Source organism: Marinomonas sp. A3A (assembly GCF_018336955.1).
Classification (GTDB): Bacteria; Pseudomonadota; Gammaproteobacteria; order Pseudomonadales; family Marinomonadaceae; genus Marinomonas; species Marinomonas lutimaris.
This window is the reverse complement of the sequence record NZ_CP025532.1, coordinates 1,799,728-1,857,398: the sequence shown is the minus strand read 5'-3', so window position 1 is coordinate 1,857,398 and position 57,671 is coordinate 1,799,728. Positions and strand designations below refer to the sequence as shown.

The 57,671-nt window shown below is 42.0% G+C and carries 53 protein-coding genes and 2 tRNA genes (2 of these 55 only partly in view); 18 read left to right on the top strand and 37 right to left on the bottom strand.

Going from position 1 to position 57,671, the window contains the following annotated elements; all coding sequences use genetic code 11:
• From CYL31_RS08590 to CYL31_RS08575, 4 genes are all read right to left on the bottom strand, one after another.
• Positions 1-145: the beginning of a putative RNA methyltransferase gene (locus tag CYL31_RS08590; RefSeq protein ID WP_212918500.1), read on the bottom strand. It extends 713 nt beyond the left edge of the window; only the first 145 of its 858 coding nucleotides appear in the window; its start codon is at positions 143-145; its stop codon lies off the left edge, out of view.
• A gap of 128 nt (positions 146-273) precedes the next feature.
• Positions 274-2,253 carry a putative bifunctional diguanylate cyclase/phosphodiesterase gene (locus tag CYL31_RS08585; RefSeq protein WP_212918499.1) on the bottom strand — a complete coding sequence of 660 codons (1,980 nt, stop codon included), beginning with the start codon at positions 2,251-2,253 and terminating at the stop codon, positions 274-276.
• Positions 2,254-2,314: 61 nt separating this feature from the next.
• Positions 2,315-3,199: a DUF1853 family protein gene (locus CYL31_RS08580; protein WP_212918498.1), complete on the bottom strand. Its 885-nt coding sequence runs from the start codon at positions 3,197-3,199 to the stop codon at positions 2,315-2,317.
• Positions 3,196-3,537 carry a YqcC family protein gene (locus CYL31_RS08575; protein WP_212918497.1) on the bottom strand — a complete coding sequence of 114 codons (342 nt, stop codon included), beginning with the start codon at positions 3,535-3,537 and terminating at the stop codon, positions 3,196-3,198. Before CYL31_RS08575 ends, CYL31_RS08580 begins: the two co-directional genes overlap by 4 nt.
• Positions 3,538-3,651: 114 nt before the next feature.
• Here CYL31_RS08575 and CYL31_RS08570 point away from each other — a divergent pair, with 114 nt between their 5' ends.
• Positions 3,652-4,737, top strand: a complete 1,086-nt coding sequence (locus CYL31_RS08570; protein ID WP_212918496.1) for a DUF3549 family protein — start codon at positions 3,652-3,654, stop codon at positions 4,735-4,737.
• A gap of 159 nt (positions 4,738-4,896) precedes the next feature.
• Here the strand turns inward: CYL31_RS08570 and CYL31_RS08565 are convergent, their stop codons facing one another.
• Positions 4,897-5,505: a TetR/AcrR family transcriptional regulator gene (locus tag CYL31_RS08565; RefSeq protein ID WP_212918495.1), complete on the bottom strand. Its 609-nt coding sequence runs from the start codon at positions 5,503-5,505 to the stop codon at positions 4,897-4,899.
• Positions 5,506-5,600: 95 nt separating this feature from the next.
• Between CYL31_RS08565 and CYL31_RS08560 the strand changes: the two genes are divergently transcribed.
• Entirely contained in the window at positions 5,601-6,482 is an 882-nt protein-coding gene (locus tag CYL31_RS08560) for an SDR family oxidoreductase (protein WP_212918494.1), read from the top strand.
• Between the two features lie 258 nt (positions 6,483-6,740).
• Here the strand turns inward: CYL31_RS08560 and CYL31_RS08555 are convergent, their stop codons facing one another.
• From CYL31_RS08555 to CYL31_RS08530, 6 genes are all read right to left on the bottom strand, one after another.
• Complete coding sequence (locus tag CYL31_RS08555) at positions 6,741-7,052, bottom strand: type II toxin-antitoxin system RelE/ParE family toxin (RefSeq protein ID WP_212918493.1); 312 nt, start codon at positions 7,050-7,052, stop codon at positions 6,741-6,743.
• Positions 7,040-7,297 (bottom strand): type II toxin-antitoxin system Phd/YefM family antitoxin, encoded by a 258-nt coding sequence (locus CYL31_RS08550; protein ID WP_012069454.1) that lies wholly within the window; start codon positions 7,295-7,297, stop codon positions 7,040-7,042. Before CYL31_RS08550 ends, CYL31_RS08555 begins: the two co-directional genes overlap by 13 nt.
• Positions 7,298-7,640: 343 nt before the next feature.
• Positions 7,641-9,506 (bottom strand): ATP-binding protein, encoded by a 1,866-nt coding sequence (locus CYL31_RS08545; RefSeq protein ID WP_212918492.1) that lies wholly within the window; start codon positions 9,504-9,506, stop codon positions 7,641-7,643.
• A gap of 122 nt (positions 9,507-9,628) precedes the next feature.
• Positions 9,629-10,645, bottom strand: coding sequence for an SMEK domain-containing protein (locus CYL31_RS08540; RefSeq protein WP_212918491.1), 1,017 nt, complete (start codon positions 10,643-10,645; stop codon positions 9,629-9,631).
• 141 nt (positions 10,646-10,786) lie between these two features.
• Positions 10,787-11,428 carry a glutathione S-transferase family protein gene (locus CYL31_RS08535; protein WP_212918490.1) on the bottom strand — a complete coding sequence of 214 codons (642 nt, stop codon included), beginning with the start codon at positions 11,426-11,428 and terminating at the stop codon, positions 10,787-10,789.
• 107 nt (positions 11,429-11,535) lie between these two features.
• Positions 11,536-11,973: a hypothetical protein gene (locus CYL31_RS08530; RefSeq protein ID WP_212918489.1), complete on the bottom strand. Its 438-nt coding sequence runs from the start codon at positions 11,971-11,973 to the stop codon at positions 11,536-11,538.
• Positions 11,974-12,325: 352 nt separating this feature from the next.
• Here CYL31_RS08530 and CYL31_RS08525 point away from each other — a divergent pair, with 352 nt between their 5' ends.
• Complete coding sequence (locus tag CYL31_RS08525; protein WP_212918488.1) at positions 12,326-13,288, top strand: integron integrase; 963 nt, start codon at positions 12,326-12,328, stop codon at positions 13,286-13,288.
• A 221-nt stretch (positions 13,289-13,509) separates the two neighbouring features.
• On the opposite strand, the gene CYL31_RS08520 is transcribed toward CYL31_RS08525, so the two are convergent.
• The 5 genes from CYL31_RS08520 to CYL31_RS08500 form a co-directional block, all read right to left on the bottom strand.
• Positions 13,510-13,770 carry a hypothetical protein gene (locus CYL31_RS08520; RefSeq protein ID WP_012069448.1) on the bottom strand — a complete coding sequence of 87 codons (261 nt, stop codon included), beginning with the start codon at positions 13,768-13,770 and terminating at the stop codon, positions 13,510-13,512.
• Between the two features lie 247 nt (positions 13,771-14,017).
• Positions 14,018-14,878, bottom strand: coding sequence for a formyltetrahydrofolate deformylase (gene purU / locus CYL31_RS08515; protein WP_212918487.1), 861 nt, complete (start codon positions 14,876-14,878; stop codon positions 14,018-14,020).
• A 122-nt stretch (positions 14,879-15,000) separates the two neighbouring features.
• Entirely contained in the window at positions 15,001-17,166 is a 2,166-nt protein-coding gene (gene rlmKL, locus CYL31_RS08510) for a bifunctional 23S rRNA (guanine(2069)-N(7))-methyltransferase RlmK/23S rRNA (guanine(2445)-N(2))-methyltransferase RlmL (RefSeq protein WP_212918486.1), read from the bottom strand.
• Between the two features lie 123 nt (positions 17,167-17,289).
• Positions 17,290-18,330 carry a quinone-dependent dihydroorotate dehydrogenase gene (locus CYL31_RS08505; protein WP_212918485.1) on the bottom strand — a complete coding sequence of 347 codons (1,041 nt, stop codon included), beginning with the start codon at positions 18,328-18,330 and terminating at the stop codon, positions 17,290-17,292.
• Between the two features lie 97 nt (positions 18,331-18,427).
• A complete protein-coding gene (locus CYL31_RS08500; RefSeq protein WP_212918484.1) occupies positions 18,428-18,649 on the bottom strand; it encodes a DUF2835 family protein in 222 nt (73 codons plus the stop codon).
• Between the two features lie 276 nt (positions 18,650-18,925).
• On the opposite strand from CYL31_RS08500, the gene CYL31_RS08495 reads away from it, so the two are divergent.
• From CYL31_RS08495 to CYL31_RS08465, 7 genes are read left to right on the top strand one after another with little or no spacing between them, the layout of a single operon-like run.
• On the top strand, positions 18,926-19,894 hold the full coding sequence (locus CYL31_RS08495; protein ID WP_212918483.1) for an AAA family ATPase: 969 nt from the start codon (positions 18,926-18,928) through the stop codon (positions 19,892-19,894).
• A 32-nt stretch (positions 19,895-19,926) separates the two neighbouring features.
• Positions 19,927-20,838 carry a DUF58 domain-containing protein gene (locus CYL31_RS08490; RefSeq protein ID WP_212918482.1) on the top strand — a complete coding sequence of 304 codons (912 nt, stop codon included), beginning with the start codon at positions 19,927-19,929 and terminating at the stop codon, positions 20,836-20,838.
• Positions 20,838-21,335, top strand: a complete 498-nt coding sequence (locus CYL31_RS08485) for a DUF4381 domain-containing protein (RefSeq protein WP_212918481.1) — start codon at positions 20,838-20,840, stop codon at positions 21,333-21,335. The genes CYL31_RS08490 and CYL31_RS08485 overlap by 1 nt, the downstream gene beginning before the upstream one ends.
• Entirely contained in the window at positions 21,328-22,356 is a 1,029-nt protein-coding gene (locus CYL31_RS08480; protein ID WP_212918480.1) for a VWA domain-containing protein, read from the top strand. The genes CYL31_RS08485 and CYL31_RS08480 overlap by 8 nt, the downstream gene beginning before the upstream one ends.
• A complete protein-coding gene (locus CYL31_RS08475) occupies positions 22,353-24,116 on the top strand; it encodes a VWA domain-containing protein (RefSeq protein ID WP_212918479.1) in 1,764 nt (587 codons plus the stop codon). Before CYL31_RS08480 ends, CYL31_RS08475 begins: the two co-directional genes overlap by 4 nt.
• The gene (locus CYL31_RS08470; protein WP_212918478.1) at positions 24,110-25,945 is read left to right on the top strand and encodes a BatD family protein; all 1,836 of its coding nucleotides are present in this window, start codon (positions 24,110-24,112) and stop codon (positions 25,943-25,945) included. Before CYL31_RS08475 ends, CYL31_RS08470 begins: the two co-directional genes overlap by 7 nt.
• A gap of 27 nt (positions 25,946-25,972) precedes the next feature.
• The gene (locus CYL31_RS08465; RefSeq protein WP_212918477.1) at positions 25,973-26,899 is read left to right on the top strand and encodes a Dyp-type peroxidase; all 927 of its coding nucleotides are present in this window, start codon (positions 25,973-25,975) and stop codon (positions 26,897-26,899) included.
• Between the two features lie 86 nt (positions 26,900-26,985).
• Here CYL31_RS08465 and CYL31_RS08460 read toward each other — a convergent pair whose 3' ends face one another.
• The 8 genes from CYL31_RS08460 to CYL31_RS08425 all read right to left on the bottom strand — a co-directional run bounded on the left by CYL31_RS08460 (position 26,986) and on the right by CYL31_RS08425 (position 35,501).
• Positions 26,986-28,809 (bottom strand): SurA N-terminal domain-containing protein, encoded by a 1,824-nt coding sequence (locus CYL31_RS08460; protein WP_212918476.1) that lies wholly within the window; start codon positions 28,807-28,809, stop codon positions 26,986-26,988.
• Between the two features lie 76 nt (positions 28,810-28,885).
• Positions 28,886-28,962 (bottom strand) — tRNA-Asp (locus CYL31_RS08455).
• Between the two features lie 7 nt (positions 28,963-28,969).
• Positions 28,970-29,242, bottom strand: a complete 273-nt coding sequence (gene hbs, locus CYL31_RS08450; RefSeq protein WP_012069435.1) for a non-specific DNA-binding protein Hbs — start codon at positions 29,240-29,242, stop codon at positions 28,970-28,972.
• 126 nt (positions 29,243-29,368) lie between these two features.
• The gene (gene lon / locus CYL31_RS08445) at positions 29,369-31,762 is read right to left on the bottom strand and encodes an endopeptidase La (RefSeq protein ID WP_212918475.1); all 2,394 of its coding nucleotides are present in this window, start codon (positions 31,760-31,762) and stop codon (positions 29,369-29,371) included.
• A 213-nt stretch (positions 31,763-31,975) separates the two neighbouring features.
• Positions 31,976-33,256: an ATP-dependent protease ATP-binding subunit ClpX gene (gene clpX / locus CYL31_RS08440; protein WP_212918474.1), complete on the bottom strand. Its 1,281-nt coding sequence runs from the start codon at positions 33,254-33,256 to the stop codon at positions 31,976-31,978.
• Positions 33,257-33,272: 16 nt separating this feature from the next.
• Positions 33,273-33,905, bottom strand: coding sequence for an ATP-dependent Clp endopeptidase proteolytic subunit ClpP (gene clpP, locus CYL31_RS08435; RefSeq protein ID WP_212918473.1), 633 nt, complete (start codon positions 33,903-33,905; stop codon positions 33,273-33,275).
• Between the two features lie 74 nt (positions 33,906-33,979).
• Complete coding sequence (tig, locus tag CYL31_RS08430; RefSeq protein ID WP_212918472.1) at positions 33,980-35,305, bottom strand: trigger factor; 1,326 nt, start codon at positions 35,303-35,305, stop codon at positions 33,980-33,982.
• Positions 35,306-35,424: 119 nt separating this feature from the next.
• A tRNA-Arg gene (locus CYL31_RS08425) sits at positions 35,425-35,501 on the bottom strand.
• Positions 35,502-35,831: 330 nt separating this feature from the next.
• Here CYL31_RS08425 and CYL31_RS08420 point away from each other — a divergent pair.
• Together CYL31_RS08420 and CYL31_RS08415 are read left to right on the top strand one after the other, a co-directional pair.
• A complete protein-coding gene (locus CYL31_RS08420) occupies positions 35,832-36,692 on the top strand; it encodes a YihY family inner membrane protein (RefSeq protein ID WP_249411740.1) in 861 nt (286 codons plus the stop codon).
• A gap of 37 nt (positions 36,693-36,729) precedes the next feature.
• On the top strand, positions 36,730-37,281 hold the full coding sequence (locus CYL31_RS08415) for a hypoxanthine-guanine phosphoribosyltransferase (protein WP_212918470.1): 552 nt from the start codon (positions 36,730-36,732) through the stop codon (positions 37,279-37,281).
• Positions 37,282-37,351: 70 nt separating this feature from the next.
• On the opposite strand, the gene sthA is transcribed toward CYL31_RS08415, so the two are convergent.
• From sthA to CYL31_RS08370, 9 genes are all read right to left on the bottom strand, one after another.
• Positions 37,352-38,746, bottom strand: coding sequence for a Si-specific NAD(P)(+) transhydrogenase (gene sthA, locus CYL31_RS08410; protein ID WP_212918469.1), 1,395 nt, complete (start codon positions 38,744-38,746; stop codon positions 37,352-37,354).
• Between the two features lie 21 nt (positions 38,747-38,767).
• Positions 38,768-39,001 (bottom strand): (Na+)-NQR maturation NqrM, encoded by a 234-nt coding sequence (gene nqrM / locus CYL31_RS08405; protein WP_212918468.1) that lies wholly within the window; start codon positions 38,999-39,001, stop codon positions 38,768-38,770.
• A gap of 38 nt (positions 39,002-39,039) precedes the next feature.
• Positions 39,040-40,053, bottom strand: coding sequence for an FAD:protein FMN transferase (locus CYL31_RS08400; protein ID WP_212918467.1), 1,014 nt, complete (start codon positions 40,051-40,053; stop codon positions 39,040-39,042).
• Between the two features lie 63 nt (positions 40,054-40,116).
• Positions 40,117-41,343 carry an NADH:ubiquinone reductase (Na(+)-transporting) subunit F gene (gene nqrF, locus CYL31_RS08395; RefSeq protein ID WP_212918466.1) on the bottom strand — a complete coding sequence of 409 codons (1,227 nt, stop codon included), beginning with the start codon at positions 41,341-41,343 and terminating at the stop codon, positions 40,117-40,119.
• A 42-nt stretch (positions 41,344-41,385) separates the two neighbouring features.
• Complete coding sequence (gene nqrE, locus CYL31_RS08390; protein ID WP_012069424.1) at positions 41,386-41,994, bottom strand: NADH:ubiquinone reductase (Na(+)-transporting) subunit E; 609 nt, start codon at positions 41,992-41,994, stop codon at positions 41,386-41,388.
• The gene (locus CYL31_RS08385; RefSeq protein ID WP_212918465.1) at positions 41,995-42,657 is read right to left on the bottom strand and encodes an NADH:ubiquinone reductase (Na(+)-transporting) subunit D; all 663 of its coding nucleotides are present in this window, start codon (positions 42,655-42,657) and stop codon (positions 41,995-41,997) included.
• Positions 42,657-43,457: a Na(+)-translocating NADH-quinone reductase subunit C gene (locus tag CYL31_RS08380; protein WP_212918464.1), complete on the bottom strand. Its 801-nt coding sequence runs from the start codon at positions 43,455-43,457 to the stop codon at positions 42,657-42,659. Before CYL31_RS08380 ends, CYL31_RS08385 begins: the two co-directional genes overlap by 1 nt.
• On the bottom strand, positions 43,450-44,646 hold the full coding sequence (locus CYL31_RS08375) for an NADH:ubiquinone reductase (Na(+)-transporting) subunit B (protein ID WP_212918463.1): 1,197 nt from the start codon (positions 44,644-44,646) through the stop codon (positions 43,450-43,452). Before CYL31_RS08375 ends, CYL31_RS08380 begins: the two co-directional genes overlap by 8 nt.
• Positions 44,647-44,649: 3 nt before the next feature.
• Positions 44,650-45,987: a Na(+)-translocating NADH-quinone reductase subunit A gene (locus tag CYL31_RS08370; protein ID WP_212918462.1), complete on the bottom strand. Its 1,338-nt coding sequence runs from the start codon at positions 45,985-45,987 to the stop codon at positions 44,650-44,652.
• A gap of 442 nt (positions 45,988-46,429) precedes the next feature.
• Here CYL31_RS08370 and folX point away from each other — a divergent pair, with 442 nt between their 5' ends.
• From folX to CYL31_RS08355, 3 genes are read left to right on the top strand one after another with little or no spacing between them, the layout of a single operon-like run.
• Positions 46,430-46,798: a dihydroneopterin triphosphate 2'-epimerase gene (folX, locus tag CYL31_RS08365; RefSeq protein WP_212918461.1), complete on the top strand. Its 369-nt coding sequence runs from the start codon at positions 46,430-46,432 to the stop codon at positions 46,796-46,798.
• A 7-nt stretch (positions 46,799-46,805) separates the two neighbouring features.
• Positions 46,806-50,219 (top strand): transcription-repair coupling factor, encoded by a 3,414-nt coding sequence (gene mfd, locus CYL31_RS08360; RefSeq protein ID WP_212918460.1) that lies wholly within the window; start codon positions 46,806-46,808, stop codon positions 50,217-50,219.
• Entirely contained in the window at positions 50,216-50,974 is a 759-nt protein-coding gene (locus CYL31_RS08355; protein WP_212918459.1) for a CsiV family protein, read from the top strand. Before mfd ends, CYL31_RS08355 begins: the two co-directional genes overlap by 4 nt.
• A gap of 95 nt (positions 50,975-51,069) precedes the next feature.
• On the opposite strand, the gene sohB is transcribed toward CYL31_RS08355, so the two are convergent.
• Positions 51,070-52,113: a protease SohB gene (gene sohB / locus CYL31_RS08350; protein ID WP_430010747.1), complete on the bottom strand. Its 1,044-nt coding sequence runs from the start codon at positions 52,111-52,113 to the stop codon at positions 51,070-51,072.
• A 177-nt stretch (positions 52,114-52,290) separates the two neighbouring features.
• On the opposite strand from sohB, the gene nhaB reads away from it, so the two are divergent.
• Positions 52,291-53,793 carry a sodium/proton antiporter NhaB gene (nhaB, locus tag CYL31_RS08345; protein WP_212918458.1) on the top strand — a complete coding sequence of 501 codons (1,503 nt, stop codon included), beginning with the start codon at positions 52,291-52,293 and terminating at the stop codon, positions 53,791-53,793.
• Positions 53,794-53,886: 93 nt separating this feature from the next.
• Here the strand turns inward: nhaB and dnaQ are convergent, their stop codons facing one another.
• From dnaQ to CYL31_RS08330, 3 genes are read right to left on the bottom strand one after another with little or no spacing between them, the layout of a single operon-like run.
• Entirely contained in the window at positions 53,887-54,600 is a 714-nt protein-coding gene (gene dnaQ / locus CYL31_RS08340) for a DNA polymerase III subunit epsilon (RefSeq protein WP_212918457.1), read from the bottom strand.
• Positions 54,597-55,040 carry a ribonuclease HI gene (rnhA, locus tag CYL31_RS08335; protein WP_249411739.1) on the bottom strand — a complete coding sequence of 148 codons (444 nt, stop codon included), beginning with the start codon at positions 55,038-55,040 and terminating at the stop codon, positions 54,597-54,599. The genes dnaQ and rnhA overlap by 4 nt, the downstream gene beginning before the upstream one ends.
• A complete protein-coding gene (locus CYL31_RS08330; RefSeq protein WP_212918456.1) occupies positions 55,037-55,777 on the bottom strand; it encodes a class I SAM-dependent methyltransferase in 741 nt (246 codons plus the stop codon). Before CYL31_RS08330 ends, rnhA begins: the two co-directional genes overlap by 4 nt.
• Positions 55,778-55,873: 96 nt before the next feature.
• On the opposite strand from CYL31_RS08330, the gene gloB reads away from it, so the two are divergent.
• Both gloB and CYL31_RS08320 read left to right on the top strand, forming a co-directional pair.
• Complete coding sequence (gene gloB, locus CYL31_RS08325) at positions 55,874-56,647, top strand: hydroxyacylglutathione hydrolase (protein WP_212918455.1); 774 nt, start codon at positions 55,874-55,876, stop codon at positions 56,645-56,647.
• 54 nt (positions 56,648-56,701) lie between these two features.
• Positions 56,702-57,671 carry the 5' portion of a lytic transglycosylase gene (locus CYL31_RS08320; protein ID WP_212918454.1) on the top strand. Its footprint extends 680 nt past the window's final position, so 970 of the gene's 1,650 nt are visible here — the first part of the coding sequence; it begins with the start codon at positions 56,702-56,704; its stop codon lies off the right edge, out of view.

Genomic DNA, 57,671 nt, shown 5'->3' with positions numbered 1-57,671 from the left:
AGCGTTTATTTTGTACAGGAAGAAGATTTACGTAACCTGTTTTGGCTACGTCATAAGTGTGTCCATGTTCGCACTTTAAAACACGTTCATCACGGCTTAACGGTGCGGCATCTATCGGACAAGAAAGGTTTTCGAGCGTCGACACAGTGTACCCATTGTTTATTAATTGGCGCTGAGCAAGGAGAATAACCTATTAGCCGCAAGCAGAACATCAAAAAAAAGCTAAAGCTATAAAGCTTTCTTATTTCAACGTTTCATTTTAACTTATAGCGTCTAAATCTTTTCGCTATGATCTTTCAGATAAATAAGAAAATCGTCACTGCATAAAGGTTTAGAGAACAAATAACCTTGTACTTCTTGGCAATCGTAACCATTTAAGACATCGACTTGTGAGCGATTTTCCACACCCTCTGCAATAACTTTTAAATTCAAACTATTTGCCATCGCAATGGTTGCTTTCACAATGGCATCGTTATCGCAATCCAGACCTAGGTCATGAATAAAAGAACGATCTATTTTTAGGGTTTGTATTGGGAATTTTTTCAAGTAAGCGAGCGACGAATAGCCAGTACCAAAATCGTCTATAGATAAAGTCAGACCCAACTTACGAAAGCCATGTAGTTTTTCAATCGACTGCTGGGCATCTGCCATCAACATACTCTCTGTCAGTTCAAGCTCAAAATACTCTGGATCAACACCCGTTTCTTCTAACACTTGCTGTACCATATCAACCAAATCAGCTTGCATAAATTGACGGCTAGATAAATTAACCGACAGTTTGATCGGTGCCAAACCCGCTTCACGCCACTCTTGTAGCTGGCGACAAGCTCTTCGAATGACCCACTCACCCAAAGGAAGAATCAAACCGCTTTCTTCTGCCAAGGGAATAAATTGATCAGGACTGATCATCCCAAGCTCAGGATGAACCCAGCGAATCAAGGCTTCTGCGCCCACTACGACTTCATCAGGAAGTCGAACCTTCGGCTGATAATGAAGAATGAATTGCTCTTCTTCTATCGCCTTGCGCAAACCACCGCCCAATGTGAGATGCGCATTGATGTTATCGGCCATGTGATCTTCATACACACAATACATATTGTGGCCTGTAGACTTGGCTCGATACATGGCGGCATCCGCATTTTTGAGCAAATTATCTATATCGTCGGCATGCTGCGGATAGCTTGCAATACCAATACTGGCGGTAATCATCATTTCCATTTTGGCAACAGGATAGGTATTACTCGCATTTTGCATGATGCTTTGAGCAATGCTTTCTAACTCTTCAATGGTATTGGTATTTTCCAATACCACCACAAATTCATCACCACCCAATCGATACAAACAAGCAGCGGCGGGAATACTGTCTTTTATGCGCTCTGCAACTCGCTGAATAAGCTCGTCACCCACCCTGTGACCAAAGTTATCATTGATCACTTTAAAACCGTCTAAATCCAAGTACAAAAGACCAAATTGACGATGACGCTTACGCGCATTCACCAAGGCACTTTCTAACTGCTGATACAACAAGTTCCTATTCGGTAAATGAGTCAAACCATCGTAATTGTTAAGACGATAAAGCGCGACTTCGTGATCTCTTTCTTCTTGAATATCGTGAGTTAACAAATAAACAACATCGGTAGTCGGCTGATGCGACACTTCAATTTTGTGCCAACGAACCCCATTTTTAGTAGAAAGCCTTATCTCTTGAGACAAACTCTCCCGCTGGGCTAAACGACGAATAAAACTATTGGCAGCACCAGATACCGCAAATAAATCTCGCACATGCTTGATATCACCAAACTGCTCAGCGAAACGCTTACTGGATTCGACGTAGACACCGCTCTGTTCAAAAACAGCAAAGGATAAGGTGCTAAATTGTGAAAGAAGGCCGCAGTTGGAATTGTTGTTAGACACACGAGGAGGCAAAACAGGATGCGCCTCGACCGATAAGCCCTTGCGCGCACCACCTAAAGAAATAACAGAGCCACTTACATTGTAATGCGAGCCATCTTTCGAAACAAATGGCCATTTGAACGGCAGAGCTTCGCCAACATCAAGCGCCTCTATATACAAAGACAAGCGATCTTTTAACTCAGACCCAATCACACGCTGACCCGATTTAATGTCACTCAATGAGTCCATCAATAGAATTTCTGCAGCCTCATTGCACCATGGCACACTGGATTGCTCTATATCTATAATCCAAGCAGCTAATGGCATTTTACGATGCAGTAATTTTGATAAATCAGTCATTTCTTTTGAAGGCTACTAAAATACATTTTATTCATTCTGATATTAAATTCTGTCGAACCTCTCACCATGAGTCGGGCACAATAAACACACATCGGCTTATTCTGTTTGTACTGTCACTGAATATTTCTGCTGTATTAAAAGCCTGCCATAAAAATACATGTTGAGGTCGGTCATCAAGTAGGAATTCGCCTACAAGATTGTAGGCAGATTGCAGAGAATTGAAAGGAAAATTATCATTAATATTGGGCGAAGCCAACCAATGAGGCTTTTGTAAGATTGTAAAGTGTGAAAAATACGACATTAGTAAATCAATATTTGATACACGGATCCAACCGCCGCGATTGGCTTGGTTAAACCAGGTACTCACCTCGTCCTGACTATTTAAAGCAGAATACAATCGCCCAAATACCAATAGATTTGAAATAGGATGTCGCCCTTTAGCAACGTCCTCAATCACAGACAAACCTTCTTCTGTTTGCAAAATTTGTAACTGATGATCTCTTGCTCGAGTGACTTTTTTTAATAAACTGTCATTTTTATTTGGCCCGATCCAATCATGAGGAAAAAGATCTGGCCTTTCTAAATAGAACTTAATGGCTATTTCGAATTGGTGAAGTTCACTATTAGGCGTTTCAACCAGCATATCCACTTCACCCAGCGTCTTTCCTTCACTTTCAATTTGGAAATGCTCTAAATGGATTTTCAAATGGGATAAATGTGCTATCGCAAACGAAAACAACGTCTCAAAGTAACTACCAAGAAAGTGCGATTTACATGCTGCCATTGCCGCAACCAAAGGTTCTGGATCACTGTCCAGCACTAACAAGCGTTCATTCACATCCGCAACCCAATAAGGCTGCAGATCAAAATCACGCTCGATATAATGCCCTTCCACCAGCCAGGCAAGATCTTTGACCAATGGATGACGAACCTGATCAGATATCACAAACTACCACTTAAATGCTGATCGATCCGATTTAAACAGGTGACAATATGACCAACTTTAGCCTGTGGCTTATCACTAAACGCTTCTTCAGCCATTGGCGAAATATGACAACGTACAGGTAGATCACTTCCCGTTGCTAACATTGTTTTAAACCGCTCAATCATCACAAAGCGCAACCATTGCTCGAACCTCATTGTATCAATACAAAAAGGCTCAGAACTCTGTAACGCTTTATCGCTTGGCGCTTCACATTCCCAAACATCGCAATCTTGCATCGCCATTTGCAAGTCCATCAATAAATCAGCCAACACATGATGGGCAGAAAAGGCTTTTTTCAACCTGATTTCTCCTTTGAAAAACGGTAAGATAGCGCAACTTTAACTCAATATAAAAGCACACGTATAACGGCGCGCACTAGCGCCCTTATCGGCAACAAGAGCCAAAACTTTATCATGAACAAATTAGAATCTCTGTCTGACTTATTTGATCTGGTTGGTTGTGACGTAAGCTACTATGACATAGGTCGCAACATCACCAAAATCACGCCACAACAAGCTGTACAATTCGACCGCAAACAACAAGCCTACCCTTTCCCATTCCGCCAGCATGCTTGGCTGGCCTGTTTATTAAACATGGGAAGCCAACAAGGTAAAAATTTTAAAAAAACAGACATCATTGATCAAGGCGTTATTTGGTTTATTAAACTACCGCTAGACGAAGCTGGCTGTTTAAACCTTGGCACACGCGATCATTTTATCAAAAGCATCGTCGATAAAATATTGCATAAAGGCGAAGAAGCAGGATTATCAGAAGCCCTTGAAGACAGCCCTTATGCCTTCAAACCAGATCAAGAGCGCATGGCAAGTTTGCATGCCATTCTAGGCAAAGACCTACACAAAGCACCATCGCACTACTTCGATGACGTTGTTCAGTACCTGTCATCAGACCTAACAGAAGAAGACGACAGCTGGCAAACACTAGGACTTCAAGGGATTGCAGAACTCGCTGCCAGAGTAGACGAAGACAAATACCAAAAGCTAATACAAAAAGCCATTCAACAAGCCACCAAACCTGTTGTTAGCGCTTTATGCCACGCTCTTGAGCACGAAACCCTGTCTAGTAAATTACAAGACACGCTTATCGCGCAACTGCAAACCGAGCAAGATGCTCTCATGCAAGCAAGCTACCTACGCGCCCTGTCCAGAGCAGACTTAAACGACACACTATTATTACCACTGTTTGGATTGCTTGGCAGCCTAGCAGAATGCAAAGACGACGATCTTCACCCTATCGCCGCACTCGCGGCAAAATGCCCACATTGGTTAGGCCAAAACCCACAGCTACTGCGCATCATCATGGAAAAACTGGCACATCGAGAAGATGGCTATATAGCCTTCAAACAAATCGCAGCCGAACTAAGCCAACACCCAGAAACCAAACAACCGCTTTGGACACTGCTACGCAGCGGACACATCAGCCCACAACTGGCACAAGCCGTGAGCTATCTATTCACGCAAACGCCAAGGTCAGTGCAGTGATTGAGAAAAGATTGAAGTGAGATGATTGGAGTCTGGAGCGTTTTAGATGAGAAAACGCTACAAGACTCCCTTTTTTTTATGAAAATGAGGTTTTCTGAACCATTTACACAGAACTCAGCAAAATTTGATTCTCCAAAAGCACTTTGAGCTAACAGATGCCTACTTCAAGATAGAAAAAGCAGCCACAAGTATCTTCTTGACCATCTGTGGATCTTCGCCTCGTGCAAGCTGTGACGAAGCATTACCTAGCTGAGCATCAATATAAGTAGCAGCAAACTCTGGTGACATATCGGCAGTAAATTCACCTTTGGCCTTTGAGCGCTCTACCCACTTTCTGAAAGTAACTAATCCCTGCCCCTCAAGAAAATCGACTTGCGCTCGTGTTTCTTCACCCAAATGAATTCGTGATTCACGCATTTTTATAAAAAGACAGCCATTTGGGGACTCATGATTACAACTAACTGAAGTAGCAAACACCACAAGATTATCAAGAGCGTCCCGAAATGGAGTTGCACTATTGAGCATCTGCTGAACTGGACCTAACACTTGCTCTTGATACCTGATAAGTACAGCCTTCATCAAGCCATCTTCATTTGAAAACTCACGATAAAGACCAGGCTTTGATACACCAGACCTCCTGCAAATTTCATTAAGAGACAAATTGGCTATGTTCTCTTTCCAATAAGAATTCATTGCCACATCTAAAATATGATCGCGATCTAGGGTCTTTGGTCGCCCCCTTGAAGGCTTAATTGAATCTAAACTCATTTTAATACCGCCTAGTATTTTAATTTGACATACTAATCTTTTGCGCTTATTGTACCGCCTGGTACTTAATTAGCAAATCGAATAGGAAAGAAAAAATGAGCAATACAAAAAAAAGCATCGTTATTACAGGAAGCAGCAGTGGCTTTGGTCAAAAATCAGTAAAAGATTTTGCAGATAAAGGCTATCAAGTGTTCGCCACTATGCGCGGTCCAGAAGGTAAAAATTCTGCAGTTAAAGCAGAGCTGGAAGCGTATAGCGATTCAATTCAAGTTGTTGATATGGATGTTACCAACGACGAATCAGTCAAAAACGCCATTGCGAGCGTACTAAATAAAGCCGGAAAAATTGATGTTTTGCTAAACAATGCGGGCGTAATGTATCTTGGTATTACCGAAGCATTTAGTATTGACCAAGCTCGCGAGCAAATGGAAACCAACTACTATGGCGCTATGCGCACTATTCTGGCCGTTTTACCTGCGATGCGTGAAGCTAAATCTGGCCTTATCATCAACACCTCATCCATGGTTGGCCAAATTTCTGCTCCGTATTTCTCTACCTACGCTGCAACCAAACATGCTTTAGAAGGCTATCTTCAAGGTTTACGCTACGAAGTAGCACCATTCGGTATCGATGTCGCCATCGTACAACCTGGCCCATTCCCAACAGGTTTAAGCGCATCAGGACAACAACCATCTCGTACAGACATACTGGACAGCTACGGTGAATTGGCAAACATCCCTGCCGCCATGTTCGAAGAATTCGGTAAATTTATGCAGAGTGATCAAGCACCTAATCCACAAATGGTAGTAGATGCTTATTTAGCCCTAGCAGACATGCCTGCAGGTAAGCGCCCAACACGCACACCTGTTGGCTTGGTCTGGGGAGTGGATGAAATTAACGCTGCCAAACAGCCTATTCAGGACCGTGTTTTGACAGAAATGCAACTAGACAAAGTTCTAGGCGGCGCTGACGTATAATATTCGTTATCAGAGGCAAACAATACTTTGCCTCTTTTTAGACCGACATCAAGTGAATGTCGTGTTTGAGAAATAAATTAGAGTCTGAGTGTCTGAATTTAAAGATGCTGCAGACTCTTTTTTTAGGATGTATAAAAATGGCTTATTGCCACTCCATCTTCATCAAGTCTTATCGTGATCTACTTCATTAAGCTTTTTTGCGTAAGGGTTTTTGACTGAATTTGAAAAATCATAATGATCACGCATAGCGATAATCCTCTAGTTTTCATCCGTAGTAGACAGTAAATACTTGCGTAAATCTCTTTCTTGCCTCAACAGATGAAGGATATAGACTGAATCGTTATCAACTTTGTAGAAAACACGACAAGGATTCACTACAACTTCTCGATAATTTAGAGTCGAAATTTCTTCAGGGATTCTACCGGAGTCAGGAAATTGTTCGAGTCTCTGCACCTTACTGAAAACATTTTCTACTAATTGCCTCGCAGCGTACGGATTACTCACTGCAATATACTCAGCAATATCGTTCAGATTATTCAGTGCTGGCTCAGTCCAAATTATTTGAGCCATTTACTCATTTTCTCTTTGGCTTGCGACATATCCATTGTTCGACCTTCACGGATGGCCTGCTCGCCCTTCGCAATACCTTCCAAGATCTTCATCCGTTCCACCATCAACTCGTAATCGGCAACATCAAGCAAATAAGCTGATGGCTGACCATGCTCGGTTATCAGAATAGGCTCTTTTGACTCACGCAAGTCAGCAAGCAGCTTCGTTGCCTGCCTCTTTAACGTAGTAACGACTTCGGTTCTCATAGCGACACCTCAGATTAAAATATATCACTACAATATCACTCAAATTTGGAAAGAACTAATGCTGCCATCACCAGCTGATTATTCCCACTAGTCTCAATAATTGGCAAACATTCACCCACCGATCACGTAGGTCTGATGAGACGAGGAACGAGGCGTGATCTGACGAAACAAGCTCGGTAAGCATTTGCGATGTGATATTTAAAAGTAAACGCCTTGATAAGACAGACTTCTAAAAAATAGTAATTATGGTCGTAAGGCTAACGCCCGCAGCACGCGCGGCTTTGTAGTGTAGGCGAAGCCGCAACGAAAAAGCCGTCGCTGTGCCTGCGATTGTTATGCATATCTACTCAGATCCCAACATATCTCGAACTTCATTTACATAAAGCTGCCATTCCTCAACCACCTGCCGAGTAACGCTGGATTCAAACTCTGGATATTTTTGCGCGTGAAACCAAGTCTCAGAGTTACCGGAGATTCTATCTTTGTATCCAGGACCCATTCCCCACTCTTCAAACAATACATTCCAGAGCTGATTATCTGATGAAAGCTTTTCTTCATACACAGCGCGCCCCTTAGCAAACGCTTTTTGGTAAATATCACCAAGCCGTTTTTCAGTTGTTTGTTTTAACTGTTTAAGCAGCGCATAGGCAGGTTGAAGCTCATTTTGGGAAAGCATGTTATCGATTAGTACAATAAATTCATCCTTTAGCTTGCCGATTTGATCAACAACTTGCTCCCGAGCACCGGTAGCTAAAAGCTGATAGTAATCGAGGTTGTGCAACTCTCCTCGGCGATTGACACTAGCTCGAACACTCGCAGCATATGTACCCTTGTTCTTGATGTCATTAATCAATGGTAAAAAATATTCTTTTAGCGAAGGAGAACAGCTTTGAGCCTTTTTTATCCATGGTTCCAGCGTATTCTTGACCTGATTCTTCGCCGCTTTAGCTGATTGAGAGACCAATTCAGTTTCGATGTCACTAATAGCCTTCTCGATATCGTCAATATTCTCGGCATATTGGTCACGTAGCACAGAGACTTTTTCGACCAACAGTTTGTTAAGTTGCTTGGGGTCATCGGACTTTACATCGAAAAATCGCACATCTAGGTTGTCCAATTGTAGCGTGTGCTTTAGATCATTAACCACCTGCTCAGCACGGATCTCGCGTCCCTCAGTTTTGTCACCAACAGGTTCATCTATGTCGATAACTTTCTCTGCTTCACTCTCCCTATCCAGAATTAACAGAACGATTTCTTTAGCAACTCGTTGGTTTAGGCCTGCATCCTTGGCAAGCTTCAGTAACCCTGAAATTGTTTTATCTGGCGCTTCGTTAAATCGGCAGCACAGAACACTGACGGTACGATTGTCAGTAAGACAGCTATCAAGGTCAGCACGGTTAACCGTCTGATCGACACCTTTTGTATCAATTACTGACAGCGCGTAATTGATATTATCGAAAAGTCTTACTGGCACCGATATGCATATATGCTTGGATAAACCAACGCTCGGATGAGTGCAGCTATTGATGGCTTTGAAAGTTGTATGCAACCACTTGTTTTGGTCTATCTCATCATCATTAATGAATCGCGTTTGATGATGCGAGGGAAAATCAATACGTTCCAACAACCCCTCCACTAACGAATCTACAGACTGGTAATCGGCAGCAAAATTTTTAGCGTTGTCTGTAGTGATTCGCTTGCCTTCGAGGTTTTTCGTTCGTGATGTCCGGAGGTCGAGCATGTTGCGGAGCGCTCTTTCAACTTCGGCACTTAGTTTAAATGACTCGGAACTATCCGATTCTGCATTATCTGATATATGTAAGTATTGAGCAAAGTCAGTGAGGTAGCTCTTTACCTCGGCTTCGGAATGCGGCGTAACTTCGATCTCTAGTTGGGAACCAGCGGAGATTTCCACTTCGCAAAGCGTGGTCCGACCGCTGCCTGTACTGAGGATTGGTTCTTCTCCATCCAGCAAACCCAGTAGGTGGCATATGGCGGTTGTCTTTCCGGTACCGATGTTACCGATAAATGCCAGCCTTTGACCTGAATTTGAGAGATAATAAACGGCATCGTCAAAAAGCTCCCGATGGTTAGCTAACTGTTTCCGTGTTGCGCTCTCATCTGGCAGCTTTTTCATCAGACTTTCTATTGTTTCATGCAAAGCCTTTTGCCGACCTTTCAGATCATTAGACTCAATTTTCATACTCATTTATCGTACCCTCTGATCCCCATTTGCCAACTCTCCAGAACTACTCCTAATTGCATAACGCCTAAATCAGGTGCGCCGTAGGCGTCACCTGGATTTACTTGTTACATTTCGTTGCTTAGAATTCAGCACAACAAAGAAAAATCATTGTTAATGATAATGCTGCGCAGTATGGAATCGTTGTTATTGGCAAAGTTTTTGATGCTTAAAAATAGATTTGTCTCACACTCACCCCAAAAACTAACTTCTATAGATGGTATGTAAGGTGAATCTGTATAAGGCTGATAGTCATCAATATAATTAACCAGTTTACTTATACTCAAGGATTTATAGATTTCAAATGCAGTATGTTGCGAAAGGTGCAAATCAAGCTTTGAGCTTGGAATTAACAATGTTTCCGTATAGAAGCCACTTCCATGCTCTGAAGAGCTACCGTAAGCGACAACAAAGTAAATATACTCTTTTTCTTGTTGCGACAAAGTCGCCATAATCCTTTGAAGGTCATTAAGAGCACTAATTAGTAAGTTCTTATATTCATTGTCATGCTCATCATTCGCATTTAAATTAAACATAGCAATGAACTTCTCATACCCAAACGTTCTAGGTGCAGAAGTTATATTTGTAGGAAGAATACTATTGTTGACGGGGGCGCTAGACCGTAAGTTCTGTGATAGATATCTGCTTATCACATCCAAGGCATTAATATCTTGAATATTTCCTATTTGCCCAATTAAATCTTTAACATCTAGAACATCAATTCCAAAATTTTCTGTTCTAGAAATCTGTGGCTTATTTTTGTCTGAGATAATCAGAAATATCAACCAATCATATTCTTCATCAAGCCTATGTTCCTTAAATTTTTCAATAGTGCTTTCTATTTTTCTTTTTGTGTTTTCGGATGTTATTTGAAAACATACTCGGGAATTCTCATCAGCCAAGTCAATTGCGGGATAATTGCTTTGTAATTGATTCATGTTGTGGAGCCTGAATCCATGAACCATGTTTATCAATTGACAGAAGAAGTCTTCTGAACCGACATTGATATCAGTCCGTCCCATTTGATTTTGTATCAATACAAACTTTGATAAATTAATTAGCTGCTCACTAATTGAATCCATCATTCTGTCTTTAGATAAATACATACTACCTCGTTAAATGTGATGTATCGTAAGAAATGTAACGCTCGCATAATCGGTGAGTACTGCTGGGGTGATTTTTGCCTGCAAAGCAGAATAGCAAAAAGCGCCACAGTAGTACGAATCCGCGTTGGTGCGTTTGTTATATTAAAAATCTTCTCGGGCTTTTAGTTCGGTAAAGTCACTCATAACCCACTTTTTATAACCTGGGCGAGTATTTAAAGCCTTGTACCAACTATCTACCTTTTCAGGTAACTCTATAGTTAGCCCCTGTGAAATTAACCTATAGATAACTGCTCCAACGACTATATCAGCAAGGCTTATGGATTTACTTGCCAAATATTCAGTTTGATAAAGTTGCTTTTCAACAACCTGTAAGCAATTTATGCAAGTTTCCAAATCTTTATTTACCGCTTCCATATCACGCATACTTTCAGGTTTTCGATAATACCCCCAAAAAGTACCCATAAATGCAGGCTGAAAGATAGTTTGTGACCAATCTAACCACCGCTCATACAAAGATCGCTCGTAAGGACAGTTAGAATACCAAGTACTATTTCCATAGCTTGCGACTAAGTACCTTAAAATTGTGTGTGATTCCCAAATGGATTTATCACCGTCAATTAGTACTGGTACTTTTTTCATTGGGTTTAATCTAACAAAATCTGCAGTATCTAACCCGCCAAAACGACCGCCAAGTTCAATGTGTTCATAATCAACATCTAGTTCTTCAAGTAACCAAAGAATTTTTTGTACATTAAATGAAGTTGTACGGCCAAATAATCTCATTGAACTTCCCTTTACATATAACGCCGCAATAAGCGGAAATTTATAGTTGGCTGAAATTTGAAGCGCAGCGGAAAAGCCAACTGTAAATTTTCCGTTTGATTGCCTTGTTATATTTTACTGTTAACCCAATCCTTACCATTAAAAAACTCAAATGATGTAACTTCTTTATTTGTGTAAGGAAGAGATATTTCACAGTATTTTTTAGCAGGACATACAAGTACTGCAACCGCTACCATTGAATGTTCTCTTAATTTAGGGTCAGTTAATGCGTGACTGGAAAGGAAATCATCTTCCTCTTTATTATTCAATTTAATTTTCGTAATGATGCCGTCTTCACCACCAGAGTTATGTATAACAAAAATGTGATACTTTTTATTTTCAGTTGAACTCACCTTTCCATGGTCTATATATTCCAATTCAGCACTGCCTTGAATTGCGGAATAAATGAAATTAGAAAACCAAGTTCCTAGTCCAGCTGATAACAACACTAAAATAAGTGTAAACCACCATTTATTTGTTGTTGATTGCTCAAACTTACAATCCACACCATACTCCTTGTAAAATATAACATTTTAATAGTGCGCATGCGCGTTTACACATTTCAGAAACTTCCTTGTTATCACTATAAGTCACTGATTCTAAAGCTATTAATAGAAATATCAACAAAAGTTAAAACTGGAAAAGCGAGCGTGCGCGTTATTTCATTTATCCACAGCGCGTTATTTCTGCTCTGTGGGTTCTTATTCATTGATACTAAAAGACTTTCTAACCAGCCACCAGTAAAAACACGCACTTTTTTGATTATTTTTCAGACAAAGCGTGCCAAAAATTGGCAAGCTCAAAAAATAAACTGTATATTTGTACAGTTATAGATCTATTATCCACAAGGAGTGTGTGATGTCTTCTAGCCCTTTCCTCAATCTTATTCGTCAAGAGCTGCGCCTACGCGGTTATAGCTTAAAAACAGAGAAATCGTACCTGTATTGGATTAAATACTTTATTCGTTTCCATAAGCTACAGCACCCTCAAAACATGGGCGCGGAAGAAGTAAGAGTGTTTTTATCGCATTTGGCGGTTGAGAAAAATGTTGCAATTAATACACAAAAATCGGCCCTCAACGCCCTCGCCTTTTTATATAACAAATTGCTAAATCAACCATTGGGTGATTTAGGGTTCCAGCATGCTAAACAAGGGCGGCGTTTACCTATTGTTTTAGCTCCCAATGAGATTCAAAACATACTAGGCTGTATGAATGAACGAGACCACTTAATATTTTCGTTGCTGTATGGTTCAGGCCTTAGAATTAGCGAATGTTTACGTATTCGCATTCAAGATATTAATTTGGATCAGGGTAGTTTAGCTGTTCGTTGCAGTAAGGGTAATAAAGATAGAACTACCATTCTTAGCCGTAAATTAGCTGAACCTTTAGGCAAACAAAAGTCCTATGCCCAACAAATCCAACAAAATGACAACGCGAAGGGTTATGGCCCTTCTTTGCCATTTGCGTTATCAAGAAAGTACCCAAATGCATTTCGTCAATTCAGTTGGATGTTTTTATTTCCCTCTACATCAATTTGCCCGCACCCTTTAACGGGTGAATTATGCAGGCATCATTTACATGAGTCAGTGCCTCGTAAGTCATTAAAAAAAGCCGTCAATGACGCTAGAGTTAATGAGAGAAGAGTAAATTGCCACACCTTTCGTCACTCTTTTGCAACGCATTTATTAATGGCTGGTAGAGACATAAGAACGGTTCAAGAGTTATTAGGTCATAATGACGTATCAACAACACAAATTTATACCCATGTAATTGGTCAACATTTTGCGGGAACAAATAGCCCTCTTGATCAAATCTTATAAAACAGGAAGAAATAATTACATTGTCGGCATAAATACGCGACCTACGTGGAATCTTGGTTCATGACGATTTACGATGAAAGCAAACGGCGTTTTGATGAGGTAGGCGTTAGTTTCGAAGATAAACGCCGTTTGGTTTTATCTAGGATCTGAATCCTTGCCATAAAAAAGGCCCCATTTACCTGAGTAGACAAAATGGGGCCAAGGTAGTCGTTGATCTTTTGTCAATGACGAGTCTGTTTTGGCTCGTTCATTTCGCGCATGCGTTTGCGGTGTTCGACAAATTCGTCACTCAGCATGTAGTCGCCCTGCTCGGTGTGAGCAAGTGCGCCTCGGTTCACTAGTGCGTCTAAGGTTTTTGGCAATACCTTCTGGCGTCGTTCGCCTTTGATAAAGTAAAATTGCTCACCCAATTGGATTAATTTAAAACCAGATTCTAGATACCCAACACATAAGTTTTGAGTTGGCGTTAACTTGAGTTTCATTGTTCACCTCACATTGCCTGCCGTCTCTTAAATTTAAATCAATTGATCATTTATCGTTCATGTTAACTATAGACTATAGACACTTTTTTCAAGAACAGTAATTTTCTCCCATCAAGATTACAAAAAGATAAAAAAAGAAACCTTTTTCATCCTGCCACGAGGCTAGTCGTTGATCAACGGTCTCAAAAAGTTAAAAAAAAGGGAAGACATCACGCCTTCCCTTTTCACAAACCTTGCAGTGATTGCTTTATTCAGCAAACACGACGGTTTTATTACCGTGTACTAAAACACGATCTTCCAAGTGGTAACGTAGTCCACGTGAAAGTACGAGTTTTTCAATGTCTTTGCCTAGACGAACCATGTCTTCTGCCGCATGGCTATGGCGAACACGAATCACGTCTTGTTCGATAATCGGGCCTGCGTCTAAATCGGCAGTGACATAGTGGCACGTTGCACCAATCAGTTTCACACCACGAACGGCGGCCTGATGATAAGGCTTAGCACCAATAAAAGATGGCAAGAAACTGTGGTGGATATTGATCACCTTGTGACGGTATTTCTCGCACAAGTATTCTGGGAAGATCTGCATGTAGCGCGCTAGCACAATGGTGTCAGCACCAGACTGATCAATGCAGGCTTCAATTTCTTGGAAGGCAGGCATTTTATCTTCTTTTGGCACAGGAATGCAGAAATATGGAATCTTGTACCATTCGACCATAGAGCGCAGGTCTTCGTGGTTCGCAATAACACCAACGATTTCACAGTTCAGTTCGCCTGTGTGCCAGCGATGCATAATGTCGTTTAGGCAATGAGATTCTTTGGTTGCCAACAAAACAACTTTAGGACGATCTTCACTGTCTTTCACATACCAGCGCATGTTGAATTCTTCTGCGATTGGCGCGAATTCTCTGCGGAAGGTTTCAACATCGATATTCAAGCTTTCTGCATCTACATCATGACGCATAAAGAACCATTTTTGCTCTAAATCTGTATGATGACTCGCTTCGATAATCGAGCCTTGGCGTTCGTTCAAAAACTGACTTACCGCCGCTACAATCCCCACTCTGTCGGGACAACTAATCACAAGTCGAAATGTTTTCTTTCTCATAGTAAAACTTATAAACCTTAAAAACTCTTAAAAGTAAAAAGGCTAAACAACGGGCTTAGCCTTAAAAAACGTCGGCGAATTATACTGAATTCTCTTATTTATTCTTAACTGCTTTTACTTAATTACTTGTTCTTAATAATGTAGCACTGGTGAATTTTGTCGTTACGATCAAAATCTGGGTCCAGCGTTTCACGAGTGATGTTTTTCACATCGTATTCTTGCTCTAATGCTTCGTCCAATACAAAACGACGATAGTTATTAGAGAAAATAAGCTCACCACCTCTCGCCAATCTTGCCATAGCCAAACGAACAAGTTCACCATGATCGCGCTGAATATCTAGGATGTCTGCCATTTTTTTCGAGTTCGAAAACGTCGGCGGATCCATGAAGATCAAGTCAAATTTATCACGACTTTGTTTTAGCCATTCGATACAGTCTGCACGCTCTACCTGATGATAACGGTCTGAAAATTCATTCAATTCGATATTGCGACGCGCCCATTCAGTGTAAGTATTCGACATATCGACACTCAATGAACTGCGCGCACCACCTTGTCCAGCATGAACAGACGCGGTCGCTGTGTAGCAGAACAAGTTTAAGAAGCGTACGCCATTGGCTTTGTCTTGAATCAATTTACGTACTGGACGGTGATCAAGGAACAAACCAGTATCCAAATAATCTTTTAGATTAACGATGAATTCACAGCCATACTCTTCTACGATCATTTCGTGTTTTGTTTGATCGAATTTTTCATATTGTTCTTTGCCAGTCTGTCTTTGGCGCTGTTTCAAAATTACATTAGATTCTGAAATATTCAACGCGGTCGGAATGGCAGACATTACTTCAAACAAACGCTGTTTGGCTTTTTCTGGGTCAACGCTTTTTGGTGCCTGATATTCTTGCACGTGCGCCCAATCGCCATATACATCAATGGCGACAGAGTATTCAGGCATATCGGCATCATAAACGCGGTAACACTGGATCTTGTTTTTTTCGACCCATTTTTTCAGTTTCTTAGCATTCTTTTGCAGTCGGTTAGCAAACATTTGTGCGCCTGGCGTCATAACCGATTGCGCGACGACATCTTCTTTTATGCTGCCAGCCAACAATGGGAACTGATACGCACGACATTCGATGCCACCGTTTATCACTCGTGTGCTTTTCTCTGGTCTAGCTGGAATTTGACGCGCCAGATGATCGTTACTGGTTAGCATCATAAACTGCCAGCCACGCACGTGAGTCACAACCCATTCGCCCAATTGGCGATACAAGGCAATCAAGGCCATTTCATCACCAATACGTTCACCATAAGGTGGGTTGGTAATTAATAGACCCGGAGCCTCAGGGTTGATATCGAATTCGTGTTCTTGGAACGACGACATGGTCACGTCAATGACGTCGGTTAGTCCTGCACGCTTGATATTTTCTCGCGCAGCGGCAATGGCTTTTTGCTCTCGATCAGTACCTTGGAAACGAACACCCAAAGTTGCTGGGTCTTTTTTACGATTCTTGGCGAAGTCCATTAGCTGTTGCCACATACGGTGATCGTGCTGTTTCCAGCCTTTGAATCCCCAATACGGACGACGCAAACCCGGAGCCATGTCCAAAGACATCATCGCGGCTTCAACAAGGAAAGTACCAGAACCACACATTGGATCGATCAATTGCGTCAAACCGCAATCCGTTCCCCAACCTGCACGTAGCAAAAGACCGGCCGCTAAGTTTTCTTTAAGAGGTGCCATGCCACCTTGTTGACGGTAACCGCGGCGGTGCATACTTTCGCCGGATAAGTCGATGCTGACTGTCACAACGTCACGTTTGATACGCAAAGCAATACGGACTTCTGGCTGTTCTTTTTCAACGTTAGGACGTTCGCCGGACAAGGCAATAAAGTAATCGGCAATGGCATCTTTGGCACGAACCGCACCAAACTGTGTATTGCGGATATGGTGATTGGTGCCGTGGCAATCAATCGCGATGGTGTTGCTTGCATTCATGTGATCGGACCACTGAATCGCTTTTACACCATCGTATAAGTCGTCGGCAGATTCCATTTTGAAATTGGCAATCGGCAACATAACGCGAGTTGCAACGCGAGACCAAAGGCACGCTTTGTACATGCCTTCTAAGTCTGTGGTCAGCTTAACCTGCGCTTCACCCAATCGAGTTTGCGTCAGGCCTTCACCATGCAGCTCTTTTTCTAAGACATTCTCTAACCCAAGAGGACAGGTTATTTCTAATGCGTAAACCTGACTTGCTGAATCAGTTGTCTGTAATATCGTGCTCATTTATAAAATACTTTTTTAAATTTCAATGAATGTTTCGAAACGCATAAAGAGGGCGGGATTGTGTCCCGCCCTCTTTTTTAAACAAGGCACAAAATACGCTGCGCCTTGTTTTCAATTCGATCTTTAGATGCCGAGATCAAGCTCTCGGTAATAAGCATCAGTGCTAGCTATAGCTTCCTTAATTAACTCAGGGCCGTGATAAATAAAGCCCGAATATATCTGTACTAAACGCGCACCCGCTTGCAGTTTTTCTACCGCATCGGCGCCACTTGAAATACCGCCAACACCAATAATAGGCAAGGTGTCTTTCAAATGCTCAGCCAATACTTTAACGACATGAGTAGACGCATCGCGAACTGGCATACCACTCAAACCGCCCGCTTCTTTTTCAAATTGATGACCTAAAACCGCATCGCGAGACAAGGTGGTATTGGTGGCAATAATACCATCAACACCCTGCTCAACCAGAGTATCAGCAACCATTTTAATTTCGTCGTCTGTCATATCAGGAGCAATTTTCACCGCCAATGGCACACGCTTACCCTGCTCTGCTTCGTAACGGTCACGTGCTGCAACCAATGGCGCGATTAACTGAGCCAAGCTTTCACCAAATTGCAAACTACGAAGTCCCGGTGTGTTTGGCGAGCTAATGTTTGCTGTAATGTAATCTGCGTAAGGAATAACGTTTTCTAAACAAGCCAAATAATCTGCTGCCGCATCTTCTACCGATGTGGTTAGGTTTTTGCCAATATTGACACCCAACACACCAGGATAGCGGTGAGATTTAATTCGTGAAACCAAATGATCTACACCTTTATTATTAAAGCCCATGCGATTGATAATGGCTTCATGCTCTGGCAAGCGGAACAAACGCGGCTTAGGATTTCCTGCCTGCCCTTTCGGTGTCACGGTTCCTACTTCAACAAAACCAAATCCTAATGCACCCAAGGCTTCAAATGCATCGGCATTTTTATCCAAACCAGCCGCCAAACCTACTGCGTTAGGGAAACGCAATCCCATCACATCAACCGGTTTAGTCGATGGCAAACCACCTAGAAATTTGTTTAAACCCAACCGACTGCTTGCTGCAAGAAGATCCAATGACAATTCATGGGAGACTTCTGGGTCCAGTTTAAAAAGTAACGAGCGAGCAAATTGGTACATTGTTAGGGCTCCTAGGCGATTAAAATCAGATAAATGCCTTATCTGGTCTGTGCTGTCTAATTTATATATTCTTCTAATTCGTGCTGTATGATTCGTGCTATCTGACTTTAGTGACGGCAATCAGCTTATTCATGTCATCAAATTCTACTTCAAAAAAACCGTAAATCCCTTGATGAGTAACAAAACGCTGAAAAGCTGACAAAGGCAACTGAACTTTACGACCATCTAGACTGCTCGCGACTAGGTTTTTCGCTGCTCCAGCATACATAGCTTCATATTTAAACGCAGGCAAAGCCACATTTAATACAATTTTCGCCATTTTTTTCGTCCTGTGCTTACGTTACCCTTACAGAGATCACCCTGTGCGTAAAGATTTGAATCCGATAAGATGAAGGCTATTATATGGAGACCTTTGCACGAAGTCACGAGCGAAGCCAAGACGAGGCAAAAACAGACGAAAAAGCGTTGTTTATAGGTGATAAACGAGCACTTTGAGTGCTGTTTTTAACAAAGTATTGGTGAGCATATTCGTTTTGCAAGGTTTTCATCTTGCGTTGACACTTTTATTGACAAAAGTATAAGGAACCTAGGTTCGATGGTAACTGTAATTGAGCAATTAAAAGATCATCTAAATCACGCCGTTGTCGGCCAACCAGATTTAACTCACGAATTACTTGTCGCTTTAGTCGCTAATGGCCATGTACTTCTAGAAGGGCCACCGGGCATAGCAAAAACCACCGCAGCAAAAGCTCTTGCTAGTGCTATCGACAGCCGCTTCCAGCGCATCCAGTTTACACCAGATCTTTTACCTGGCGATGTCACGGGTTCTGATATTTATCAGCAAGAAACCGGCCAGTTTAGCTTTATTCCCGGCCCAATCATGAACGACATAGTGCTAGCCGACGAGATCAACAGAGCGCCAGCCAAAGTACAATCTGCATTGCTTGAAGCCATGGGTGAAAGACAAGTCACCGTTGGCAATCACAGCTACCCGCTGTCTGCACTGTTTTTTGTTATTGCCACGCAAAACCCAATCAAGCAAGAAGGCACTTATCCTTTACCTGAAGCGCAGCTTGATCGCTTTATGATGAAAATAAACCTCGGCTACCCAAGCGCTGCCAGCGAATTGGATGTACTCAGATTAGTGCGTCAGCAAGATTTACACAAAACCTCTACAAGCAAACCGCAACCTGTTTGCAAACCTCATGAAATTCTTGAACTTCAGCATAAAGCCTTGTCTTTATATATGTCTGAAAGTGTCGAGCAATACATAGTGCAGCTCGTCATGGCGACTCGCCAACCTGAGCTTTATTTAGGTGAAGCGGGTAAAGGAACAAATCTGATTGAATTTGGCGCCAGCCCTCGTGGCACCTTAGCTCTTGATCGTTGTGCTCGTGCCAATGCGCTGATAAACGGTAGGGACTTTGTTACACCAGACGATGTTCGCCAGATTGCCTTACCTGTGCTGCGCCATCGCATCATTACGACGTTTGAAGCACAAGCCGCCGGATTATCTGTTGACGATCTATTGAAGCGATTAATTAGTCACGTTCCTGCACTGTAACTCAGGGAATCGCAACAAAAGGCACCGAGTCGATGAGCCCATTATTATCACCCGAATCTCCTGAGCTGGATGACGCCCATTTCGCCCTATTGGCAAGTTATGCCAAGCATTTAGGACGAGCCCCCAAAGCCATTCGTTTTGCGACCAATTCAGGAGAGCGTCGTTCACGACAAAAAGGTCATGGCATGGAAATGCTCGAACTTCGAGCTTATCAAGCCAGTGACGATTTGCGCCACATCGATTGGCGAGTGACGGCTAGAACAGGCCAAGCTCATACTCGACTTTATGCGCAAGAAAACGACCATCAACGGCTATTATTATTGGATCTGTCTAGTAGCGCTTATTTTGGAACTCGTCATACCTTTATTGCCACGCGCTTTATTCAACTTGCAGGTATTATTGCGTGGCGCTCCAAACAGCAAGGTGACACCCTGTCTTATCGAATCACCTACGGCAACCAAGAACACGCCAGCAATAAATCAGGCACATTACCGACGCTTTTAAACTATTTAAAAGACGCGTCTAAGATAGAAAATCGAGCCAACGGTCATACAACCACCAGTATTTGGTCTAACACCTTACTTGCCAACAAAGCTCATAATAAAGACGTGATCATTCTTACAGACAAACAAAGCTGGAATGATGACGAAGAAAGCGCGCTGATGAAGCTTGCCGAGCACAACTCCGTTCACTGGATACAAATCATCGATAGCAATGTCTTTAACTTACCTGCTGGCCAATATCAAATGGCCGATAATAACGGCATTAAACCCGTGACCATCAGCAAAAACAGCATGCAACAAGCGAAAGCTGATTTCCTATCACAAAACACGTTGATGCGTAAAAAACTGGCTTCTTTTGGCATTCGCCACCAAATATTTGATATCACCGAATCGCCTGAAAAAATTGCTCGCTATCTACTTTCTCAAGGAGCACTTCGCTGATGCCTACCGCACAAGCGCCTCTACAATCAGCAACACAAGCAATAGACTTGCCACACAAAGCTTATATGCTACCGCAATCTATTCCTATGTGGCCGCCCGTTTGGTGGACCTGGCTTATTGTTGCGGCCATTATTTTAGTAATAATAGGTTTGCTGTTCTTATGGTATCGACGCCATAAAAAACGCACCTATCGACGCGAGGCGCTTTCTAATATAACTAAGCAATCCAGCGAACTCTCAGATAAAGAAAGCATTTTACTTTGCCACGAAATGGTACGTCGCTGCTTAATAAGTGAAGGCAAAACAGAAACTGCTGCTTTGCCCAGCAAGACATTATTTGAAACGCTAGACAAATCTATGCCAGCAAAACGACAATTCTCTACGCTCGGCAACGAGTTTATCGATGGTCCTTATAGAAGCCAGATTGAGCTAACATCAGAACAACGCAGCACTATGATAAAAAACACTTGTTATTGGATAAGGAAACACCATGCTTGAATTGTCTTGGCCTTGGTTCCTTCTTCTTTTGCCTTTGCCCTTTATTATGTATTTGCTACCAAAAGCTAAACCCAAAGGCGACGGCATTTGGTGGGGAAATACAGCACAGTTAGTCGACCATCAAGATGGTAAAGCGATCCCTAAACGCCCGACTTTGCGCTACACCTGCCTGTTGATCTCTTGGATATTACTGATCTTTGCTATGAGCCAACCTGTTTGGTTAGGCGAGCCCACAAAAGTCACGCCGTCAGGCCGAGATTTGCTGATTGCTCTGGACTTATCTGGCAGTATGCAAGTCAGCGATATGGCACTAAATGACCAACCAGCAAACCGACTAGAAGCCGCCAAATCTGTTTTGTCTGACTTTATTCAACAACGCCGCGGTGACCGAATTGGCATTATCGTGTTTGGCTCAAAAGCCTATCTGCAAGCACCGTTAAGCTTTGATACCAAGACGATTAATCAGCTCGTGCAAGAAGCCCAAATTGGTTTTGCTGGTGAACAAACTGCCATTGGCGATGCCATCGGACTGGGAATAAAAAGACTAGAAGATAAACCCTCCGATAAAAAAGTACTTATTTTAATGACGGATGGCGCAAATACCGCAGGTCGAGTCCAACCTCAACAAGCCGCTGCCTTTGCTGCTTCACAGAATGTAAAAATCCACACCATAGGCATTGGCGCAGATAGCATGATTGTTCAAAGCTTCTTTGGCCCTAAAGCCATAAACCCTTCTAGCGATCTAGATGAAACACTATTGAAAAATATTGCCGCACAAACAGGTGGCGAATATTTCCGCGCCAAAAGTACTGAAGATCTGCAAGCCATTTACCAAACACTTGATGCGTTAGAACCGACACCCGCTGAAGATATTTGGCAACGACCATTAACCAGCCTATTCCATTGGCTAGGACTTGCCTCGATTATCTTTCTAGGTTTAGCGCTACTCGCCAGCAAACAACTTGCATGGAAGAAAAGCTTTCTGCATAAAAGAAGCTCGCGCAAAAGAGGTCAAGCATGATGCTTTTTGACTTGATTCACTTTGAACGTCCCTACTGGCTTATTTTACTACCTGTTACCTTGCTACTGGCGTATTTCATCACCACAAAAAGCTCAAACAAAAGTACGCTCAACAAAGTCGTCGATCAGCATTTGATGCAGCACCTGGTCTATCAAAATACCTCCAGTAACGTGAATAAATGGCTTGGTTTAGCAGCAATATCATTGTGTTGGATTGGTTTAGCTGGCATCAGCTGGACGAAAGCGCCAACCACGATGTTTGAAAATACCCAGAAAACTATCTTAGTTGTTGATCAATCGCTATCTATGTACGCGACCGACATTAAGCCAAACAGACAAACTCAATTAAAACAAACCATTCGCGACATACTGGCACAAAGTAAAGAAGGCGATATTGCACTGGTCGCATTTGCAGGTGAAGGCTTTGTTATCAGCCCTTTTAGCCAAGACAGAGAAACTATCATCCATTTTTTACTCGCATTAGATCCGATCATCATGCCGACGTACGGTAGCAACCTAACCAGTGGTATTCAAACCGCATTATCTCTTAGCAAAGATGACGCCACGCCACTGCATCTTATTGTGTTAACCGATGACCTTAGCGAGCAGGATAAGACGGCAATCCCTGCGTTATTTAAAGGCAAAAACATACAGTTGGATTTAGTGGCTGTAGGCACAACGAACACATCATTGATCAAACTACCTGACGGTCAAATCTTGAGAAAAAATGGCAAAAACATCACGCCAATAACACCTATTAATGATTTAAAAGCACTGACCACATCACTTGGCGGTACATTCCACCAAGGACGCTTAAGCCCTCCAGAACTGGCACAAATCACCAATACAAAACTGGATAATCAACAGACTCAAAAAGCACAAAATAAAAGCATACATTGGATAGAACAAGGCCAGTGGCTTGCTCTACCCTTTTTAATTTGGCTGGCATTTCAGTTCCGCAAAGGCATGCTATTTATATTGCTGGTTAGCGTCATTTATTTACCTTCCGAGAAGCTACAAGCCTCTCCTCTTGATTGGTTTCTGACGCCAGATCAAAAAGGCCAACAGGCGGTAGATCAAGGCAATTGGCAAGCGGCTAATCAATACTTTCAGCAGCCAGAATGGAAAGCAGCATCGTCATACGCCGTAGAAAATTATCCAGAAACGATTCAGCAATTAGGTAATTTAGATAGAAACGCAGCAGAAAATTATAATCTGGGCAATGCGCTGGCATTATCAGGCGATACCGAAAAGGCTATTCGAGCCTATGAAAAAGCATTAGAACAAGATCCTTCACTAAAAGCCGCTAAAGACAATCTTGATTACTTAAAAAAGCAGCAACAAGAACAACAAAAGAAAGACCAGCAGAAAAAAGAACAGGAAAAATCTAAACAGCAAGACAAAGAGAAGAATCAAAACAAACAACCCAACCAGTCTGATGCAAATAATAAAAGCAATTCAAAGGATAAAAACGACTCAAAAGATCCCTCTGACTCAAAAAAAGATAATAAAAAGAACGAAAAACAAGACAAAAACAAAACACCTGAGGATAATAAGCAAAATGAAAAACCAGACGAACAAGAACAGAAACAGCCTGAAAACTCAAAACTAGACAAAGAAAAAACACAAGCGCTCAACCAGTGGCTAAGACAAATCCAAGACGACCCAGGATTACTGTTACAACGCAAGCTCTGGTATTTACACCAAGAAAAGCGCAATGAAAATCGATTTTCGCAAGAGGATGGGCAAAACCCATGGTAATAAAGCACTACTTCCTTTCATTAATATCGCAAAACAAGCCAAGTCGCTTGTTTTTCTCACTAATGACGACCCTGCTTTTTATTACATTATCAAGCTCTCTTCACGCAGCCAGTGTTACCGCCACGCTTAATAAAAACGTCGCAACTGAAAACGAAGTCGTTCAGCTCACTTTACGTGCCGACTTTTCAGACACCGGAAACGGCCCAGACTTATCTCCTTTAGAACGCGATTTTGATATCTTAGGTAAAAGCCAAAACAGCCAATTTAGCTTCAACCTAGGCACGAGTACTGCTTTAAACTTTTGGGTTGTCACCTTGATGCCAAAATCAGTCGGCACATTTGAAATCCCCCCGATAAAAATAGGTGATCATGAATCTCAACCTATTAGACTGACCATTAAAAGCTCACCACAACTACTGGATAGCAATGGCAATCCGCCTGTCATGCTAAAAACAGAAGTATCCGAAATCGAGCCATATCTTCAGCAAGAAGTCATCTTGAGCGTCAAGCTTTATACTTCTGTCGCACTACAAAATGCCAATCGATCTGTCCCTTCGCACCCTGATCTTGTCATTGAAAGACTTACTGACGATCAGATGAATTATCAAACAGTTAATGGCACTCAGTATCAGGTTATTACACGAGATTATTTAGCCTTCCCACAGCGCAGCGGCCTATTGACGATACCACCACAAAGCATTCAAGCGATGATTAACACATCAACAGGTAGAAGAATGATAAAGGTTCAAAGCGAACCTCTTAATCTTCAAGTGACTCCAATTCCAGCCAGCTACACAGGCGATGCCTGGCTACCTAGTAGCAAAGTAACCGTATCAACCACCCTTGATAAATCGAATGATGCGCCAAGAATTGGCGACACGCTTATTTGGACGATTAATATCAGTGCCAAAGGCGCCTTGCCCGAACAAATTCCAACACTAGATTTCAACAGTACTCGCAATTACAAGCTCTATCCAAAACCACCTAAATTCGACAATCAAAAAACGGCTGACGGCGTGACTGGCAGTCAAAGCATTACAGTTGAAGTGGTTCCAACGGAACAAGGCACTCTTACTCTGCCTGACATCAATATCACCTACTGGAATACAGAAACAAGAGCTATTAGTACGGCTAGCGCCTCAACACAAGCCATTGAAATTGCGCCATTACCAAATACGTCCAGCAAAACGAATGATGCCACCACAAAAAAACAAACAATCAATGAGCCATTACCTGCTCAAACCCGCTCGGTCGCCCCAATATCTTTGGCCAAAAAACCAGTAGAAAAAGAAGTACAATCAAATCAAACGACACAAGAAAATGGCCTAGATCTAAAAGTATTACAAACAAACGACGGCTTTTCGCTACGTCATTACCTAATTGCTGGATTGCTGATTTTAGCAATAGTTATGCTGAGTATATGGACTATTATTTGGCTCAAACGCAAAAAATCACAGCCAGAAGTCAATTACCAAGTCCCTACATTACAAGAATTTGCGCCACTCAGTACTACAGATGAACAAAGTGCTTACAGGGCGTTAATTGAGTGTTGCCAGCAAAATAACCTGCCATCATTAAGACCCAGCCTATTAGAATGGGCTCGTCATCGCTGGGGAGACAACGAAATTCGTAGTGTTGATGACATAAAACGTCTAACGTCCGTACATGTTACTCAACTTCTAATGGAAGCGGAATTGATGCTGTACTCAAACAATCCTGCACATGAATGGCAAGGACAACCTCTTGCCGATGCCCTTGATGAATACACTAGCGGACAAGCCAAACCTTCTCAGGCTAGCCAGCTGAAAACACTTTATCCAAACTTTTAATGAATACTCTTTCCAAAAAGGACCAACATGATGACACCATTTCAATCTGGCATTGTTGCCGAAGCCTCAAGTGATGCCCTTTTTATTACATTCAATGTAAATAGATCAGAAATCAACAACCTTAGAAACGCCCTAGCGGCTGCTCCTGCGCTTATTGAAGAACTGCAATTACAGTTCCCAGCAGCAGATCTACACACTGCCATTGGCCTTAGCAGCCTTATATGGGATGAGCTAGACAGCAAGCGTCCGAAACTTCTTGCCACCTTCCCTCATGTTGCAGGCAAAGACATTGAGTTCACACCAACAGACGTTGATCTTGTTCTTCATATACGCTCATCTCGCCGTGATGCAACATACCAGTTAGCTAATGTTCTTTTTAAAGCATTTGGAAGCAGCGTCACGTTAGTTGAAGAAGTCAGTTGCTTTAAGTATCTAGATAATCGTGATTTGACTGGATTTGTGGATGGCACTGAAAACCCTGCGGGCGAGCAGCGCAAGGCAGTTGCTCTAGTAGGCGATGAAGATCCAAGCTTTGAATACGGCTCCTACTTCAATTTAATGCGTTTCGTTCATGACTTAGATAAATGGGAAAAAGAAGACCTAAAAACTCAAGAGGATATATTTGGACGAACCAAACATACCAACCAAGAATACCCTTCAGCAGAAAAATCTGTCCATGCTCATACCAAGCGTACTTCGCTTAAAGATGAAAATGGCAACTCGATGGAAATCTTGCGCCACAGCATGCCATTTGCCTCTTCGACAGAAAAAGGCCTTATGTTTGCCAGCTATAGCAAGACACCAGTAATTTTTAATTTAATGCTGGAAAGCATGGTAAAAGGTGACGAGAATGGCAACACCGACCACCTCATGAAGTATACTCGTGCAACAACAGGACAAGCTTTCTTTATCCCATCAAACCAATGGCTAACATCCCTTTCTAACAGCAAATAAACAAAAGACTTTTGCTAGTTAGAAAATTCAAGCAAACAAAAAAGCCACTCAACATTGAGTGGCTTTTTTGTGAGCAAAATAACAGTCTATCTTTCTATTTTTGCTTTATTCTTTAAGTAGTCTTGCTGACCTTGAGAGCTAAGAGTTGCTTGAGTCTGATTCAAGTAACGCTCATAAGCCAGTTTCTGATCTTCAGGAACCGTCGCATTACCCACATCAACTTTATTTAAGCGAATCAAAGCCAAATCACCATTAGAAAGACCTTTCACTTCAATAACAGGTTTACCATCTGGGTGAGGCAAAGAGAAAGCCAATGATGTCATTTCATCTTGACCGCGCTTAGCATCTTTCACAGAAGTCCACTTGGTACCACTTGCACTCTTCGCTTTTTCAGCTTTAGCGCGCAGTGACTCTACCGCTTTATTTTGAACAACAATCGAAGCGACCTGTTCTTTCGTTTCTTCATAAGACTGGAAAGCTTCTGGTTTATGGTCATTCAAATGCAGCACAACTACCTGGTCATCACTCAATTCAACCAAATTACTGTTCTGACCATCTTCCAATACAGGAGCACCAAAGGCTGCAGCGATAACTGCTGGATTACTAGTCACTTCGTCAGAACCACCATCACGACTAAAATACGCACTTTGAAGTACATCAACGCCATATTCTTTTGCGAGAGCATCTAGCTTATCGCTGGCATAGGCCAAATCAGTAATATCTTCATGAGCCGTCAATAGAGCATCTCTTGCTTTACTTTCAAGCAATTGTTGCTCTAGTTCAGATTTTCTAGAAGCAAAGCTAGGAACATCAGGCTTAGTAATATCATCCAATTCAATTAGATGGTAACCAAACTGAGTCTTAACAGACTTAATCTCACCTTTTTTCATAGAAAACAGCGCATCGTCAAAAGCTTGATCTATTGTGCCTTTTTCGACATAACCTAAATTACCGCCATCGTTCTTAGAGCCAATATCATCAGAGTATTCAGCCGCTAAATCCGCAAACTTAGCACCGGATTTTAGCTTAGCCTGAACTTCTTCAAGACGCTTTTGAGCATCTGCATCACTGCGATCCGATGTATCAATCAAAATATGTGACGCTGATCTCTCTTCTTGTGCGAGTGCCGAAATAGAAGCTTGGTAAGCGTCCTGCAATTCGGCATCCGTAACTTTTACCTTCTTCTTAAAATCAGAGCTTGAAATCACAACGTAATTTACTTTGACTTGCTCTGGTGTCTTGAAGTTCTCTTTATTAGCTTCGTAATACGCTTGTAGCTCATCATCTGACACACTGGTATTTTCTGATTCATCAGCCAATGAGAAAGAAACATAATCATAAGTTCTTTCTTGAGCCTGCAATTTAGAAACGCTGTCTACCTGATAAGGCAAAACAAACTCAGAACCAGCAATGGCATTACGAGGCTGCTGAATTAAAACATCTTGCTTAATACGCTCTTTAAAGGCGAGCGGAGTAAAACCAAGAGAACGAATAAAGTTAAGGTATTTGTTTTGATCAAACTGACCGTTAGTTTGGAATTGCTCAGCCTGTAACAAATAGGCATTCACTTGAGCGTCAGAAACGCCTAATCCCAGACCTTTTGCCTGATTAGCTAATACAACACGCTGAACCAACTCATCTAAAGCACGACGCTGCAATAAGTTGTCTTCCAGTAATGCAGGATTAACTTGCCCACCCATCATAGAAATTAATTGACGGCGTTGAGTTTCAGCACCTTGCAACATTTGCGTACGGGTAATATCTACTCCATCCACTTCAGCAACGGTATCTGATGAATTAAAGCTAGTAACCAAGGCGTCTACGCCAAATAGAGCAAAAGTCACAACGATAAAACCAACTATGATCTTTACCACAATGCCTTGTGACTTATCTCTGATATCCTGGAGCATTACTGCCTCCAAATGAGTTAATTGAATGACAAATAAAAAAGGTGTATTCCGCTTGGAATACACCTTTTGTGTCTAATGGCGGAACAGACGGGACTCGAACCCGCGACCCCCTGCGTGACAGGCAGGTATTCTAACCAACTGAACTACTGCTCCAAAAACATTAGTTTACAGCGTCTTTTAGACCTTTACCGGCTTTAAAACCAGGAACCTTCGCTGCTTTAATTTGGATTTCCTCACCAGTTTGAGGATTACGGCCTGTACGTGCCGCACGTTCTTTAACTGCAAAAGTACCAAAACCAACTAGTGTAACCTGGTCACCTTTTGCCAAAGCCGCTTCAATTGCTTTTAATGTAGCGTCAAGTGCGTTGCTAGCAGAAGCTTTAGATAAATCAGCAGACGCTGCAATAGCATCAATCAATTCAGATTTGTTCACGTTGTACCCCTTCAGTATTTTCGTGGTTCCTTAATAATTTTTCGGCGCAGTATAAATGCCTACCGACAAGGCCGAGCGAGCAGTTATACAAGCCCAGCCTACTCCCTGTCAACACAGGATATGCCTTTAATGATGACTTACAGTTTCTTGTTCATCAACAGTTTTTTCACTTGAAGGCAATGTTTCTACCTTTTTTGGTGAAGGAATGTACTCTAAGGCGATATCCAGTACTTCATCAATCCATTTTACAGGGATGACCTCAATGTCTGCCTTGATATTATCAGGAATTTCCTTCAAATCACGAGCATTTTCTTGAGGAATAATCACAGTTTTTATTCCACCTCTGTGAGCCGCAAGAAGCTTCTCTTTAAGCCCACCTATAGGTAGCACCTCCCCACGCAGCGTAATCTCGCCAGTCATCGCCACAGAGGCCTTAACAGGGATCTTAGTTAGCACAGACACGATGGCCGTACACATAGCAACACCTGCACTCGGACCATCTTTAGGTGTTGCACCTTCGGGCACATGCAAGTGAAGGTCTGTTTTTTCATGAAAATCCTCATCAATACCAAGACCAGTTGCTCGACTTCTGACCACTGTCAACGCTGCTTGAATAGATTCTTGCATCACATCACCAAGCGAACCCGTCTTAACATGACGACCCTTACCCGGCACACCAGCCGCTTCGATGGTCAATAATTCACCACCAACCGACGTCCAAGCCAATCCCGTAACCTGACCAATTTGATTTTTTTCTTCTGCTTTTCCGTAACTAAATTTATGCACACCGGAAAAATCTTCCAAATTAGCACTTATTACTTCAACAGCTTTTGATTCTTTATTACTACTTAACGCCTGTTTTTTGACTACACGACGACAAATTTTACTTAGCTCGCGCTCTAAACCACGAACACCAGCCTCTTTCGTGTAGTAGCGGATTACATCCATCAAGGCATCATCTGTTACCTTAATTTCACTTTCTTTAAGACCTGATAACTTAATTTGCTTAGGCAATAAGTAGCGCTTCGCGATATTCAACTTCTCATCTTCGGTGTAACCCGGAATTCGAATAACTTCCATACGATCCAGAAGTGGACCAGGGATATTCATACTATTAGAGGTACAAATAAACATAACATCAGAAAGATCGAAATCCACTTCAAGATAATGATCATTAAAAGTATGGTTTTGTTCTGGATCAAGAACTTCCAAAAGCGCAGATGCTGGATCGCCACGCTGATCCATCCCCATTTTGTCAATTTCATCCAACAAAAATAGCGGATTTTTAACTTTTACTTTCGCCAACTTCTGCAATAACTTACCCGGCATAGAACCAATATAAGTACGACGATGACCTCGTATCTCAGCCTCATCACGAACACCACCAAGCGCCATGCGTACATACTGACGATTAACCGCTTTCGCAATAGACTGACCAAGTGACGTTTTACCTACACCTGGCGGCCCAACCAAACAAAGCACGGGACCTTTTACTTTTTTCACTCGCTGCTGCACAGCAAGAAACTCAAGAATACGCTCCTTGACATCTTGAAGACCATAATGATCTTGGTTCAAGATTTTTTCAGCATAAGCCAAGTCATTGCGAACTTTACTGCGTTTTTTCCAAGGCAAAGACGTCAGCCAATCAATATAACCTCGCACAACCGCCGCTTCTGCAGACATAGGCGACATCATGCGAAGCTTTTTCAACTCACCTTCAGCTTTTTCCTTTGCCTCGTCAGACATGCCAACTTCGGCAATTTTTTCTTGCAGCTGATCAAGCTCATTGCTGCCATCTTCCATGTCACCCAGTTCTTTCTGAATGGCTTTCATTTGCTCATTCAGGTAGTACTCACGCTGACTTTTTTCCATTTGCTTTTTAACACGGCTACGAATGCTTTTTTCGAGATGTGCGATATCAAGCTCGCCATCCATTAAGCCAATCAAATATTCTCCACGACCCGTTAAGGAATCTATTTCTAATACTTTTTGCTTATCTTCAAGCTTGAGACTCATATGACCCGTAATATTATCGATCAGCTTAGCAAGATCATCGATAGATTTTAGGGAAGCCACAACTTCTGCAGGAATACGCTTACTACCTGCTACATATTCATCTAACTGCTTAATTAGAGCGTTACGAATAACACCATGCTCGGTTTGATCCTCTGTTTGAAGATCAAGCTCAACGATACGACCTAAAACAAAACCATCCGCGTCTTCCATTTTCTCAAGACGAGCACGCTTACCGCCTTCAACAAGAACCTTAACTGTTCCATCAGGTAAGCGCAGCAACTGCATAACTTTTGCAGTTGTACCAATAGAGTAAAGATCCTCTAGAGCTGGATCATCTTTGGAAGCATCTTGCTGAGCAACAAGAAACACATGCTTATCATTTTCCATAGCAGACTCTAATGCCGCTATGGATTTAGCGCGACCAACAAATAACGGCAGCACCATATGGGGATACACAACCACATCACGAAGTGGCAACATTGGCAGGAGCAAAGAATCTGTCATATTTTTTTCCAATCCGGGCACATAAAGAAAAGTGCACTTTTATATTTCAACATTGATTAGGAAAGAGATAAGGGCGAAGCCTAAAATTACAAGCGCCATCACTATTTGAATTTAGTCTACACAGTGTTTTAAAGCGAAACATCATAAAAAAAGCCGAATTTAAGTAATAAAACTTAAATTCGGCTTTATATTTATTTGTCGAGCTTTAAAGAATTAAGCGTTTTTAGCCAACTCTTCTTTTTCTAGCACCATTAAAGGCGCAGATTCACCACGAATTGAAGTAGCGTCCATAACAACTTTCACTACATCATTACGAGTTGGAAGCTCGTACATACAATCCAATAAAGCAGACTCTAAAATACTACGCAAACCTCGAGCACCCGTTTTACGCTCTAAAGCTAACTTAGCCGCTTCACGTAAAGACTCAGGAGTGAACTCTAACTCAACACCTTCAAGTTCAAACAGGTGCTGATATTGCTTAACAAGCGCATTTTTAGGCTGACTCAAGATCGTCATCAAGGCTTCTTCATCCAACTCTGAAAGTGTTGCCACAACAGGCAAACGACCAACAAATTCTGGAATCAAACCGAATTTAACTAAATCTTCCGTTTCTACACGGTGAACCGCCTCAGAAAAAGATCGGCCTTCTTCTTTGCTCTTCACTGTTGCAGAAAAACCAATACTACTTTTTTCTGTTCTATCGCTAATAACACGCTCTAAACCTGCAAACGCACCACCACAAATAAACAAAATATTCGATGTATCGACCTGCAAAAATTCTTGCTGAGGATGCTTACGCCCACCTTGTGGAGGAACAGATGCAACGGTACCCTCAATGAGTTTTAGCAATGCCTGCTGAACACCCTCACCAGACACATCACGTGTAATAGATGGGTTATCAGACTTTCTAGAAATTTTGTCTATTTCATCAATATAAACAATACCACGTTGCGCTTTTTCTACATCGTAGTCACAGTTCTGCAATAGTTTCTGAATGATGTTCTCGACATCTTCACCAACATATCCAGCCTCTGTTAATGTAGTTGCATCAGCAATCGTAAACGGCACATCTAGAACACGAGCAAGCGTCTGTGCGAGCAGCGTCTTACCACTACCTGTTGGACCAATTAGCAAGATATTACTCTTACCCAACTCAATACTAGTGTCCGTTTTGCCTTGGTGACGCAAACGCTTGTAGTGGTTATAAACCGCCACAGCTAAAACACGTTTCGCTTTGTCCTGACCAATAACATAATCATCCAGCGCCGCACTCAATTTTGATGGCGTTGGCAATTCATCAGCAGACTCACCATCTTCAGAAATCTGAGATAGCTCTTGCGTAATAATGTTATTACACAAGTCCACACACTCATTACAAATATAGACAGAAGGCCCTGCAATAAGTTTTTTTACTTCGTCTTGGCTCTTTCCACAAAAAGAGCAATACAATAACCGATCGGAGTGGTCGCCACGGCTAAAATTATCATCCGACATTTATTCCACCCTTTTCTTAAACTGTTCGTTTCTGCAAGATATCATCAATCAAACCGTAGTCTTTTGCTGTTTGCGGATTCATGAAGTTATCACGATCCGTATCAATAGCAACTTGCTCAATTGGCTTGCCAGTATGAAAAGAAATAATTTCATTCAATTTATGTTTGATACTTAAAATTTCACGTGTATGAATCTCAATGTCAGAAGCTTGCCCCTGATAACCGCCCAACGGCTGATGAATCATAACTCGTGAATTTGGCAGACAATAACGCTTGCCTGCCGCACCAGCTGTTAACAACAAAGCCCCCATGCTCGCCGCTTGGCCAATACACATGGTACTAACATCTGGCTTAATAAACTGCATAGTATCATAGATAGACATGCCTGCAGTAACCGAGCCACCTGGAGAGTTAATATACAAATGAATATCTTTATCTGGGTTTTCTGACTCTAAAAATAGCAACTGAGCCACAACCAAGTTGGCCATGTGGTCTTCAACTTGACCAACCAAAAAAATCACTCGCTCCTTAAGTAAGCGCGAGTAAATATCAAATGACCTTTCTCCACGAGCGGTCTGCTCAATAACCATTGGGACAAGACCATTACTTGTAATTGCAACAGGACCAGTAGTCGGGTTCATCAAATTCATATCGCATTCCTTAAAACAAAAAAGTCGACATAGCAAGCGCTATGTCGACCTTATTAAAAAAGATAAGACTTGTCTTATGCTTCTTCCCCAGCCTCTTCTGCTTGGGCATTTGGCTTGATAGCGTCTTCATATCCCAAAGTTACTTCAGTAACCTGAGCAGATTCTAACAGTTTATCAACAACTTGCTCTTCAAGTACAGCAGATTGAACTTGAGCTAATTGTTCTTTGTTCTTTAAGTAAAAATCAATAACTTGCTGTGGCTCTTGGTAAGCTTGAGCCATATCTTCTAAGAAAGAACGAACACGGTCATTATCAACCTTCAAGTCATCTTTCTTGATAACTTCAGAAATCAACAAACCTAACTTCGCACGTTTTTTCGCTTCTTCTTGGAACAATTCAGCAGGCAACTGAGATGCATCAAAACCTTGGCCACCAAACTGCTGAGCAGCTTGTTTACGCAGTGCATCAACTTCTTGATCAACAAGAGCTGAAGGTACTTCAACTTCGTTGATTGAAGACAAACCTTCAAATAAAGCATTCTTAAGCTTTGACTTAATTGCTTGATTTAGCTCACGTTCCATGTTCTTACGCACTTCTGCGCGCAAAGCTGCAACAGTCGCTTCTTCTAGACCAAATTTCTCAACAAAAGCATCATCTAGCTCTGGAAGAATTTGCTCAGCAACTTCAGAAACGGTAATTTTAAAAGTCGCCTCTTTACCTTTCAAGTTTTCAGCTTGGTAATCTTCTGGGAAAGTCACTTCAATAGTGCGTTCTTCGCCAGCTTTAGCACCTAGGATACCAGATTCAAAACCTGGGATCATGGTATTGGAACCCAAAACCAATTTGTGACCTTCAGCAGCACCGCCGTCGAAAGCCTCATCACCTAGATAACCAACAAAATCAATTGTTACTTGATCGCCGTCCGCAGATGCGCGCTCAACAGCAGACCATTCAGAATTTTGCTTACGCAAAGTTTCCAACATCACATCAACATCTGCATCAGTTACTTCAGATACAACACGGTCAACTTTGATCGCAGAGTTATCAGCTAGTGTAACTTCTGGATAAACTTCTACTTTTACAACGAACTCAAGATCAGCGCCTTCAGCAAAGTTCTTAGGTTCAATTGAAGGCATGCCTGCAGGTTGAATAGATTCTTTCTGAATCGCTTCAACGTACGCATCACGCATAATTTGCTCAACAGCATCAAGACGAATACCTTGGCCGTAACGTTTCTTCACAACACTAACAGGCACTTTACCTTTACGAAAACCATCAATACGGATTGTTTTCGCTGTTTTAGCCACTTCAGAATTTACTTTTTCGTCAACACGAGCAGCTGGAACACTAATTGTTAGAACGCGCTCAATTGGAGACGTTGTCTCTACAGAAACTTGCATAAAACTTCCTCTCGGGAACCTGCTTTAATTTGTTGGCAATCTCATTATTAACAAGACATCTATTCAATTACAGCCAACAAAACCTAAATAATAATTTAATTAAAGTAATGGACTGAAAATGGTGCTCCGTACTGGATTCGAACCAGTGACCTACCGCTTAGAAGGCGGTTGCTCTATCCAACTGAGCTAACGGAACAAAGATCATTACATTTCATTTGGTGGGCTATTATAGGGATGGAATAGCAATCGTCAACCAATAGACATAAAAAAGCCCAGTAAAACTGGGCTAAAAATGACTATTTGCAACCATGGAACCGAGAATAGTTAAAATTCACTACTCCGCAGCACAAATATCACAAAAGGAACGAGATAAATAATACAAGCAGCCCCCAGAAAAAACAAGACACTCGCTCCAAAAGGAGTCACGTTGCACTGTGTTTGTGCATTGTGCATTAAAAAGAAGTTTTTAATAAAATTTTTAAGCCTATGTTATTGTAGTAACCTACTTAAACAGAGCCTTATTACCATGCCAGAACGTCTAATTTATTTTTTTCTTGTCTTCAAACGTTATGGATATCTAACAATAACAAGATTCAAACATAGCAATCTTTCACAGAAAGCAGCTCAACTCACCTTATCAAGTTTGTTGGCTGCGGTTCCTATAATTACCATCATTGTTGGAATACTAAGCTTTACACCCGCATTAGAAGCAATGCAGGCACAGCTATTTCAACTCATTGAGCTACATCTTGCACCTGGCTCTAGCGATATCATGATGCCTTATTTAATTAAGTTTTCAGCACAAACCAAAAACCTTCCCGCTGCTGGATTGATCGCACTAGTTTTAACCGCTCTATTACTACTAAATAGCTTTGAAAGCAGTGTCCAATCAATCTGGGAAATCAGAAAGACCAGAAAAATTAGAGAGCGACTTTTAACCTACTGGGCAATTTTAACCCTAGGGCCAATCATATTTGCATCTTCGTTAAGCCTATACGGCACACTTATATCAATACAAATTCAAGGCACTCAAACAAACGCATGGATTGATAACCTATTGGAACTTGGAAGCATGACCTTGTATTTCCTAATGCTTCTGACACTAAACTTTTTAACTCCGAACGCAGAGGTTTCGCTGAAATGGGCATCAATTTCAGCTCTTGCAGGCAGCATTGGTCTTTTTATCTTAAATACGATATTCAGCTCGTTTGCACAGTTTTTCAGCAGCTATCAAGTCGTTTACGGCGCATTCGCAGCTATCCCGATATTTCTGATCTGGTTACAAAGCTCATGGCTCATTGTTCTCGCATCCATCTGCTTATGCGCCACATTGCACAACATAAAAAGCACAACAGAACAGAAAAACTTAGCATCCGGTCAGGATTAATGTAAAATCCCGCAAATTTTCCACAACAGGGCTTACCATGACGAATACAATCAACGACCTAAACAAAATTTTAGATGAGGCCGATTGCTTAGTTGACGAAGCAAAACTTAACGAAGCCCTTGATAAAATGGCAACACAAATCACAGCAGATCTTGCAGATAAGCTCCCTCTTGTTCTCTGCGTTATGAATGGCGGATTGATTCCAACAGCAGCCCTGATAGAACGATTAAACTTTCCATTAGAGCTCGACTACATTCACGCAACTCGCTACGGAATGGACACGGAAGGCGCCTCACTCAACTGGCTAAGCTACCCACAAACAAGCCTCAAAAACAGACACATACTCGTTGTAGACGATATTTTTGACCAAGGACACACCCTACAAGCCATCGCAAAATGGCTAGAGGATCAAGAAACAAGCAGCGTATATACTGCGACTGTTATTAATAAACTACACGACCGCAAAACGGACATGACACCCGACTATGTTGGAACAGATGTTGTGGATAGATTTTTATTCGGCTACGGAATGGACTACAAAGGCTTCTTCAGAAACCTAAAAGGCATTTACGCCATTAAAGATAGCTAACCCAATAAGATATTACAGACAAAAAAATGCCCGCTTTAGTGAAGCGGGCATTTTTTATTACAATAGAAAACTAGAATACTCGGTTAAAACCGTTAAGTGCCGCAACTCGATAAGCTTCCGCCATAGTCGGGTAGTTAAAGGTCGTATTCAAAAAGTACTTCAGCGTATTTTGCTTGCCTGGCTGCTTCATAATAGCTTGCCCGATGTGAACAATCTCAGACGCTTGGTCACCAAAACAATGAATCCCCAATAACTCCAAAGACTCACGGTGAAACAGAATCTTCAACATCCCAACCGCTTCGCCCGTAATTTGAGCGCGAGCTGTATTTTTAAAGAAAGCACGACCTACTTCGTAAGGCACTTTTTCAGCTGTTAATTCAGCTTCTGTTTTGCCAACTGAACTTATTTCAGGAATTGTATAGATACCTGTCGGCACTTCACTGATGAATTCACCACCTGGTGCACCAAACATATTAGCTGCTGCAGCACGACCTTGATCATATGCCGCGCTCGCTAGACTTGGCCAACCGATAACATCACCCGCAGCATAAACATTTTCAACTTGCGTTTGGTAAGTATCATTTACCGCCAATTGACCACGACTATTAACATCAAGATTAATTGACTCTAAGCCCAAGTTATCAGTGTTACCGGATCGACCGTTACAGAACAACAAAGCATCCGCACGCAATTTTTTACCTGACGCCATATGCATAACAACACCACGCTCTGTCGTTTCAACAGAATCGTATGTCTCATTATGACGAATCAGAACACCGCCATCACGCAAGTGGTAACTTAATGCATCGGTAATTTCATCATCCAGGAAGCTCAAAAGCTTTTTAGCTGGATTGATTAATTCTACACGCACACCTAGCCCACAAAAAATTGACGCATACTCACAGCCAATTACGCCCGCACCATAGATAATTAAAGAGCGCGGAGTATGACTCAAGCTAAGAATGGTATCAGAACAATAAATACGAGGATGTGAAAAGTCGATATTAGCCGGACGGTATGGACGAGAACCAGTTGCGATCACAACTTTCTTTGCAACTAGAAGCTCAGGCCCTTTTTCATAGGTATTTACTTCTATCGTGTTTGCATCCTTGAATTTACCTCTACCAAAGTAAATGTCAATTCGGTTACGCGCATAATACTCTGTACGCCCCATGACCTGCTTATCAATAACTCTATTTGCACGATCCAAAACCTTTGGGAACGAAAACCAACGAGGCTCACCAATATCACGGAACATTGGGTTAGTATTAAAGGCAATAATTTCCTTAACAGCATGACGCAACGCTTTTGATGGAATGGTTCCTAAATGCGTACAACTTCCGCCTACTTGCGAACTCGCCTCAATAACAGCCACTCTTTTGCCTGCCTTCGCAGCACTCATCGCTGCACCTTCTCCGGCAGGACCCGTGCCTAACACCACAACATCATAATGTCTCGTTGTCATAATACCCTCTTCACTGTTCAATTATTTAGATGCGTCGTAAAACGTGTCATCAGAAACCGTTGCTGCCATACCTTTTTTCGTTTCTTTCTCACATTTACCTTTGTCACCACCACAAATATCGCAGGCGACCTCCATACCCAGAGCACTCATGCCGCCACAAGAACCTGAAATAGGCTTTCTACCCATCAACACACCGACAGACATAGCAGTAACCAATAAAAGCATAAGGGCAAATGCCAAAATAATCGTCAACATATGATATCTCCTATAAAACAAGAAAATTAAAAGCGCATTTATTTTAAATAAGACCTGAAAGCATCAGATGGATGCTCCTCAAAACCGAAATCTGTTTTCACCAACAAATACGCTGCAATGCCATTTTTCTGCGCAAACTCGAAACCCTTTTCGGGACCAAGCACAGTAATTGCAGTAGCAAGACCATCAGCCATTGTTGTTGTTTTATCTACTACAGTAACAGAAACCAACCTATGCGTAATGGGCCTACCTGTTACTGGACTAATTGTGTGAGAATAACGCACGCCGTTTTTCTCAAAATAATTTCGATAATCACCCGATGTCGCAACGGCAACATCTTTTACATCAATTATACGCTCTGCGATATCATGCCCACCTGCCGGGCTCTCTATTGCTATCTTCCAGGGTGATCCATCAGGCTTAATACCTTTTGACGCGATCTCACCACCCACTTCAACCAAGTAACTTTCTATCCCTTTATCCTCCAAAACCCGCGCAACAACATCAACGCCATATCCTTTAGCAATGGAAGATAAATCCACATAAATATCTTTTTCTTTTGTCAAATGGAGGTTGTCAAGCTTTAAGTAATGGTAGCCCACTCGCAACCTGGCTTCGTCAATCGCATCTTGACTAGGCACTTTATCTTCGCGTTTACCTGGACCAAACCCCCACAAGTTAACCAAAGGACCGATAGTAACATCGTACTCACCATCGCTCATTTCACTAATAAGCAAAGCTTTATCAATAACATAAGCCATATCTTTACTGACAACCGCAGACTGTCCTTTAGGCAACTTATTAAATAGCGATAACTCTGAATTAGGATCATAAGTCGACATAAGCTTGTTAACTCTAACCAAAGCTGCATCAACGTCGTATTTCAAATCCGAAGAATTATTAACGTCTTTTTTAGTAAAAAATTTCACTGTATAGGTTGTACCCATTGTCGGGCCAGAGAAACTTGCCAGTTCAGGAGTAAAAACAGAAAGACGGTAAACAACCGCAATAGCAATAAACAGGAAGGCTGAAAATAGTATTTTTTTACGCATATAAAGTCTTTTTAGTCGCCAATAAAATAAAGACCCACCAGAAGGTGGGTCTTTATTCAGGTGCTAGCCACCGAAATCATCAAGTAAGATGTTTTCTTTTTCTACACCTAGATCTTCTAACATCTTAATAACAGATGCGTTCATCATTGGAGGCCCACACATGTAGAACTCACAATCCTCTGGAGCCGGGTGGTCTTTCAAGTAACTCTCATAAAGAACATTATGAATGAAACCAGTTTTACCCTCCCAGTTATCTTCAGGCTGAGGATCAGAAAGCGCCAAATGCCATTCAAAGTTTTCATTCTCTTCTTGAAGCTTATCGTACTCTTCCGTATAGAAAGCCTCACGGACACTACGTGCACCGTACCAGAAAGAGATCTTACGTTTCGAATTCAAACGCTTAAGCTGATCAAAGATGTGTGAACGCATTGGCGCCATACCAGCACCACCACCAACAAACACCATTTCAGCATCAGTGTCTTTGGCAAAGAACTCACCAAATGGACCGTATACTTTTATCTTATCGCCAGGCTTAAGACTGAACACATAAGAAGACATCTGACCTGGTGGTAAATCATCTTTACCTGGAGGTGGTGAAGCAATACGAATATTAAACTTCACAATACCTTTTTCTTCAGGATAGTTCGCCATTGAATAAGCACGAATCACGGTTTCATCTACCTTGGATACAAACTTCCAAAGGTTAAATTTATCCCAGTCACCACGATACTCTTCTTCAATATCAAAGTCTTTGTAATGAACAGTATGCGCCGGCGCTTCAAGCTGAACATAACCACCTGCACGGAAATCAACGTTTTCACCCTCAGGCAACTTCAACGTTAACTCTTTAATGAAGGTTGCCAAGTTAGGGTTTGACTCAACAGTACATTCCCATGCTTTAACACCAAACACCTCTTCAGGCACCTCTACATCCATATCTTGCTTCACAGCAACCTGACAGGACAAGCGATAACCTTCCTTTTCATCTCGACGAGTAAAGTGAGACTGCTCAGTAGAAAGCATAGAGCCGCCACCACTAGTCACCTTACATTTACACTGAGCACAAGTACCACCACCGCCACAAGCAGATGATAGAAAAATGCCACTGTTCGCCAAAGTTTGAAGCAACTTACCACCAGCAGGTGCAGTTACTTCCTTTTCACCATTGATGCGAATTGTAACGTCCCCAGTACTTACCAAGCGCGCACGAGCAGCAAGGATAATTGCCACTAACGCAAGCACGATAGCTGTGAACATCACCACACCTAGAATAATTTCTAAGTTGACCATGTTAGTTAAACCTTATTCTTGGTTGTCTAAATGAGCAGCTAATTAAAGCTGCACACCAGAAAATGACATAAAACCTAAGCTCATCAGACCAACAGTAATGAACGTGATACCAAGACCACGAAGACCTGCAGGAACATCTGAATACTTAAGTTTCTCCCGAATACCAGCTAGCGCAGCAATCGCTAACGCCCAACCAACACCAGCACCCACACCATAAACAACGCTCTCACCAAAGTCATAGTCACGTTCAACCATGAACAAAGAAGCACCCATGATGGCACAGTTAACTGTGATAAGTGGTAAAAACACACCAAGTGCGTTGTACAACGCAGGCATATATTTATCTAAAGTCATTTCCAAAATTTGAACGACAGCGGCGATAACACCAATGTAGCTCAATAGACCTAGGAAGCTAAGATCAACCCCAGACAAACCAGCCCACTCAAGAGCACCGTCCGCCAAAAGATTTTTGTACAACAAGTTGTTAAGAGGAACAGTAATCGCCAAAACAACAACAACCGCTATACCTAAACCTATCGCTGTTTCTACTTTTTTGGACAAAGCCAAAAAAGTACACATACCAAGGAAGAAAGCTAACGCCATGTTTTCAACAAAAACAGCTTTAACAAATAGACTTATTAAATGTTCCATTTATAGCGCCTCCTGAGAACGAGAATTCGCTGCAATCTTGAATTCAGGCTCTTCAACTTGCTCTTTCTTATAAGAACGTAAAGCCCAAATAACCAAGCCAATCACAAAGAATGCACTAGGTGGAAGCAACATCAAGCCATTAGGCTGATACCAACCACCATTCTGAATAGTAGCAAAGATCTCGAAGCCAAATAATTTACCAGCACCAAGCAGCTCACGGAAAAAGGCAACAACAATCAACATTGCGCTGTAACCCAAGCCATTACCAATACCATCAACAAAGCTCATTACAGGACCATTCTTCATAGCAAACGCTTCTGCACGCCCCATTACGATACAGTTCGTAATAATAAGACCAACAAATACAGAGAGCTGCTTACTAATTTCAAAGGCAAACGCCTTCAAAATCTGATCAACCACAATTACCAAAGAAGCAATGATGATCATCTGAACAATGATACGAATACTGTTTGGAATATGATTACGAATAATCGCAATAAAGAAGCTTGAAAAAGCCGTTACTAAGGTCAAGGCAATCGCCATAACCAAACTAACTTTCATACTACTTGTTACGGCCAACGCAGAACAAATACCCAGAATCTGCAAAGCAATTGGGTTATTTGCAAGAATTGGCCCAAAGAGGACTTTTTTCACATCAGACATTATTGAACTCCTTCGCTACGTAGTTGCGATAAGAATGGTCCAAAACCTTCCTGACCCAACCAGTATTGAACAAGATGAGTAACACCACGACTTGTTAGTGTTGCACCAGATAGACCATCAACTTTATAAGCAGCTTTAGGATCTGAACTATCTACACCACCTTTAACAAGATGTATAGCCGCCTCACCCTGCTCATTGTAAATTTCTTTACCTTTCCAAAGAGCTTTCCAGTTAGGGTTATCAACCTCACCACCCAATCCAGGTGTTTCAGCTTGGTCATAGAAACCAAAACCGATCACTGTATTAAAGTCGTTCTGTAGAGCCATGAAGCCATACATAGTTGACCACAAACCATAGCCATGTACCGGCAAAATGATTCGGTCGATACTATCGCCAGACTTCACAAGATAAACTGCAGAAAAGTTTGAGCGACGCTTAATGCCTGCTGGATCCTGCTCGCCTTTAAGGGCAATAGATAACTTAGGATCTTTAGATGCAGCTTTTTGATCAAAGGTTTCAGCCTTGATACCTGCGTCCTTCAACTCTTCTTGCGTAGCAAACTTGCCAGTCTGCAAATTAACAATACGAGTTTCAACCGACTCAAAAATTTCATCAACTGACTTGCCTGGTTCAAGCATGCCAGCAGCAGATAAAATATTACGCTTACGGTCTAAATCTTTATTGGTGTTCTGAATAGGCTTAAGACCTACAGCTGCCGCAGCAACAAAAATAGAACAAACCAAACACAAAGATAAGGCAACTATAATGGTCTTTTTAATACTATCGTTACTGCTAGCCATTGCGTGCAATCCTCCGTTTAATGTTCGCCTGAACAACAAAGTGATCAATAAATGGCGCAAACAAATTCGCGAATAAAATTGCCAACATCATACCTTCTGGGTACGCAGGGTTAACAACACGAATCAACACAACCATCAAACCAATCAGAGCGCCGTAAAACCACTTACCACGATTCGTCATTGATGCAGACACTGGATCAGTGGCCATGTACATCATACCGAAGGCAAAACCACCCAAAACAAGATGCCAATACCAAGGAGTAGCGAACATAGGGTTAGTATCAGAACCAATTGCGTTAAACAACGCAGAAGTTAGTACCATTCCCAGCATTACGCCAGCGACGATTCTCCAAGCAGCAATTCGCATTACCAATAATGCACAACCACCGATCAGGATAGCAAGTGTAGAAGTTTCACCCATTGAGCCTTGAATAAAGCCAAAAAATGCATCAGACCAAGCAACAGTTAAACCAGCAACGCCATCAGCAGCAAGCTGACTTAGCGCTGTAGCGCCGGAGAAACCATCAACCGCTGTCCAAACCGCATCACCAGACATAGATGCTGGGTAAGCAAAGAATAGGAAAGCACGACCAGCCAAAGCAGGGTTAAGGAAGTTTTTACCTGTACCACCAAACACTTCTTTCGCCAAGACAACACCAAAAGTAATACCAAGAGCTACTTGCCATAAAGGCACAGTGGCCGGCAGAGAAAGAGCGAATAGGATAGAAGTAACAAAGAAACCTTCGTTAACTTCGTGTTTGCGTACAGAGGCAAATAAAACCTCCCAAAAACCACCAACAATAAAGGTAACAAGATAAACAGGCAAAAAATACATTGCACCGTAGATCATGTTGTCCCAAATGCTTGAGGCATTATAGCTAGTTAGACCACCAATAATGGCATGGCGCCAAGAGTCAGCAGGCGCAACACCCATTGCCTCCATAGCCGTATTGGCTTGCAGACCAATGTTGTACATACCAAAGAACATAGCTGGGAATGTACACATCCACACCAAAATCATAATGCGTTTCATATCAACTGCATCACGAACATGGGAGCCGTTTTTGGTCACTGAACTTGGGCGATAAAAAATAGTATCAACCGCTTCATAAAGCGCGTACCACTTTTCGTATTTTCCACCTGAGTGAAACTCAGGTTCCATTTTATCGAGTACTTTTCTAAGCCCCATGAATTAACCCTCTTTCTCTATTAGAGTTAGGCAATCCCGAAGGATCGGGCCATATTCGAACTTACCTGAGCAGCTGTAAGTACACAAAGCCAAATCTTCATCATCTAACTCAAGTGCGCCAAGCTTTTGAGCCTGCTCTGTATCATTCACAACCAACGCACGTAGCAACTGTGTTGGCAAAATATCAAGCGGCATTACGCGCTCAAAATTACCAAGCGGCAACATAGTACGATCACTACCATTTGTTGTCGTTGTCATATCGAATGATTTTTTACCAGTAAGTTTGGACAAAAACACATTCATAATAGAATGTTTTTCTACACCAGCTCGAAGATAATGCATCATTTGACGCTCACGACCTTCAAGCAATACTGACACTTGATTATGGTAGCGACCCAAGAAAGCAAAAGCACCAAAAGCATTACGACCAGAAAGAACAGAACCAGAGATAATACGGTTATCGCCTTCTGCCAATTCACCAGCCAATAAGCCATCCAAGCTTGCACCAATTTGAGTGCGAACTAAACGAGGCTTTTTAACTTGTGGACCTGCCAATGCGATAACTCGCTCAACACTAAGTTCACCAGTAACAAAAAGTTTACCGATAGCAACAACATCTTGGTAATTAACAGACCAAACAGTCTTCTTATCGCTCACTGGATCAAGAAAATGAATGTGCGTACCAGCAAGGCCAGCAGGATGAACACCAGAGAATTCTTCAACCGTCACATCAGACGTTGTTGGGATTTTTGCACCGGGTGCTTTACATAGAAACACCTTACCTTCAGTCAAACGAGTCAACACGGTAAGGCCATCTGCAAATGCTTCCGCCTGATCAGCCAGAACAACTTCAGGAGAAGCTGCCAACGGATTAGTATCAATAGCGGTAACAAAAATAGAATTCGGCACTGAAGCAATTTCAGGCACTTTAGAGAATGGTCGCGTACGGAACGATGTCCATAATCCAGAATTCACTAGATTATCTACAACTTTACTACGTTCAAGAGATTTTAATTCAGAGCCAGAATAAGCGGCGAAGGTTTCGGATTCGTTCCCCTCAACACTAATAACAAGCGACTGAAAAACACGTCGTGCACCACGATTAATAGCAACTACGGTTCCAGAAGCTGGAGCGGTATAGTTAACACCCTCGGTTTTCTTATCTGTAAAGATAATTTGACCTTTCTTGACCTTGTCCCCTTCCGTGACAAGCATGGTAGGTTTCATTCCATGAAAGTCTGGACCGATCACAGCAACTGTTTTAGCAGCAGTAGCCGTCTCAATCACTTGATTGGGAGCACCTGAGATCGGTAGATCTAGGCCTTTTGTAATTTTATACATATGTTCTGCCCAACAATAAATTGAACACAAAAAGCGTAATGCGTAATGTCCACACCCCCCTCCGGGAAAACATGCATGAACGAACAACCAACCTTAAGGTAATTGTAAAACGCAAACTCACTTCACCAAAAAACCGACGTATTATAAAGATCATTCCCCCCATTGACCAGCTCATGAAGCGGTCTTTAAGCATCAACTTTTACTTAAAAGTACTACTTCGTCCTTATTACATGACGTACAGCCATAAAAAATACTTTTTTTTGTTATTTTATTACAAGATTGGATGCGACATTGCTCATTAACACTATTTAAATTAATTAAAATAGAACAAGGCAATCCAAACAGCACAATGGACCGTACTTTAGTCAGTTGCCATACATGATTGAAAACGACACAATATCGCCTAACAAATGAATAGGCTCAAAAACACGGAAGCACAATAATGATCAAACCAGAAGCTCAAATTCATATTAAGAACTTACGCTTACGCACTTATATTGGATTCAATGAATCAGAAAAACAAAACAAACAAGATGTTGTCATTAATGCTTGGATACACTATCCAGCTTCTCAAGCCTACGACACCGACGATGTTGAAAACGCCGTAAACTATCGAACCATCTGTAAAGAAATGATAGCGCATACAGAAAATAACCGCTTTCTTTTGCTTGAAAAGCTGACCGCAGACCTACTTGCACTCTGCATGACATCAAATCATGTTACCTTTGCAAAAGTTGAAGTTGCGAAACCACATGCACTACGTTTTGCCGACTCTGTATCCTTAACGTTATCCGCTACTAGAGAACAATAAGTCCAACATGCCTGAAACTGTATCAATCACCCAAAAAACCGGCTTCAAGAATTTAATCAGTGGCTTAGACGGCAGCCGTAAAGCACTACAACTGCTAGCGATAGCCTCTCAACATAAACAGCCCATCCTTTTTATGGCTAATACCGTCGCAGAATTAAACGAGATTGAAGATGAAATACAGTTCCTAAACCAACAAAAAAAAGAAATATTAAGATTTAGCGATTGGGAAACCTTACCGTACGATGCTTTCTCACCACACCAAGACATCATCTCTCAACGCTTAGAAACTCTTGCCAAACTAACTGAAACCAAAAACCCAATCGTACTCACTACGATTGCATCCTGTTTGACTCGACTATGCCCAAAGCAGCACCTTGACGCTCAACGCTTCCACCTAAAAGAAGGACAAGAACTACCTCTTGAGCAGCTTTCAAGAAAACTCACTAACGCGGGCTATTTAAATGTAGAAAATGTCCACGAATATGGCGAATACGCAATTCGTGGCGCCCTGATGGATGTCTACCCAATGGGCGCAGAGAATCCTATTAGAATAGATTGGTTTGACAACGAAATTGAATCGATACGATGGTTTGACCCTGAAACCCAACGCAGCATCAGCAAAGTACCCGAAATTAAAATGCTTCCTGCAAAAGAGTTCCCGACGACACCTCAGGGAATCCAACAGTTTCGCCAAGCCTTTAGGGAAAGATTCGAAACCAACCCTCTTTCCAGTCCGATCTACCAAGACATTTCCAGCGGCCTAATTCCTGCTGGCATAGAATACTATTTGCCTTTGTTTTTTGAGCAAACCGCCAGCGTATTTGATTATCTTCCTGACAACACGCTAATCATTCGCTCTGACAACTTCAATGAACAGTTTGCTAGCATTCAGCTCGATTTTCGCAGCCGCCATGAATCACTTAATTACAACATCGAACGCCCCATTTTAAAGCCCGATGAAATCTGCTTAAAAGAAGACGAACTCTTTGCGCAGCTTAATCAATACACAAGCATCATTTTCTCAGCTACTGGCGATCACCCAGCATACCAAGCGCTTGATGCAGTCAAAATTGACTCCAAAGCAGCGCAACCACTTGGCAAACTGCAAGATTTTCTAGCCAGAACAACAGCCAGAGTATTGATTGTGGCAGAGTCCGCGGGACGCCGAGAGGCACTACTGGATTTATTGAAAAAATACAGTATTAAGCCCAAACAAGTAGACAGCTGGGAAGCCTTTACCAAATCCACAAAATCACTCGCCATCACGGAAGGTAATATTGGTCGTGGCTTCATTATTAATGATGAATTAGCCCTTATTCCTGAAAGTGAAATATTAGGCGAACGTGTTTCTCAGCACCGTCGACGTAATAAGCAAAACAACATTAATGAAGATGCGATTATTCGCAACCTCACTGAATTGAGACTAAACGCCCCTGTTGTGCATATCGATCATGGCGTTGGGCGCTACCTTGGACTTACTAACCTAGAAATAGATGGACAAGAAACCGAGCTCCTAACTCTTGGCTACGCTAATGATGCCAAACTTTATGTGCCTGTTTCATCATTACAGTTAATTTCTCGCTATACAGGCGCCGACGAAGACACAGCACCGCTTCATAAACTCGGTACAGATAAGTGGAGCGTTGCCAAACAAAAAGCCGCTGAAAAGGCCCGCGATACAGCCGCAGAACTATTAGAAATCTACGCAAAGCGCGAGGCTCGTGTCGGCTACGCCTTCGCCAAGCCTGATGATCAATACGAACTGTTCTCCGCAGGCTTCCCGTTTGAAGAAACACCAGATCAGCAAATGGCAATCGATGCCGTCATGGCTGATATGTCGACCAAAAAACCAATGGACCGCTTGGTCTGTGGGGATGTAGGGTTTGGCAAGACAGAAGTCGCCATGCGAGCGGCCTTCCTTGCTGTTCAAGACGGAAAACAAGTGGCTGTTCTTGTCCCGACCACACTACTCGCTCAACAGCACTACGAAAACTTTTGCGACCGTTTTGCCGACTGGCCAGTGGAAGTCGAACTATTATCTCGTTTCCGCTCAGGCAAACAGTCCAATACATCTATTGATCGACTAGAATCCGGCAAAGCAGACATTGTTGTTGGCACCCATAAGCTCATCCAAAGCGATATCAAGTTTGCAAACTTGGGGCTGGTTATTATCGACGAAGAGCACCGCTTCGGTGTTAAGCAAAAAGAACAATTCAAAGCCCTGCGCGCAGAAGTCGACATACTGACACTCACTGCCACACCAATTCCTCGAACGCTAAATATGTCTTTGTCTGGCATTCGCGATTTATCCATTATTGCCACTCCACCAGCCAAACGCTTATCTGTAAAAACATTTGTAAAACAAAAAGACGAGCACCAAATAAAAGAAGCGATTTTGCGTGAGCTACATCGTGGAGGACAAGTCTATTACTTACACAATGAAGTACAAACCATTCAAAAAGCCGCTGAGGAGATAGAGGGATTAATTCCTGAGGCTCGTGTTATTGTCGGTCACGGTCAAATGCGTGAAAGAGAACTGGAACAAGTCATGTCTGACTTTTATCACAAAAGAGCCAATGTACTCGTCTGCTCTACCATTATAGAAACAGGCATAGACATACCAAACGCCAACACTATTATTATTGAACGTGCCGATAAGTTTGGTCTAGCACAACTTCATCAATTGCGTGGTCGTGTTGGCCGATCTCACCATCAGGCTTATGCGTATTTGCTAACCCCAAATGACCGAAAAGTAACAGGCGATGCGGAAAAACGCCTAGAAGCCATAATGCTTGCAGACACACTTGGCGCTGGATTTACTCTAGCCACTCACGATTTAGAAATCCGTGGTACGGGTGAATTACTGGGCGACGGGCAAAGCGGACACATTGAGCATGTAGGCTTCTCTCTATTTATGGACATGCTAGACAGAGCAGTAAAATCCCTCAAAAATGGTGAATCCCCCGATATAGACATTACGTCTCCAGCACAAACCGAAGTAAACTTACGTGTGCCAGCACTCATCCCAGAAGATTATTTAGGTGATGTACATTCGCGCTTGATTCTGTATAAACGTATTGCTAGTGCAAAAACTAGTGATGAGTTAAAAGATCTTCAAGTGGAAATGATTGACCGCTTCGGGCTACTGCCCGATGCAACGAAAAATCTATTCCGTCAAACAGAATTAAAGCTCAAAGCAGAAAGCCTTGGCATTAATAAAATTGAAGCCAACGCAAAAGAAGGTAAAATTTTCTTTAACAGCAAGACACCAGTCGATCCAATGAAGTTAATTAGGCTTATTCAAACGAAGCCTGACATATATAAACTGGTTGGCTCTGACACATTGAAGTTCTTAGCACCGATGAACAGCGCAGAAGAGCGCTTCCAACACACAACAATGACTCTGGAACTACTACATTGAAATCCTTGATTGTTATTTTTTTATCCTTAGCTCTACTAAACACTCGACTCTTTGCTGAAGACGGTGGAATTAATCCTAACACCGCCAGAGCGTACGAAGCCTATTTGGTGACATTCCAATGGCCAGATGCCCTAACCAGCGAGCAAGTGACTTACAAAAATATTCTTTCGACAGACAACCTTATCCGTCTAACAGGTAATGAAAAAAGCACCGATAACAACAATGCACAATCCACACCTTTCGGAAACATCGAAGCGAGACTAGGCAAGAACGTCAAAATCCTAGCAAATAAAAAGTGGACGCTTATTTTCAGATTTCCTGGAGACACCATAAGAAAGTCTTTCTATAGCGAACAACAGAAAGATGGCTACCCAGAGTTAACAGGCAAAATAGCGATCAAGCTAGGACGCTATTTAGAATCAGACATTAATTACCAGCATTATGTTTTTGATCGTTTCACACAACCAACCCCCGATCAAAACAGCACATCAATATTATTGAGCCAAAACCAGACGCAACCTGCACTCAAAGCGTTTGAGCCTGCAATGGTGCTGAAGCTTCACCAGAGCAACAAAACTGCCAGCAAAAAAGTGAACTACTTAGACCATCCAACAATTGCTACATTAATATATTTTGAGCCAATTGAATTAGAAGATGCAATAGATAAAGTGGCCTCACAGTCAATGGATCATGAAACAGGGCAAAGTTTAACTTATAACGAACTTCAAAGCACAAACGAGCTCACAAAGAGATAGGACTACGAGTTAGACACATAAAAAAGAGTGGCATGCGGCGCATACCACTCTTTTTTTATATCACTACTTTTACAGCGCGAATTCTAGATTATTGACTAATAACCGCGAGACTGGGTAATCTTTCCAACCCAAGATACTGCTTTTTGCTCCAAGGCCGAAAAGAACGACAAACCTAGGCGCTCAGCCATACCTTTTGGCTGCTTATAAGTAACTTGTATTACTTCTGCATTTTCATAATGAGAAACCAAATACGCATCACTAGTCATTACCACATCAATCAGCTTATTTTCTATCGCCTCTGATCCGTACCAAGTATCGCCGGTTGCAATATCTTCAATATCCAATTGCGGGCGCTGACTCGAAACAAAGCGTTTGAACAAACCATGCGTATCTTCTAGATCCTGCCTGAATTTCTCACGACCTTCATCTGTATTCTCCCCCAACATTGTCAAGGTGCGCTTGTACTTACCCGCAGTATGAAGCTCAACATCAATCAAACTCTTATCTAGCAATCTATGTACGTTTGGGATTTGGGCAACAACACCAATAGAACCAAGAATAGCAAATGGCGCTGCAATAATTTTGTCAGCAACACACGCCATCATATAACCACCACTGGCAGCGACTTTATCAACACAAATCGTTAATGGGATATTGGCTTCACGAATACGCTGCAACTGAGATGCAGCCAAGCCATAACCATGCACAACACCACCGCCACTTTCTAAGCGAACAACCACTTCGTCCTGTGATTTGGCAACACTCAGAATAGCAGTGATTTCTTCACGCATGGTTTCAACGGCAGAAGCCTTGATATCGCCGTCAAAATCTAAGACATACAGACGTTTTTTAGCAACGTCTTCAATATCTTTTGGCGCTTTCTTCTGAGCTTTCTTTTCTAGCTTTTCTTTTTTCTTCTTTTCTTTCTCTCGATTCTTAAGAACTTTTTTATCCAACAGTTGATGATCTAACTGCGCCTTCATAGCGTCATAACTTTCATTCAACTTAGTAACAGACAAGCTACCTGGCTGTGACTTTCGCTTTCCACTAGACACTATGGCCAAAAGAAAACCAATAACCAAGGCAACACTTACTAGCTTTAATAAAAAACCAGCATAATCAGCTAAAAATTCCAACATTCTTTTCCTCTAAACAATCATAAGCTCTTGAGATAGTGGGGCTATTTTTATAAATAGCAATATCTTTTACTCATTAATCACTATAGATACTGTTTTCTTTATCCCTTATTATCAGCTAACTTTAAAACATCGTAATACTTTGCCAACACGTTAATGCTTTCCCTAAAGGAGCAATGAATGAAAACAACTTTGTCACATGCGCTTGGCAACAATTTCCTTGGGGCTTCTCCCCTCTGGTATAAACAAGCTGTGATCGCATTTCTTATCATCAATCCTATTGCCGTTATTACGCTGGGGCCTTTCATTACTGGCTGGCTACTGATCATTGAATTCATTTTCACTTTGGCTATGGCCCTAAAATGCTACCCACTTCAACCTGGTGGCCTTATAGCGATTGAAGCAGTATTGCTAGGACTAACCTCGTCAGATGGCGTTTATCACGAAGTCATTAAAAACTTTGATGTTATTTTATTATTAATGTTCATGGTGGCTGGCATTTATTTTATGCAAGGTATGCTGCTTTTCATCTTTAATAAATTACTGATCAAAATACGTTCAAAAGTAATTATTTCCTTAGTTTTTAGTTTTACCGCCGCTATTCTCTCTGCCTTTTTGGATGCATTAACCGTTACTGCAGTATTAATAAGTGTGAGTGTTGGGTTTTATTCGGTTTACCATAAGGTTGCTTCTGGCCAGTCAACAAACAACTCACACAACCACAGTAGCGATGACAACATACTTCCTGTTAATCAAAAAGATCTAGCTGAATTTCGCTCCTTTCTTCGCAGCCTCCTTATGCATGGCGCCATTGGTACTGCACTTGGCGGTGTAGCAACCCTAGTTGGCGAGCCACAAAACTTGCTTATTGCCAAAGTAGCAGGATGGGACTTTATTGAATTCTTTTTACGCGTTGCCCCAATCTCAATGCCAGTATTGGCTTGCGGCTTGTTAACGGTAATTCTTTTAGAAAAAATGAAATGGTTTGATTACGGCGCCCATCTTCCTGAGAACGTAAGAAACATACTGAAAAACTTTGAAGAAGAAGAATCCAAAAAGAGCACAAACAAACATAAAGCACAGCTGATTGTTCAAGGCATCATTGCCATTGTGCTAATTCTCTCTTTGGCTTTTCACGTTGCCGAAGTTGGCTTAGTTGGCCTTATGGTCATTGTGCTACTGACGGCATTTAACGGCATTACAGAAGAGCATCAAATTGGTCACGCTTTTGAAGAAGCGCTGCCTTTTACCGCTCTGTTAGTTGTCTTTTTCACAATTGTCTCAGTAATACATGAACAGCATCTATTCCAACCAATTATTGATGTTGTACTGCATATGCCAACACACTCTCAACCAATCATGTTCTTTATCGCCAATGGCATTTTATCCGCCATCAGCGATAACGTATTTGTTGCAACAGTTTATATTGGCGAAGTAAAAGCAGCACTGGATGCGGGCACCATTACTCGCGAGCATTTCAATACGCTTGCGGTTGCTATCAACACAGGCACTAACCTTCCAAGCGTGGCAACACCAAATGGACAGGCCGCATTCTTATTCCTGCTAACCTCAGCCATTGCCCCTCTACTACGATTGTCTTATGGCAAGATGGTTTGGATGGCATTACCTTACACTGTCGTACTAAGCATAGTTGGCGGACTTTGTGTCACTTACTTACTGTAAGCCTTATCAGAATAAGAAATAGACACATAAAAAAGCCCTCTTCTTAGAGGGCATTTTTTATCTGTTGGATCATGAGCGCACTAAATCACTAATCTAATGCTTAATCCGCCATAACGACTGTCCTGATTTTTTATCAATCAAATCTAGACGCTCTTCATGAAGTTTTAATTCATCTTCACTTGCTCGAATAATCTTCAAAGCAGGGCGATTTTGAGAAAACCGACGAATTTCTTCGACTCCACCTTCCTCTTTGGATTCAGAATCAGAATTATTGGCAAGGCCAAGACTCGTCTGTCCACCTGTCATCAACAAGTAAACGTCAGCAAGAATCTCTGAGTCTAAAAGAGCGCCGTGTAATTCACGATGAGAGTTGTCTATACCATAACGCTTACACAGGATATCTAGATTATTCTTTTGCCCCGGATGCTTTTTACGGGCATAAACCAAGCTATCAAACACACCACAAACTTCTGCGGTTTTAGGAAAGCCACCGATTCGGGCAAACTCATGATCCATAAAGCCAATATCAAACGGGGCGTTATGAATAATAAGTTCAGCACCTTTTATAAAATCAAAAAACTCTTGAGCGATTTCATGAAATCGCGGCTTATCAGCCAGAAACTCGTTACTGATCCCATGGACTCGAAAAGCCTCTTCTTCTACTTCCCTATCAGGATTGATGTAAACGTGGAAATGTCGCTTAGTCAGTTTACGACCAATCATTTCCACACAACCAATCTCGATAATACGGTGTCCTTGTTTTGGGTCTATACCAGTTGTTTCCGTATCAAGCACTACCTGTCTCATGATGCCGCCCTTAATTCATCAATACCCTTATTTGCTAATTGGTCAGCAATTTCATTACCTTCTATGCCAGCATGACCTTTTACCCATTTCCAAGTAACTTCATGGTGCTGGCACTGCTCATCCAAAGCTTGCCATAGATCTTTATTTTTAACTGGCTGCTTAGAAGCCGTCATCCAGCCTTTTCGCTTCCAGCCAGACAACCACTCAGTAATGCCTTTTTGAACATAAGAGGAATCGGTATAGAGTGTTACTGAGCATTTTTCTTTCAACGCCCGAAGACCTTCTATTGCCCCCATAAGCTCCATTCGATTATTGGTTGTGTCGTGCTCGCCACCACATAGGTGTTTTTCATGCTCACCAAAAGTAAGCCAAGCCCCCCAACCGCCAATACCTGGATTCCCCTTACAAGCACCATCTGTGTACATTACGACCTTTTTCACTCTTTCATCTCTTTTGCTGTTGGGTTTGTTAATGGAGGCACTCTAACTCGAGCCCCTGACCAACGAGGTTTTAATGGAATAAAACGCCTTACCTGCTTGGTTGCCGTCATCACGTACACTCCACTAAAAGGCAGTTTTAAAGGCCTTAAAGCTTTATCAATCCAAGTAAAGCGCGACCGCCACTTACCACTCTGTAGTGGCGGCTCATAATAAACAAAACGTTTTGATTCTAAGGTCAAACCTGCCACTTTCAACCAATCTTCTAGACGCTGATGAGCAATAAAGTGCCCACACCAAGGCGCCTTAATTTTTTTGGTAAATAGACGACAGAACCCCCATAAACTCCAAGGGTTAAAACCAACAATAACCAGCTTGCCACTTGGCAATAAGGTTCTTGCCGCTTCCCTTAAATCATCATGAGGAGTGGCTGATATATCCAACGTATGATGGAAAACATGGACATCCACACCATCAGCCTCAAACGGCAGCTCACTTGCCCTAGCAACAATAGTATTACTAGGCGCTCCAAACTCTAAAACTGGCGCGATTAAAATACTTTCGCGCAAACGATGGTTCTGTAAAGAAAAATCCCTAAGAGGAGATTGACTCACTAAATAATAACCGACCGCAGAGTCAAGTTCAGAGGCTATCTCCTTGAGCTCTAATTGCAACAAACTCTCGCCTAGGTTACTTTTGTACCAATTTTGAAAAAATTGTCTTGATTGATCATCCAACATACAATGAATTCTCTATTTAAAACGGCATGACGGTGTATTTATTCTTTTATTGGCGCGTCATATGAAACACAACAAACTCTTAAAAGTAGGCATTTTATGACTATCTTTCCGCTTCCCGCCTTCCAAGACAATTATATCTGGATAATCCAAGATAAAGATAGTTCAGACATCTGGGTCGTGGATCCAGGCAAGGCAGATGTTGTTTTAAATTACTGCCATGAACAGAAAAAGACCTTAGCAGGCATTTTAATTACTCACCACCATAAAGATCACACAGGAGGAGTCGCTGAGCTAAAACAATACTCAAACTGTCCCGTTTATGGACCAGAACACCTTACAGATCTAGTCACTCATCCTGTCGATGAAAACGATCTAATTCAAGTTCTCTCACTCTCATTCAAGGCCATAACAACACCGGGACACACCCTCGACCATCTATGCTACTTTTCAGCACAAGAACCTCCAATTTTGTTTAGCGGCGACACCCTATTTAAAGGCGGCTGTGGTCGCATAATGGAAGGCACACCTGAACAAATGCTAGCCGCGATGATGAAGATCTCAGACCTGCCAGATGATACGCTAATTTATGGTACCCACGAATACACCCTGGCCAACTATCGCTTTGCACTTTCAGTAGAGCCAGCCAACCAAGACCTAATAGAAAGCAATAATGCGAGTCAAAAATTACGAGCTGTCGAAAAACCAACCTTACCCACAACACTTAGCTTAGAGAAAAAAACTAACCCCTTCTTAAGAAGCCATATAGATGCTCTTAAAGTTCAAGCAGCACAACAACTTAACGAAATTCCAGCTGCAAATTCTGTTGCTGCATTCAGCCAAGTTAGACGCGCCAAGGATAGTTTTAGTTGACCTATTGCGCTACAACCTTAAAATGTCGAAACTTTACTCAATTTTGTGACCTAAATGATATATAAAATTTTATGGGTTTGCCTTGCCAGCCTAGCACTAAGTGCGTGCCAAACCACCTCAAAAGTAGAAAGAAATAACGCGTCCTCCGATCTTATAGATTCGTCTGAAGAGACCGATGTTGTAGAAGCAGATACAGAACAGTTAGGTTTCATTGATACAGTTCCTCCTATTGATGAATCCGCAACAGAAGACACAATTCCTACTGAAGAACCTGCTATCGCTGCCACCAAACCAAAAGCACCAGAAGACATTTGGGAAAGGGTGCGCGCAGGATTTCAACTAGATTTAGACATAGACCGCCCACGACTGTCATCACAGTTACGTTGGTTTAGCTCCCACCCATCGTATTTAGATAGAGTTTCAAAGCGTGGTGAACGCTACTTATACTATATTGTTGGCGAACTCGAAAAAGCCGGCATTCCAACTGAAATCGCTTTATTACCTATCGTTGAGAGTGGCTTCGATCCTTTTGGATACAGCCATGGCCGCGCCTCTGGCCCTTGGCAATTCATCCCATCTACGGGTCAAATGTATGGACTTGATCAAACTTGGTGGTACGACGGCCGTAGAGATATTATTGGCTCAACTCAAGCCGCGATTGCTTACTTAACGCGTTTAAATAAAATGTTTGATGGCAATTGGTTACATGCCCTTGCCTCTTATAATTCTGGCGAAGGTACCGTATTAAGAGCGATCAGAAAGAACAAGAAAGCAGGTAAACCGACCGATTTTTGGTCTCTGGACCTCCCTAAAGAAACTCGAGCCTACGTTCCAAAGCTGATTGCCCTAGCAAAAATCATTAAAAACCCAGAAAAGTACAACTACTCAACCTACTTCATTCCAAACAAGCCATATTTTGATGTCGTCAACATTGGCGGCCAACTCGATCTAGCGCAGGCTGCGGACATGGCTGGAGTAAGTATAGATGAGGTGTACTTGCTGAACCCAGGTTTCAACCAATGGG

Excerpts from the sequence above, each read along its gene's own strand:
- CYL31_RS08585 (WP_212918499.1), bottom strand. The coding sequence starts at position 2,253 with ATGACTGATTTATCAAAATTACTGCATCGTAAAATGCCATTAGCTGCT.
- CYL31_RS08570 (WP_212918496.1), top strand. The coding sequence starts at position 3,652 with ATGAACAAATTAGAATCTCTGTCTGACTTATTTGATCTGGTTGGTTGT.
- CYL31_RS08565 (WP_212918495.1), bottom strand. The coding sequence starts at position 5,505 with ATGAGTTTAGATTCAATTAAGCCTTCAAGGGGGCGACCAAAGACCCTA.
- CYL31_RS08560 (WP_212918494.1), top strand. The coding sequence starts at position 5,601 with ATGAGCAATACAAAAAAAAGCATCGTTATTACAGGAAGCAGCAGTGGC.
- CYL31_RS08555 (WP_212918493.1), bottom strand. The coding sequence starts at position 7,052 with ATGGCTCAAATAATTTGGACTGAGCCAGCACTGAATAATCTGAACGAT.
- CYL31_RS08550 (WP_012069454.1), bottom strand. The coding sequence starts at position 7,297 with ATGAGAACCGAAGTCGTTACTACGTTAAAGAGGCAGGCAACGAAGCTG.
- CYL31_RS08545 (WP_212918492.1), bottom strand. The coding sequence starts at position 9,506 with ATGAGTATGAAAATTGAGTCTAATGATCTGAAAGGTCGGCAAAAGGCT.
- CYL31_RS08540 (WP_212918491.1), bottom strand. The coding sequence starts at position 10,645 with ATGTATTTATCTAAAGACAGAATGATGGATTCAATTAGTGAGCAGCTA.
- CYL31_RS08535 (WP_212918490.1), bottom strand. The coding sequence starts at position 11,428 with ATGAGATTATTTGGCCGTACAACTTCATTTAATGTACAAAAAATTCTT.
- CYL31_RS08525 (WP_212918488.1), top strand. The coding sequence starts at position 12,326 with ATGTCTTCTAGCCCTTTCCTCAATCTTATTCGTCAAGAGCTGCGCCTA.
- CYL31_RS08520 (WP_012069448.1), bottom strand. The coding sequence starts at position 13,770 with ATGAAACTCAAGTTAACGCCAACTCAAAACTTATGTGTTGGGTATCTA.
- purU (WP_212918487.1), bottom strand. The coding sequence starts at position 14,878 with ATGAGAAAGAAAACATTTCGACTTGTGATTAGTTGTCCCGACAGAGTG.
- rlmKL (WP_212918486.1), bottom strand. The coding sequence starts at position 17,166 with ATGAGCACGATATTACAGACAACTGATTCAGCAAGTCAGGTTTACGCA.
- CYL31_RS08505 (WP_212918485.1), bottom strand. The coding sequence starts at position 18,330 with ATGTACCAATTTGCTCGCTCGTTACTTTTTAAACTGGACCCAGAAGTC.
- CYL31_RS08500 (WP_212918484.1), bottom strand. The coding sequence starts at position 18,649 with ATGGCGAAAATTGTATTAAATGTGGCTTTGCCTGCGTTTAAATATGAA.
- CYL31_RS08495 (WP_212918483.1), top strand. The coding sequence starts at position 18,926 with ATGGTAACTGTAATTGAGCAATTAAAAGATCATCTAAATCACGCCGTT.
- CYL31_RS08490 (WP_212918482.1), top strand. The coding sequence starts at position 19,927 with ATGAGCCCATTATTATCACCCGAATCTCCTGAGCTGGATGACGCCCAT.
- CYL31_RS08485 (WP_212918481.1), top strand. The coding sequence starts at position 20,838 with ATGCCTACCGCACAAGCGCCTCTACAATCAGCAACACAAGCAATAGAC.
- CYL31_RS08480 (WP_212918480.1), top strand. The coding sequence starts at position 21,328 with ATGCTTGAATTGTCTTGGCCTTGGTTCCTTCTTCTTTTGCCTTTGCCC.
- CYL31_RS08475 (WP_212918479.1), top strand. The coding sequence starts at position 22,353 with ATGATGCTTTTTGACTTGATTCACTTTGAACGTCCCTACTGGCTTATT.
- CYL31_RS08470 (WP_212918478.1), top strand. The coding sequence starts at position 24,110 with ATGGTAATAAAGCACTACTTCCTTTCATTAATATCGCAAAACAAGCCA.
- CYL31_RS08465 (WP_212918477.1), top strand. The coding sequence starts at position 25,973 with ATGATGACACCATTTCAATCTGGCATTGTTGCCGAAGCCTCAAGTGAT.
- CYL31_RS08460 (WP_212918476.1), bottom strand. The coding sequence starts at position 28,809 with ATGCTCCAGGATATCAGAGATAAGTCACAAGGCATTGTGGTAAAGATC.
- lon (WP_212918475.1), bottom strand. The coding sequence starts at position 31,762 with ATGACAGATTCTTTGCTCCTGCCAATGTTGCCACTTCGTGATGTGGTT.
- clpX (WP_212918474.1), bottom strand. The coding sequence starts at position 33,256 with ATGTCGGATGATAATTTTAGCCGTGGCGACCACTCCGATCGGTTATTG.
- clpP (WP_212918473.1), bottom strand. The coding sequence starts at position 33,905 with ATGAATTTGATGAACCCGACTACTGGTCCTGTTGCAATTACAAGTAAT.
- tig (WP_212918472.1), bottom strand. The coding sequence starts at position 35,305 with ATGCAAGTTTCTGTAGAGACAACGTCTCCAATTGAGCGCGTTCTAACA.
- CYL31_RS08420 (WP_249411740.1), top strand. The coding sequence starts at position 35,832 with ATGCCAGAACGTCTAATTTATTTTTTTCTTGTCTTCAAACGTTATGGA.
- CYL31_RS08415 (WP_212918470.1), top strand. The coding sequence starts at position 36,730 with ATGACGAATACAATCAACGACCTAAACAAAATTTTAGATGAGGCCGAT.
- sthA (WP_212918469.1), bottom strand. The coding sequence starts at position 38,746 with ATGACAACGAGACATTATGATGTTGTGGTGTTAGGCACGGGTCCTGCC.
- nqrM (WP_212918468.1), bottom strand. The coding sequence starts at position 39,001 with ATGTTGACGATTATTTTGGCATTTGCCCTTATGCTTTTATTGGTTACT.
- CYL31_RS08400 (WP_212918467.1), bottom strand. The coding sequence starts at position 40,053 with ATGCGTAAAAAAATACTATTTTCAGCCTTCCTGTTTATTGCTATTGCG.
- nqrF (WP_212918466.1), bottom strand. The coding sequence starts at position 41,343 with ATGGTCAACTTAGAAATTATTCTAGGTGTGGTGATGTTCACAGCTATC.
- nqrE (WP_012069424.1), bottom strand. The coding sequence starts at position 41,994 with ATGGAACATTTAATAAGTCTATTTGTTAAAGCTGTTTTTGTTGAAAAC.
- CYL31_RS08385 (WP_212918465.1), bottom strand. The coding sequence starts at position 42,657 with ATGTCTGATGTGAAAAAAGTCCTCTTTGGGCCAATTCTTGCAAATAAC.
- CYL31_RS08380 (WP_212918464.1), bottom strand. The coding sequence starts at position 43,457 with ATGGCTAGCAGTAACGATAGTATTAAAAAGACCATTATAGTTGCCTTA.
- CYL31_RS08375 (WP_212918463.1), bottom strand. The coding sequence starts at position 44,646 with ATGGGGCTTAGAAAAGTACTCGATAAAATGGAACCTGAGTTTCACTCA.
- CYL31_RS08370 (WP_212918462.1), bottom strand. The coding sequence starts at position 45,987 with ATGTATAAAATTACAAAAGGCCTAGATCTACCGATCTCAGGTGCTCCC.
- folX (WP_212918461.1), top strand. The coding sequence starts at position 46,430 with ATGATCAAACCAGAAGCTCAAATTCATATTAAGAACTTACGCTTACGC.
- mfd (WP_212918460.1), top strand. The coding sequence starts at position 46,806 with ATGCCTGAAACTGTATCAATCACCCAAAAAACCGGCTTCAAGAATTTA.
- sohB (WP_430010747.1), bottom strand. The coding sequence starts at position 52,113 with ATGTTGGAATTTTTAGCTGATTATGCTGGTTTTTTATTAAAGCTAGTA.
- nhaB (WP_212918458.1), top strand. The coding sequence starts at position 52,291 with ATGAAAACAACTTTGTCACATGCGCTTGGCAACAATTTCCTTGGGGCT.
- dnaQ (WP_212918457.1), bottom strand. The coding sequence starts at position 54,600 with ATGAGACAGGTAGTGCTTGATACGGAAACAACTGGTATAGACCCAAAA.
- CYL31_RS08330 (WP_212918456.1), bottom strand. The coding sequence starts at position 55,777 with ATGTTGGATGATCAATCAAGACAATTTTTTCAAAATTGGTACAAAAGT.
- gloB (WP_212918455.1), top strand. The coding sequence starts at position 55,874 with ATGACTATCTTTCCGCTTCCCGCCTTCCAAGACAATTATATCTGGATA.